Source organism: Phreatobacter sp. (assembly GCF_052440005.1).
Classification (GTDB): Bacteria; Pseudomonadota; Alphaproteobacteria; order Rhizobiales; family Phreatobacteraceae; genus Phreatobacter.
This window is the reverse complement of the sequence record NZ_JBQVQL010000015.1, coordinates 1-55356: the sequence shown is the minus strand read 5'-3', so window position 1 is coordinate 55356 and position 55356 is coordinate 1. Positions and strand designations below refer to the sequence as shown.

Genomic DNA, 55356 nt, shown 5'->3' with positions numbered 1-55356 from the left:
CTCGGCTCCTGCACGATGAAGCACAATGCCCGCCTCAACGAGAAGATGGCGCGGCTGCCGGGCTTCGGTGACGTCCATCCGCTCCAGCCGGCTTCCACCGTCCAGGGCGCGCTGCAGCTCATCGACACGCTCGCCCACTACCTGAAGGAACTGACCGGCATGCCCGCCGTCGCCATGAGCCCCAAGGCGGGCGCCCATGGCGAGCTCTGCGGCATGATGGCCATCAAGGCGGCGCTGGAAGCCAAGGGCGAGGGCCACCGCAAGATCGTGCTGGTGCCGGAATCGGCCCACGGTACCAACCCGGCCACCGCTGCCCTCATTGGCTTCGAGGTGCGCTCGGTGCCCGCCAATGCCGACGGCACGGTGCATGTCTCCGACGTCAAGGCGGCACTCGGGCCGGAGGTGGCGGCGATCATGCTGACCAATCCCAACACCTGCGGCATCTTCGAGAAGGAGATCGTCGAGATCGCCAAGGCGATCCACGACGCCGGAGCCTATTTCTACTGTGACGGCGCCAACTTCAACGCCATCGTCGGCAAGGCGCGCCCCGGTGACCTCGGCGTCGACGCCATGCACATCAACCTGCACAAGACCTTCTCGACGCCGCACGGCGGCGGCGGCCCGGGCTCAGGCCCGGTGGTGCTCTCCGAGCGCCTCGCCGCCTTCGTGCCCTATCCCTTCATCCGCGTCGGCAAGGGCTATGCACTGGTCGAGGAGGGCGGCAGGCTCGAGAAGGGCGAGAAGCCCTTCGGCCGCATGTCCGCCTTCCACGGACAGATGGGCATGTTCGTGCGCGCCATGGCCTACATGCTGAGCCACGGCGCCGACGGCATGCGCCTCGCCTCCGAGGACGCGGTGCTCAACGCCAACTACATCCGCGCCTCGCTCGCCGACCTCATGAGCCTGCCCTTCGGCAACCAGCCCTGCATGCACGAGGCGCTGTTCGACGACGACTGGCTGAAGAACACCGGCGTCTCGACGCTCGACTTCGCCAAGGCGATGATCGACGAGGGCTACCACCCGATGACCATGTATTTCCCGCTGGTCGTCCACGGCGCCATGCTGATCGAGCCGACGGAGAGCGAGTCCAAGGCTTCCCTCGACCTCTTTATCGCGGCGCTACGCGACCTCGCCATGGCGGCGAAGCGCGGCGACGTCGACCGCTTCAAGGGCGCGCCCTACCACGCGCCCCGCCGACGCCTCGACGAGACGCGGGCGGCCCGCACGCCGATCCTGCGCTGGACGAAGCCGGCGCCCTATGCCGAAGCGGCGGAGTAAGATCGCCGACGCCCCCGAAACGTCAGAAGCCCGGCCAATGGCCGGGCTTCGTCGTTTGTGGCGGTGCGAGGGGCCTCAGGCCGCGCGCTGGTGCCGCCCCTCGCCGATCTCCTCGACGATCTTGGCGACGAAGGCCGGAAGATCCTCTGGCGAGCGCGAGGTGATGATGCCCTCGTCGGTCACGACCTCCTTGTCGACCCAGGAGGCGCCGGCATTCTCAATGTCGGTGCGGATCGAGGCGTAGGACGTCATCTGGCGCCCGTCCGCCGCGCCGGCCTCGGCGAGCAGCCAGGGTCCGTGGCAGATCGCCGCCACGATCCGGCCGTCGGCGACGAAGCTCTTGATGATCGCGATGGCCTTCTCCTCGACCCGGAGCTTGTCCGGGTTGATGACGCCGCCGGGCAGGACGAGGGCGTCGTAGGAGGCGGCGTCGACCGAATCGAGAGTCGTGTCGACCTTCACCGGGCGGCCCCAGTCGGCGCCGTCCCAGCCCATGATCTCGCCCTGCTTCAGCGTCTTGGCGGGGGCGGCGACGTGGACGGTGGCGCCGCGGTCCCGCAGCTCCTTCAGCGGCACTTCGAGCTCGGACTGCTCGAAGCCGTCGGTGGCGAGGATGAGCACTTTCGCGCGGGCGATATTGGTCATGGGCAACTCCTGGGAAAGGGGGATCCCAGGACGAACGAGGCCGGGCGGGCAGGGGTTCCCGCTGCGGCGACCTAGCGCACGGGCAGGGACGCCCCGCAGCGATGGTATGTGCGCGACATCTGGCTTCCGCGGAAGCGCACCATCATCTCGTCGCCGAGGCCCATGAGCGAGACGCCTCCGGCATAGCGCCTGCCGCCCTTCACCTCGACGCAGGTCCCGCGCCCCTCGAAAATGCCGTCGGCGACGATGCGGATGCGATCGAAGGTACAGGTCGCGTGGAAGAGCTGGACCGCTCTCCGCTCCACCCGGATCCGGCCGCGGCTCTCCGGGCTGGTGCAGGCTTCGGCGTCGCGGCCCCAGGTGCCGAGGGTCTCGTCCGGCATGGCGGAGGCGGGGACGGCGGGCGTCGCGCCGGCAGGCGAGGAGATCAGGGCGAGGCCGAGAAGGGCGAGACGGAACATGGCGAGCACCGGAACCGGCGGGACCTTGTCCTTCTTGCGCGGGTCCGTTTCAGGTCCTTGCCGCGCGGCCTGGGCGAGGTGAGGGGGTCTTTCACCGTCCGGCGCGTCAGCGCACCGGAATCGGCCGCTCGCAGCGCTGGTAGCGCGTGTCGTCGCCGCCATCGAGGGCGATGACGAGGCTGGTCGGGCTCTCGAGCCTGAGACGCACGCTGCCCCGCTCGGTGGTCGTCTCACCCTCGCCGCGGCAGCGACCGTGGCCGGTGACCGTGCCGTCGCGATGTGAGCGGAACCGGCCGATGCTGCAGTAGGACGCGAAGAACGTGACCGATCGCGCAGCCACCTCCACGCGTCCGTCGTCGCTCTCCTCGGTGCATGACCGCGCCTCATATCCCCAGGTGCCGATCATGGCTGGCGGGAAGGCGCGGATCGCCTCCCGCGCCGGCGCGGCAGAGGCACTCGTCGCGAGAATGGCAGCCGCGACGAGGGAGGGCAGGGCGGATCGTTTCACCGAAGGTCCAGACTTGCTAGGGAGATCATGACGGGCTGTGGCTTGGCCACGGCGACAGGAGCGCTCTCGCTATGGCACGACCGTTTCAGGCTATCGCCGCTGCGGCGGTCCTCATGCTGGCTCCGTTGCTGTCGGCGGTCGGCGCCTCCGCCCAACAGGGCGCGCTGGCGATCGACGATGCCGCCGCACGCGACGCAGTCGGGCGTTTCGAGGCGCTGGCGCAGGCGGCGAGGTCCGCAGGCCAGATGCCGCGCATCACCGACCCCGCGGTGCGCCAGGCGCTCGCGACGATCTGGGACGTGAGGCCGCTCGATCCTTCCCGCCGGGCAGGCTCCGCCGATCTCCCGATCCTGATGCGCTATTGCGAGGCGGGGGGCGCTGTCTGGAGGTCGTACTTCCAGTTCAATCCGCGCGGCACCGGCACGCCGGACTTCGAAGCAAACCTGAAGACCTATGCCGAGGAGATCATGCCCGGCTTCGCCTTCTCGGTGCGGTGCTCCGGCTCGACGGTGGAGGCAGCCTCCGCCTACATGAAGGCCCTGCCGCCCGGCCAGTTGAACGAGGCGCGCCGGGGCGGCTGGCATCAGCTGCGCCTCGGCGCCACCCAGGTCGTCCAGGGCACGCTGACGATGCTGGGCGATGCGAACCTCGCATCGGCCCATGCGGTCATGCTCGCCCGCGCCCTGAGCGACTCCGCCCCGCGCTTCGCCGCCGGGCTGGAGCCGGCCGAGCGGCAGGCGATCGTCGATGCCACCCGCGCCGTGCTGCCCGCCGTGCGCCTCGCGCCTGTCAAGGAGCAGCTGGAGGGCTTTGCAGGCATCCTCGCCGGCCGCTGAACCCGCTCCGCCCTTGCCTTTCGGCCCGCCTTCCCCTTAAGAGACGGCCATGCGCATCGCCGCCCGCTCCGCTTCGCGAATTACCGGCCCGGCCTCCTGAAGGCCGCGCGGCCCTCTCGCGCGCGTTCGGAGGTCCGGGGTTCCAGCTCTCACCCGATCCGATACCTGCGGCCTGCCGCCGCCATTCCCGGCCGATCACCCCATGTCCGACACGTCCAAGACCTCCGCTGATGCAGCGTCCGAGAGCTTCGATTACTCCAAGACCCTGCTGTTGCCCGAGACGCCGTTCCCGATGCGCGCCGGCCTTCCCGAGAAGGAGCCGCAGATCCTCAAGGCCTGGGAGGAGATGGACCTCTATGGCCGCCTGCGCCGCGCCGCCCGCGGCCGCGACCGCTTCGTGCTCCACGACGGCCCTCCCTATGCGAACGGCCACCTGCACATCGGGCACGCGCTCAACAAGATCCTCAAGGACATGGTGACGAAGTCGCAGCAGATGCTCGGCTTCGACAGCGACTACGTGCCCGGCTGGGACTGCCACGGCCTGCCGATCGAGTGGAAGATCGAGGAGGAGTACCGTTCCAGGGGCAAGAACAAGGACGAGGTTCCGGTCGTCGAGTTCCGCCAGGAATGCCGGGCCTTCGCCACCCATTGGCTGACCGTCCAGCGCGAGGAGTTCAAGCGTCTCGGCGTCGTCGGCGACTGGGCCAATCCCTACCAGACCATGACCTTCCACGCCGAGGCGCAGATCGCCGAGGAGATCCTGAAATTCGCCGAGTCCGGCCAGCTCTACCGCGGCTCCAAGCCGGTCATGTGGTCGGTGGTGGAGAAGACCGCGCTCGCCGAGGCCGAGGTCGAGTATCACGACTACCAGAGCGACATGATCTGGGCGGCGTTTCCGGTGCGCACCGCCTCGCTCCCGGCCGCCGACCAGGCCGGCCGTGACAGGCTGGCCCTCCTCCGGAACTCCTCCGTCGTCATCTGGACGACCACCCCCTGGACCATCCCCGGCAACCGGGCGATCTCCTATTCCAGCCGCATCGCCTACGGCCTCTACCGTGTCATGGCGGCGCCTGCCGACAACTGGGCGCGCGTCGGCAACACCTATCTCCTCGCCAGGTCCCTGGCCGAAAGCGTCTTCAAGCAGGCCAAGGTCGAGGGCTACGAACTCGTCGCCGACGTCTCGGCGGCCGAGCTCGGCAGCATCACCTGCGCCCATCCCCTCGCCAATCTCGGCTACGGCTTCGACGTGCCGATGCTCGACGGCGACCACGTCACCGACGATGCCGGCACCGGCTTCGTCCACACCGCGCCCGGCCACGGCCGCGAGGACTTCGACATCTGGATGGCCAACGGCCGCGTCCTCGCCGAGCGCGGCATCGAGACGCGCATCCCCTATACCGTCGACGGCGACGGCCGCTTCACCACCGAGGCACCGGGCTTCGAGGGTCGGCAGGTCATCACCGACAAGGGCGACAAGGGCGACGCCAACCCGGCCGTCATCGAGGCCCTGTCGGCTGCCGGCAACCTCGTCGCGCGCGGCCGCCTGAAGCACCAGTATCCCCATTCCTGGCGCTCCAAGAAGCCGGTCATCTTCCGCAACACGCCCCAGTGGTTCATCGCCATGGACAAGCCCTATGCGGATGGCACGACCCTGCGCCAGCGGGCGCTGAAGGCCATCGGCGAGACGCAGTGGGTGCCGGAATCGGGCGAGAACCGCATCCGCGGCATGATCGAGAACCGGCCGGACTGGGTCGTCTCGCGCCAGCGCGCCTGGGGCGTGCCCATCGCCGTCTTCGTCCACCGCGAGAGCGGCGAGATCCTCAAGGACGAGGAGGTCAACCTGCGCATCGCCGAGGCCTTCCGCCAGGAGGGCGCCGACGCCTGGTTCAAGGCGGGGGCCAAGGAGCGATTCCTCGGCCCGCAATATCCCGCCGCGGACTACGACAAGGTCGACGACGTCCTCGACGTCTGGTTCGATTCCGGCTCCACCCACGCCTTCACCCTCGAGAGCCCGCAGGACTTCCCCAATTTCGAGGGCCTGAAGCGCAAGGTGGATGGCGGCGCCGACACCGTCATGTACCTCGAAGGCTCCGACCAGCACCGCGGCTGGTTCCACTCCTCGCTGCTGGAGAGCTGCGGGACGCGCGGCCGGGCGCCCTACGACGTCGTGCTGACCCACGGCTTCGTGCTCGACGGCGAGGGCCGCAAGATGTCGAAGTCGCTCGGCAACACGGTCGCGCCCCAGGACGTCATCAAGCAGTCCGGCGCCGACATCCTGCGCCTGTGGGTCGCCGCCTCCGACTATTCGGACGACCTCCGGATCGGCAAGGAGATCCTGCAGACGACCTCCGATGCCTACCGCAAGCTGCGCAATACCATCCGCTGGATGCTCGGCGCGCTCGCCCATCACGACGGCACCGCCCTGCCGGGATTGGACGCGCTGCCGGAGCTCGAGCGGCTGATGCTGCACCGGCTGGCGGACCTGTCGCCGCAGGTCCACGAGGCCTACCGCGCCTACGACTACAAGAAGGTTTTCGCGCTCCTGACCCAGTTCATGAACGTCGACCTCTCGGCCTTCTACTTCGACATCCGCAAGGACCGCCTCTACTGCGACCCGATCTCCTCCCCCGATCGCAAGGCGACGCTGGCGGTCATCGAGGAGATCTTCAGGGCGGTGACGACCTGGCTGGCGCCGGTCCTCTCCTTCACGGCGGAAGAAGCCTGGTGGGACCGCTACGGCCGCGATGGCTCGGTCCATCTCGCCGGCTTCTACGAGGCGCCCGAGGCCTGGCTGGACGCTGCCCTCGAGGAGAAGTGGGAGAAGGTCCGCAAGGTGCGCCGCGTCGTCACCGGCGCGCTGGAGGTGGAACGCGCCGCCAAGCGGCTCGGCTCCTCGCTCGAGGCGGCACCCGTCGTCCACATCGCCGAGCCCGACCTGCTGGCGGCGCTCGAGGGCGTCGACCTTGCCGAGGTCGCCATCACCTCCGCCGTCCGGATTGCCGCCGGGGAAGGGCCGGCCGAGGCCTTCCGGGCCGACGACATCAAGGGCGTCGCGGTGGTGCCGGCCAAGGCCGGCGGGGTCAAATGTGCCCGCTCTTGGAAGTACTTCGATCCCGCCAGCGCGGTTGCCGACTATCCCGACATCACCCCGCGGGACGCGGCGGCGATGCGCGAGTGGAAGCAGCGCCACGTCATGTGATGACCTGGTCCGGGAACATCCCGGGCTCCTGCGCGTATCTCACGCGACCCGGTCGGCACGGTACCCACGGACCGGCCGGGCACCCGCGGTCTTTCCCTTAAGCGGAAACACGTGGGGGCAAAGCCCGATCCCCAACGGAGCCGGCTGTGCGATCATGGCGAATCACAGACAGGGACAGGGAAATGGCCCCGCGCATCGACGCCGCTGATGAGGGACAGAGCCGCGAGGGAGCGGCGACGCGCTACGCCGTCGTGCCCTTCGTGCAGCGGGGCTCGCGCATGGTGGCCGAGGACATCCACTACCTCGACACCTATCCGCAGGCGCAGGCCGTGGCCAAATTCGTTTCGTCGCGGCGGCCCGGCGTCCTCGTCCTGTCGGTGTCGCCTGCTCCGGAGGGCGAGGATCCCGAGATCGTCGTCCTGGACCAGGTCGGCGCCGGACTGGCGAGCGCGACCGCTACGGTGCACTAGGAATGCGGGTGCATTGGGAAAAGGCTGCGCGGCGCCGCGAACGGCACCACGATTGACGTCCAGACGGCCGGAACCCGGCCGTGTCGCCGGGTGGCGAAATCAGGCGAGCTTCAGCTGGTCGGCCGACTGCTTGCCGGTGCGGCGGTCGGTGGCCAGCTCATACGACACCTGCTCGCCCTCGCGCAGGTCGTTCAGACCAGCACGCTGCACGGCGGAGATGTGGACGAAAACGTCCTTTCCGCCGTCGGACGGCTGGATGAAGCCGTAGCCCTTCTGGGGGTTGAACCACTTAACGGTCCCGGTCGCCATGGAATGCTCCTCGATGTTTGGCGGTGGAGGGATTTGTCAGGCAGCCCGTCGCCGGGGCTGCGGACGCCTGGCAGGCGCCGGCGGCGGGCGGGTATCGCCACGTGCCGAGGCCTGGATGGGTGACCCGGCGACGGCGAGGCGCACGCGGGTCAGTTTTTCGATGGCGGCGAGATGGCCGCGCTCGCTCGGATCGCAGAAGGCGAGGGCGATGCCCGTCCGGCCCGCACGACCGGTGCGGCCGATGCGGTGGACATAGCTCTCCGGCTCGTTCGGCAGGTCGAAGTTGATGACGTGCGTCACCTCGGCCACGTCGATGCCGCGGGCGAAGAGGTCGGTCGCCACCAGGATGCGGCACTCGCCGGCCTTGAAGGCGGCGAGGGCCCGCTGGCGGGCGTTCTGGCTCTTGTTGCCGTGAATGGCGTCGGCGGAGAAGCCCGACTTCACGAGCTGGCCGGCGAGCCGGTTGGCGCCGTGCTTGGTGCGGGTGAAGACGACGACGCGGGCAAGCGCCGGGTCGCCCAGCAGCTTCTCGAGGAGGCTGCGCTTGTCGGCGGTGCCGACGTGATAGACGTGCTGCTCGATGGCCTCGACCGTCACGGTCTCGGGCGTCACCTCGACGCGCATCGGCTCCCACAGCATGTCGCGGGCGAGCTTGGCGACCTCGGTCGGCATCGTCGCGGAGAACAGCATCGACTGCCGCTGGTCGGGCAGCTTGGCGATGATCTTCTTGACGTCGCGGATGAAGCCCATGTCGAGCATGCGGTCCGCCTCGTCGAGGACGAGATGGGTCACCGTGTCGAGGCGCACCAGGCCCTGGTTCATAAGGTCGATGAGGCGGCCGGGGGTGGCGACGAGAATGTCGATCCCGCGGGCCAGGGCATCGGCCTGCGGCTTCTGGCCGACGCCGCCGAAGATGACGGTGTGGCGCAGCTTGAGGTTCTTCGACAGGCGGGCGACGCTCTCCGAGATCTGCAGGGCGAGCTCGCGGGTCGGGGCGAGGACGAGGGCGCGCACGCCCTTGGCAGGCGGCCGCACGAGGTCTTCCGAGAGGTGCTGCAGGATCGGCAGCGCGAAGGCCGCCGTCTTGCCGGTACCGGTCTGGGCGATGCCGATCAGGTCGTGATCGTCCAGCAGGTGCGGGATGGCCTTGGCCTGGATGGGCGTCGGGGTGGCGTAGCCGGCTTCATGCAGGGAACGCAGGAGGGGCTCGGCGAGGCCGAGGTCCGCAAAAGTTCGATTGTTCAAGAAAAAAAGTCTTTCAAGCCTACCGGAAACGCGTTTCGCGTCCTCCAGTTCAAAGTCACGAACCGCGCGCCGGGCGGCCCAGACGAAATTGTCGCACCGGATCTCCGGTTGTCGACGCCTGGTTACTCACAAAGGCGGCGCAGCGCAGTCACGACGATGGTGATCCAAGGATGGGGCAGCTTTCCGCATCCGTCAAGCCCATTGATGAAAAATAGGTCTATCGGATCGGCAATAGTACCAAGACTTGCGAAAAATACGCATCAAAAATCATGAATTGGGAAAAAGTATCCCAAGGTTTCGGTTGTCCTCACAGGTCAAGGTGCGTCGGGCGACATATTGCCGCCGCGCCGGTCGCTTTCGGCAAAGGCCGCCCTCAGCCCGATCACGCGGCGGGCCGAGGCCTCCCAATCCGCGATACGGATGAAATTGTCGAAGAACCAGTTGAACGCGAACTGGGTCTGCACGAAGGCGGCGGCGATCTGCATCATCGAACCCAGCGACATGCTGGAATTCAGGTAGAGGGGGGCGCAGGCCATGAGGGGGACGACCGGCATCAGGGTGACATTGGCGTTGATCAGGACGGTCAGTTTGGCCAGCAGGGCCGCGATCCCGTACCAGGCCTTCACGACCGCCTGCATGAGGCCGACCAGCACCGACTGTCGCAAGCCTTGTTCGTCGGCGCGGGCGATGGCGATAGCGTCTTCCCTGACCCCTACCATGGCGCTCCTCAGGGCGGCTTCCGCAGCATTCTTGCGCTCGATCGCGTGGATCAGCGGCCGGCCCAGCACGGCGATGAGACCGGAGGACAGTGTGGCATAGAGGATGGCGACCCAGACCATGAAGCCCGGCACCGAGACTCCGCCCGCCACGGGCAGGGTGATCGCTCCGCCGACGCTCCACAGGATGACGATGAAGGCGGCCGCAGACAGGATGGAATTGACGAGGCCGACGGCGAATTCGACGAGGGGCTCAACGGCCACCTGCACGTCCTGGGCGATCCGGAATTCGGGCGCGTCCACCTCCGGGGCAACGATCGCGAGTCGCGCGAAGCGCCGGCGACGCAGCCACATGCGGATCAGCCGGTCCGACAGCCAGCCGCGCCAGGCCACCTGAAGGCGCATCCGCAGCCAGACGGTCAGCGCGGCCACCAGCGCTGCGGTTGCAGCCAGCATCGCCAATTGGCCGATCCCCTCGACCAGACGCTCGGCGTCGCGCCGCTCGAGGGCGTTGAAGAACGAGGCATGCCAGCGGGTGATCATGACCTGAACGGCGACATTGACGATCACGAGACCGAGCAGGCCGGCGCACAGGCTCCATGCCAGGACCGCAGTCCCTCCGCGCCAGAAGCCCCGGGCCAGCGGAAAAAAGGACAGGGGGCTGATGGCGGAACCGGGAGCCGACGGGGCTTGGTCGTCTGTCCGGGTGGCAACACGCATTCTGCAAGTCTAGTGCGGGGATCAGCCGCCGCCATGCGGCGATCTCCCGATGCGGAAGAGGACCGGCTCAGGGCGAGATTGCGACCCTTGGCCCCGACCACTAGAGATATGCACCCCGCGCCGGCCGCCCGGCGCATCCTCCAGGAGGCCTTGCCATGTCGACCATCAGCCGCCAGATCCTGCTCGCCAGCCGGCCGCACGGCGAGCCGACCGCCGCCAATTTCTCCGTTGCCGAGAAGCCCCTTGCGGCCCCCGGTCCGGACCAGGTTCTTCTGAAAATCCGCTATCTCTCGCTCGACCCCTACATGCGCGGCCGCATGAACGACGGCAAATCCTACGCCGCGCCCGTGCCGGTCGGCGGCGTGATGGAGGGCGGCACCGTCGCCGAGGTCGTCGCCTCCAACAGCGACAGGTTCCGCCCCGGCGACATCGTGCTGTCCCATTCCGGCTGGCAGACCCATGCCCTCGCAGATGCCAAGGACCTGCGCAAGGTCGACCCGACGGCCGCCCCCATCTCCACCGCCGTGGGCGTCCTCGGCATGCCCGGCATGACCGCCTATACCGGCCTTCTCACCATCGGCCAGCCGAAGACCGGCGAGACCGTGGTCGTCGCCGCGGCCACCGGTCCGGTCGGCTCGGCCGTCGGCCAGATCGCCAAGATCAAGGGCGCCCGCGCGGTGGGCATCGCCGGCGGCGCCGACAAGGTCCGTGCCCTCACCGAGGAGTTCGGCTTCGACGTCGCTCTCGACCATCGCTCGCCGACCTTCGCGGCCGACCTGAAGGCCGCCTGCCCGGACGGCATCGACGTCTATTTCGAGAATGTCGGCGGCCACGTCTTCGACGCGGTCTTCCCGCTGCTGAACTTCTTCGCCCGCATTCCCGTCTGTGGGCTCATCGCCCAGTACAACGCGACCTCGCTCCCGGACGGGCCGGACCGCCTTCCGCTGCTGATGCGCGACGTGCTGACCAAGCGCCTGAACTTCCGCGGTTTCATCGTCCGCGACTTCGCCGATCAGTCCAAGGCCTTCTTCACCGACATGAGTCGCTGGATCGCCGAGGGCAAGGTCAAGTATCGCGAGGACGTCGTCGAGGGGCTCGACAAGGCGCCGGAGGCCTTCATCGGCCTCCTGAAGGGCAAGAACTTCGGCAAGCTCGTGGTGAAGGTCGCCTGAGCCCTGTCGCCCCGCGCCGGCTCAGGCCGGCGCGGTGGCGAGGGCGAGGGTCGTCTCCGCCACGCCCTTGTCCTCCGCGCGGCCCGGCAGGCTGGCGCCCCTGGCGAGGCTGGTGACCGCCGCGGCGACGCCGCCCTCGCCGTGGGGGATGTCGAGGGCCTGCAGCGCCATCTCGATAGCCGACAGCGTGCCGAGCACCATGGGCGCGTTGACGTGGCCCATATGGGCGATGCGGAAGGCACGGCCCGAGAGATCGCCGATGGCCGAACCCAGCGTCACGCCGCAGACCTGCTGGGCATAGGTGGAGATCGCCCCGGCGTCGGCGCCGTTGACCACGACCGGCGTCACGGAGGGCGACCGGTGGGCGGGATCGATGATGTTGCAGCCGAGCACCTGGCCCTCCGCCCACTTGCCGATCGCGGCATGGGTTGCCGCGGCGAGCAGGGCGTGGCGGCGCCAGACGGCCGGCAGGCCTTCCTCCATGATCATGTCGAGGGCGGCGCGCAGCGCGAAGAGCAGGTGCTCCGGCGGGGTGCCGCAATATTTCATGTAGTGCTCGGCGCCCTGGCGGGCCGTCCAGTCCCAGTAGAGCGTCTTCATGTCGGCGGTGGCATGGGCTTTGTGCGCCTTGTCGTTGGCGGCGACGAAGGCGAGGCCGGGCGGCGTCATCAGGCCCTTCTGAGAGGCCGACATGGCGACGTCGACGCCCCAGGCGTCCATCTCGAAGTTCATGCAGGCGAGCGAGGCGACGCCGTCCACCATGAACAGGGCGGGATGGCCGGCAGCGTCGATGGCCCGGCGGACGGCCTGGACGTCGTTGGCGACGCCGGAGGCAGTGTCGACCTGCACCATGAGGATGGCCTTGATGGCATGGTCGCGGTCGAGCCGCAGGCGAGCCTCGACCACCGCCGGATCGATGGCGGCGCGCCAGGACCCTTCCAGCACCTCGACGTCGGCGCCCATGAAGGCGGCCATCTGGCCCCAGCCGATGGCGAAGCGACCGCTGGCGAGGACCAGCACCTTGTCGCCGCGCGACAGCACGTTGGAGATCGCCGCCTCCCAGCCACCATGGCCGTTCGCGGCATAGATGTAGGTGCGCGCCGTGGTGGCGAAGATCCGCTTGAGATCGGCGAGAAGGCTGTCGGTGAGCGCCACCATCGGACCCGAATAGATCTCCTCGGCCGGGCGCATCATGGCCTGCAGCACGCGGTCGGGGATGTTGGTCGGGCCGGGAATGGCGAGAAGGCTGCGGCCGTTGGCGACGCTCATGGATGGTCCTCTGCAGGGGCTGAGCGGGTGTCGTTGCTGGCTACTGGCCTAAACGCCGCGGCAGCGGCGGGCAAGGGGCGCGGCGGCGGGACTGCCGCGCTGTCCGGCCGCCGCTCAGATCACGAAGAGACCCGCCACCACCAGCCCGAGGATCACCAGCGTGGCGCCGAGGAAGACGGCCACGTGCCGCCAGCCGATGGTCAGGATGGCGGTGAGCGACGTGCCGAGGCCGAGCGCCGCGATGGCGATCAGAAGGCCGGCATTGGAGATCTGCACGAGCCAGGGCTTCACCGCCGCATAGGGCGCGGCAAGGGCCGGCACCGCAGGCAGCACGGAATTGACCACCACCAGGGCGAGGAAGACGAGCGCGAAGACCGGGACGGGGACGCGCGCCGCGCCCGCCGCATCGCCACGCCGCGCGAACCACCAGCCGATGGCGAGTACCACCGGCAGCAGCAGGAAGACGCGGAACAGCTTCACCACCACGGCGGTGTTGCCGACGGGTTCGGAGACCGCATAGCCGGCGCCGACCACCTGGGCCATGTCGTGGATGGTGGCGCCGAGGAGGATGCCGGTCTGCGTCGCATCGAAGCCGAGGAGCACGGCGAGCGGCGGATAGGCGAGCATGACGAGCGTGGAGAGGGCGTTGGCGGCGACCACGGTGAAGGCGGTGTCGGCGGCCTTCGCGGGATAGTTCGGCACGACGGTGGTGGTGGCGAGCGTTGCCGAGGCGCCGCAGACCGCCGTCGCCGCACCTGCGAGCGCGCCGTAGCCATCCGCGACCCCGAGCCGCCGGGCCAGCCAGACGGCGCTGGCGATGGTGGCGGCCATGGACCCGACCACCAGCGCCAATGTGCCGAGGCCGAGGCCCACGATGTCGCCGAAGGCAATGCGCAGCCCGAGCAGCCCGATGGCCCAGCGCAGCAGCTTCTTCACTGCGAAGGAGAGCCCTGGCTCGAAGGTCGGCCGCGCCGCGAGGGGATGGAGCGCGATGCCGATGATGAGGGCGATGACCATGACGGGCAGCGCCAGCCGGCCGCCGGTCGCCTGCCGCAGCAGGGGCTCGGCGAGGACGGCCGCGACCCCGACGCCCGCGGCCAGGACGAAGCCCGGCATGAGCAGGCGCGGCGTCGCCAGGGCGTGGACGGTCATGCGGGTCTCCCGGGTGCCTGCTCGAAGACGGCGAGGCGTGCGTGGCCCGTGTCGCGGATCTCGCGCAGCGCGAAGCCGAGATCGACCAGAATCTGCCGGGAGACAAGATTGTTTTCGCGCGTCACCGCCATGACAGGATGGATGTTCTGTGTTTCCGCAAATCGCAGGACGGCCATCGCGCCTTCCTTGGTATAGCCGCGGCTGCGGTGCTCGGGCATCACCGCGTAGCGCATCGCCACGCCGACGCCCTCGTCGTGGTCCCATAGCCCGACGATGCCGACGAAGGCGCCGTCCTCGCGCCGCCGCATGACGAAGACGCCGTAGCCGTGGGTCTCCCAGGTCGAGCGGTAGGTGGCGAACTGGGCGCGGGTCTCGGCCTCGGTCAGCACGCCGTGCTTCAGCTTGCCGCCGACCTCGGGATCGCCGGTGAGGCGGCAGAGATCGGCGAAGTCGGCCTCGCCCACCGGCGTGAGGCGGAGGCGGTCGGTGTCCAGGCTGTCGGGGTTCACGCCTCTGCTCCCTGTCCGGCGGAGGCCGGTACCACTGCGCTTCTACATCGTTGCGCGCCCCGGCGTCAGCCGCTGACGCTTCAAGGGGGGGGCGGCGAATTCAGCCATCCCGGGAGCGACCGGCGCCCCACCATTCCGGCGGGTTGACGCTGGCTGGCCAACCGGGCGACATCGGGGGCCACGGTCGAGACCCCTTCATGTCAGATCCCCGCCTCGCGCCGCGCGCCCTCGTGCCGCTGCTCGTCGTCTTCGCCGCGATCGGACCCATGGCGTTGAACCTGCCGCTGCCGGCGGTCCCGGGCCTGGCGCGCTATTTCGACACCGATCCCGGCACGATCCAGCTCACCATCACCCTCTACCTCGCCGGCATGGCGGTGGCGCAGCTCTTCCTCGGCCCGCTCTCCGACCGCTACGGCCGCCGGCCCGTCATCATCGGCGCGCTCGCCGTGACGGCTGCCATGAGCCTCTTCGCCGCGCTTGCCGCCAGCGCCACCATGCTCATCGTCGCCCGGGTGTTGCAGAGCTTCGGCGCCTCCGCCGGTCAGGTCATCGGACGCGCCATCATCCGCGACGTCTTCGACAAGGACCGCGCTGCCTCCATGATAGGCTGGGTCACCATGGCCATGGTCGTGGCGCCCATGGTCTCGCCCTCCATCGGCGGGCTGATGACCGAGACGATCGGCTGGCGCTGGGTCTTTGCCGCGACGGCCTGCATCGCCCTCGTCACCCTGGCGCTCGCCGTCGTCCGTCTCCCGGAAACGCGGGCCGTCGTCTCCTCGCCGAGTTTCGGGCAGCTCCTCAGGGATGCCGGTGGCCTGTGCCGCAACCGGTTTTTCGTCGGTTATCTGCTGATCGGCGCCCTGTCCTCGATCACCTTCTTCTCCTTCGTCGGCGGTGCCCCCCACGTCACCGTCACGATCATGGGCCAGTCCTCGACGGTCTATGGCCTGTGGTTCATGGTGAATGCCTGCGGCTACATGGCGGGTAACGCCATCTGTGGCCGCTACGCGGCGCGTTTCGGCTCCGACAGGCTGATCCGCTTCGGCAGTGCCATGATGGTGCTGATGGCGCTCGTGCAGTTCGCCATCGCTCTCGCGGGCTGGATGGACCATCCCGCCTGGCTCTTCCTGCCGCAGGCGGCCATCGCCTTCGCCAACGGCCTGCAACTGCCCGGCTCCATCGCCGGCGCGGTCAGCGTCCGGCCCGAGGCGGCGGGCTCGGCCTCCGGCATCGTCGGATTCGCGCAGATGGGGCTCGGCGCCATCGCCGCGCAGATCGCCGGCACGCTGGTCGGCACGACCATGAGCCCTGTGCCGATGGTGGCACTGTCGGTCGTCGGTGCCGTCGGCGCTTTCGCCGCCGTGGCGCTGATCCGCCGGCGCGAAACCTACTGAAGGCCGCTCAGCTGATGCCGGCGTAGCGGCCCGGACGGTGGTTCATGCCGACGATGGCGCAGAGCACCGTGACCCCCGCCACCGACAGCGCGACGAGGTCGAGGCTGAGAACGGCCGTCGCCGCCACCATGACCAGCATGTCGATGCCGAGCTGGAAATAGCCGGCTCGCATGCCGTGCTTCTCCTGGAGATAGAAGGCGAGGATGCTGACGCCGCCGAGGCTCATGCCGTGCCGGAAAAGGATCAGCAGGCCGATGCCGAACAGGCCGCCGCCGACGATGGCGGCATAGACCGGATTGAGGTGGCCGATCTCGAGCCAGAGCGGCATGAGCCGCGAGAAGATCGACACCAGCGCCACCGCAGCGAGGGTCTTCACCGTGAAGGCCCAGCCGAGCCGTAGCAGCGACAGCACGAAGAAGGGCAGATTCACCAGCAGGAACAGGGCGGAGAAGTTCAGCGGCGTCGCGTAGCTGAGGAGCAGGGCGATGCCGACCGTGCTCCCCGTGAGCAGCGACGCCTTGGCGTAAAAGGCGATGCCCAAAGCGACGAAGAGCGTGCCCAGCACGAGGGCGATGGCGTCTTCGTGGATCCGGTGGCGCAGCACGTGCTCCGACATGGCGCGGCTCCTCTGTTGCAGCGCACAATAGCAGAAATCGCGGCGGCCAGTCGCGCTCATCTTCTGGGCAGGCCTGCATTTTGCGCAGGCTGGCGTCAGGGGTCGGCCGGGTCGCTTGCCTGCAAAACGACGAACCACGGCGCGCCCTCCGGGTTGCAGAGCGGGCCGATCCGCCCCTCGGCGGGGCAGGCGGAGGCGCGCCGCGGCCGCGCCAGCGTCCCCCGGGTGTCGATGCGGAGGTCCCGCCGCGCCACCGATTGCAGCACGTTGCCGCCGATCACCGTGGCGAGCCGCCGCCGCCCGTCCACCGCCACCACCACGTCGCAGTGGAGGTTCCACACCGGGCGTTCGCCCGCTGCCAGGGCCGGCACCAGCGCCGCGAAATCGCCGGGACCTGTGTGGCGGTGAATGCACAGGAGATCGCCGGGCCGCAACGGCGTCGTCCGCGGATCGCAGGCCCGGTAGAAAGCGCCCGCCGTCAGCCCCTGGGCCTCGTCGCGGCTGCGCCGGGCCGCCTCGGCGACATAGTCGAGATGGGCCATGGCCGCCTGGAAGCGCAGCCGTGAGACGCCGGCGGTCAACACCACGTGGGACACGAAGGCGGCCGACCAGGGAATGTCGGAAGCCGCGGCGCGAAAGGCCGCCTGGCCAAGCGCCTCGCGCTCGGCCTCAGACAGCGTCGCACCGCGCAGGCGGGTGAGCAGGTCGGCGAGCGGCACCAGGTCGCCCGCTCCGGAGGCCCCCGCATCCTCCTGAAGGCGCGGGATGCGGCGGACCTGCAGCGGCCCCTCGCCAAGGGCCCCCAGCGTCTCCCAGTAGCGCATCACCTGCCGCCAGGGCACGCCGCGCCCGGCCGGCTCGTCGCGCATCGCATCCGCCTCGACCGCGCCGAAGCGAACGAGCGCGCCGCCGGGCCCGATCACATGGCCGCCGAAGCTCTCGTGCTCGCGGACCGCCGTACCGGCGATGGCGAGCGCCACGGAGGAGGGCGCCGCGGCGCCAGCCACGCGGCACAGCCGCTGGAGCCTGTCGCGGTCAGCCGGTGGAAATCCCGGCGACTGGGCGGCCGCCGGCCCGGGACCGGCGAGGGCGACAGACAGCAGCACAGCCGCGGTGCCACGCGACCTGCCACGCCGCGTCGGACGGCTTTGGGGTTCCCCTCGGTTCATGGGCGGAGAACAGCAGGATTCAGCGCTTCTGGCGAGCCCGCCGTCCCGTCGCTAGGGTGCCGCCATGACATCCCGCCGTCCCGCGCGCCGGCTGCGCCGGCTTCCCGCCCTGCTGGCACTCGCCGCCGCGCTTTACCTCGTGACAGCCTATATGCTGGCGCCAGAACTCTGGTGGCGGCACGAGCACCACCCGGGCCTCGCCCGCCGGCCGATGGTGACCACCACCGCCAGTGGCATTCCCGGCGATCCCGTCAATGTCGGCCTCGTGGGCGACACGCGGACTCTGGTTGCCGCCATGCACGCCGCGGGCTGGCGGCCGGCCGATCCCGTGACGATCCGCTCTGCGCTCGCGATCGGCCTCTCCGTCGCCCTGGACCGGCCCTATCCCGATGCGCCGGTGTCCCCGCTCTACTTCGAAGGCCGCATGCAGGATCTCGCCTTCGAGAAGCCGGTAGGCGGATCGGCGGACCGCCGCCATCACGTTCGTTTCTGGAAGGCCCTGGACGACGTGGTCGACGGCCGCCCGCTCCACCTCGGCGCCGCGAGCTTCGACCGCGGCGTGGGCTTCAGCCACCTCACCGGGCAGATCACGCACCACATCGCGCCGGACGTCGATGCCGAACGCGCCTTCGTGATGGACGGCCTCGCCGATGCCGGACGGCTCACCGCCCGCTACTTCGTCCCCGGCTCGGGCGCGACCCTCGCCGGGCGCAACGGCGGCGGCGACCGCTACGTCACCGACGGCGACATTCTGGTCGGCCTCCTGATTCCCGATGGCGCGCCGGCCTCGCCCGGGCAGGTCGCGCCGACGGCGGCGCCGGCCGACCCCTGGTGGATGACGCCCCGCCGCGTCCTGTGGCGGCTCTTCACCGCGATCGCCGGCCATCTCCGCTGAACCCTCCGCCCCGCGGTAACCGGGGAGGGAACGAAAGCGGCGCTCGCGCATTTCTGTTCGCTGACGGGCGAACTCTCGTCGCCGCAAATCGTCTCCCCCGAACCTGAGGTTTTACATGGCCGCCACCGTCGCCAGGGATCTGCGCACGGGCCGATCCCCGTGGATGTCGCGACCGCTCGCCGCCATTCCGACCCTCGAAATGAAGCGGGACCAGAAGGCCGACGTCATCGTGCTCGGCGCCGGCATTTCCGGGGCGATGGTCGCCGACGCGCTGACCGATGCCGGCCTCGACGTGGTCATCCTCGACCGGCGCGGGCCCCTGCTCGGCTCCACGCCGGCCTCTACCGCGCTGCTGCAATACGAGATCGACACGCCGCTGACGAAACTCGCGGCGACGATCGGACTCGACCGCGCCGAACGCATCTGGCGGCGTTCCAAGCTCGCCCTCGGGGCGCTGCGGGAGCGTGCCGCCTATCTCGGGATCGACGCCGACATCGCGGATCGCGACACGCTCTATCTCGCCGGTGACCTGCTCGATCGGGAGGCGCTCGCCCTCGAGGCCGAAGCGCGGCGCCGGGCGGGCTTCGAAGTTTCGCTGCTGACCGGGCCGGCCGTGCGGGAGCGCTATCGCATCGCGGGGCGGCCGGCGATTCTTGGCCACGGCAATCTCGCCGCCGACCCGCGCCGCCTCGCTGCAGGGTTCCTCCGGGCAGCCCTGGGCCGCGGCGCCCGGCTCTACGCCCCGGTGACTGCGGCGCAGGTCGAGGCGACTGCAAGCGGCGTTTCGGTGGCGACCGAGGAAGGGCCGGTGGTGCGCGGGGCCTCCCTCGTCTTCGCCACCGGCTACGAACTGCCGAAGAGCGTTCCACGGTTGGGACACCGCGTCGTCTCGACCTTCTGCCTCGCCACGCGCCCGCAGCCGCGGGCCTTCGCGACGGATCTTCCCTTCGTCTGGGAGGCCTCCGAGCCGTATCTATACATGCGGTCCGACCAGGACGGGCGGATCATCTGCGGGGGCGAGGACGAGGACCTCGCCGACGAGGAGACGCGCGATGCGCTGCTGCCGATGAAGATCAAGACGATCCAGGCGAAGCTCGCCACCCTGCTTCCCGGCATCGACACCGAGGCGGAATACGCGTGGTGCGGGTCCTTCGGCGCCTCCGAGACCGGAACGCCCTCCATCGGCCCGGTGCCGCGGCTTCCCGGCTGCTACGCCGTGCTCGGATACGGCGGGAACGGCATCACCTTCTCGATGATGGCCGCCCAGATTCTGCGGGGCCAGATCGCCGGGAACGGCGATCCCGATGCGGATCTCTTCAGCTTCCGCCGCAGGTTCTGACCGCTCCTACTTGTCGTTCGAGGCGTTCAGGTCCTCGACGGGCAGGGACTTCTCGTTCGCGGGAGGATCGGCGCGATGGTTGCCGGTCTTCATCTCGTCGCGCTCACGCCGCGTCGGCGGTCGCGGCGGCACCTGGCCGTCGTCGCGCGGGGCGGGGGCGGTCTGGTCGGGATCGTCCATGGTGTGTCTCCTCGGGTCCTGCGGACCAACGAGGGGACGGGGCCCGGAGTTCCGCGCGGCTCAGGAGGGCTTCCATCCGTCCCGGGCGAGAACCTCGCCTGCAAGATAGAGGCTGCCGGTGATGAGGACCCGCGGCGGCAGGCGCCCCGGCTCGCCACGGACGGCGGCAAGCGCCGCCTCGAGACTGTCGCAGGCCGTCGCCTCCAGCCCCGATGCCCGCGCCGCATCGGCGAGCGCGGGGGCCGAGAGCGCGGCCGGATAGGCGAAGGGAACCGTCAACACCCGCGGTGCGAGGGGCCTGAAATGGTCGAGGAATCCGCGCGGGTCCTTGGTCGAGATCATGCCCGCGATCATCACCAGCGGCTTCGGCTGGCGCGCCTGCATCGTGCTGACGGCCTCGGCGAGCACCTCACCGCCGCCGGGATTGTGGCCGCCGTCGAGCCAGACCTCGGCCCCGGTCGGCAGGGTGGCGAGGATGTCTCCCGTGAGGCGCTGCAGCCGCCCTGGCCATGACACCGTCTGCAGGCCGCGCTCCACCGCTGCGGGCGTCATGGCGAAGCCTGCGGTCTTCACGGCCATCAGCGCCGTGCCGGCATTCTCGAACTGGTGGACGCCTGCCAGCCGCGGCGGCGGCGCGTCGACCAGCCCGTCCTCGTCCTGGAAGACGAAGCGGCCGTTCTCGGAGCGGGCGAACCAGTCCAGCCCCGACACGAACAGGCGCGAGCGCGAAGCCTCCGCCGCCGCCTCGATCACCGCCAGCGCCTCCGGCGTCTGTCGCGCCACGACGGCCGGCCGGCCGCGCTTCAGGATGCCGGCCTTTTCCCCGGCGATCTTGGCGACGGTGTCGCCGAGGAAGTCGGCATGGTCCATCGACACCGGCGTAATGACGCTGACCGCCGGGCGCGGCACCACGTTGGTCGCGTCGAAACGACCGCCCATGCCGACCTCGAGAATCACCGCGTCGGCCGGGTGGCGGGCGAAGAGCATCAGGCCGGCGATGGTGGTGATCTCGAACTGCGTGATCGGCTGGCCCTCGTTGACGCGCTCGACCTCCAGGAGAACGTCGGCGAGCGTCGCGTCGTCCACGAGCCTGCCGCCGCCCGCGGCGCCCAGCCGGTAGCGCTCGTTGAACTTCACCAGATGCGGCGAGGTGTAGACGTGGACCGTCCGGCCCGAGGCCTCGAGGAAGGCGCGGGCGAAGGCGGAGGTGGATCCCTTGCCGTTGGTGCCGGCGACATGGATCACCGGCGGCAGGGCGAGGTGCGGATTGCCGAGCCGCTCCAGCGCACCGGTCATGCGGTCGAGCGACAGGTCGATCAGCTTCGGGTGAAGCTTCGCCAGCCGGTCGAGAATGGCGGCGATGGGAGTTTCGGCAACCGTCATGGCAAGACAACTTGGGGCGGTGGTCCGCCGGCGGTGCCGTGCGGAAATGTGCGGACGGTCGGGGCGGTGGATCGCCGCCCGTCGATACGGGCGGCGCGCGTCAGGAGGCGACGGCTGCCGGCGCCGGGTCGGTGGCGGGCGCCACCGTGGCCTGGACGGGCGTCTTGGTGAGCACCCGGCAGAGGCGCGCCAGCGTCGCCCGGAGGTCGTGGCGGTGGACGACGAGGTCCACCATGCCGTGGTCCTTCAGGTACTCGGCGCGCTGGAAACCCTCGGGGAGCTTCTCGCGGATGGTCTGCTCGATCACCCGCGGCCCGGCGAAGCCGATGAGCGCGCCCGGCTCGGCGATGTGCACGTCGCCGAGCATCGCATAGCTCGCGGTGACGCCGCCGGTGGTCGGGTTGGTCAGCACCACGATGTAGGGCAGCTTCGCGTCGCGCAGCGCCTGCACCGCCACCGTCGTGCGCGGCATCTGCATGAGCGACAGGATGCCCTCCTGCATGCGCGCGCCGCCCGAGGCGGTGAAGATGATGAAGGGCGTCTTCTTCTCGACCGCCGTCATCATGCCCTTGACGATGGCCTCGCCCGCGGCCGTACCGAGCGAGCCCGCCATGAAGTCCATGTCCTGCACGGCGACGGTGACGGCGAGGCCTTCGAGCTTGCCGTAGCCGACCTTGATCGCGTCGGCCATGCCGGTCTTGGTGCGGGCGTCCTTCAGCCGGTCGACGTAGCGCTTCTCGTCACGGAACTTCAGCGGGTCGAGCGGCGCGTCGGGCAGTTGCACGTCGAACCAGGTACCGTTGTCGAAGATCGACCGCAGGCGCGCGGTCGAGCCCATGCGCATGTGCACGCCCGAGCCCGGGATCACGAAGAGATTGCTCTCCAGGTCCTTGTGGAAGACCATCTGCCCGGTCTCCGGGCACTTGATCCACAGGTTCTCCGGCGTGTCCCGCTTCAGGAAGGAGCGGATCTTCGGGGGCAGAACGTCGGTGATCCAGTTCATGACTGTCGTCCTGACGAAAAATGAGGTTTCTGGATCGAGGCTATGGGCGTGAAAGGCGGCGCTTATTCGGCAGCCTTGCGGGCGTGTCGCACGCCGGAGGCGATCGAGCCGACGAGGCCGGTGACTGCGGCGACCGTGCCGGCGGTCGCCTTGCCCTCGGCGTCGAGCGAGCCCTTCAGCGCCTCCACCAGCGCCGAACCGACGACGACGGCGTCGGCGCCGCGGGCCACGGCGCTCGCATGGTCGGCGTTCTTCACGCCGAAGCCGACGGCGACCGGCAGGTCCGTGTGCCGCTTGATCCGAGCGACCGCTTCCGCGGTCCGGCCGAAGTCGGGCGTCGCGGCGCCGGTGATCCCGGTGATCGAGACGTAGTAGACGAAGCCCGAGGTGTTGCCGAGCACCGTCGGCAGACGCTTGTCGTCGGTGGTCGGCGTCGCGAGGCGGATGAAGTTGAGGCCCGCCTTGAGCGCGGGAATGCAGAGCTCGGCATCCTCCTCCGGCGGCAGGTCGACGACGATCAGCCCGTCGACCCCGGCGGCCTTGGCATCGGCGAGGAAGCGCTCGACGCCGTAGATGTAGATCGGGTTGAAATAGCCCATCAGGACGATCGGCGTCGCGGCATCGCCCTGGCGGAACCAAGCGATGTCCTCGAGGGTCTTCTTCAGCGTCTGCCCGCCGGCGAGCGAGCGAAGCCCGGCCGCCTGGATGGAGGGACCGTCGGCCATCGGGTCGGTGAAGGGCATGCCGAACTCGATGACGTCGGCGCCCGCGCCCGGCAGGGCCTTCAGGATGGCCCGCGCCGTCTCGCGGTCGGGGTCGCCCGCCATGACATAGGTGACGAGGCCGGCGCGGCCTTCGCGCGCGAGGTCGGCGAAGCGGGTGTCGAGGCGGGTGGTCACAGCTTGGTCCCCAGGATTTCGGCGACCTGGGGCACGTCCTTGTCGCCGCGGCCGGAGAGGTTCATGATCATGATGTGGTCCTTCGGCTTGGTCGGGGCGAGTTCCGCGACCTTCGCCATGGCATGGGCGCATTCCAGCGCCGGAATGATGCCCTCCACCTTCGACATCAGCTGGAAGGCCTCCAGCGCCTCGTCGTCGGTGGCGGAGAGATAGGTGACGCGGCCGATGTCGTTCAGCCAGGAATGCTCGGGACCGATGCCGGGATAGTCGAGGCCGGCGGAGATCGAGTGGCCCTCCTGGATCTGCCCGTCATCGTCCATGAGCAGATAGGTGCGGTTGCCGTGCAGGACGCCCGGCTTGCCGCCGGAGATCGAGGCGGCGTGCAGCTTGTCGAGGCCGTGGCCGGCCGCCTCCACGCCGTAGATCTCGACGGAGGGGTCGTCGAGGAAGGGGTGGAACAGGCCGATGGCGTTGGAGCCGCCGCCGACGCAGGCGATGAGGCTGTCGGGCAGGCGCCCCTCCTGCGCCAGCATCTGCTCGCGGGTCTCCTCGCCGATCACCGACTGGAAGTCGCGGACCATGGCCGGATAGGGATGGGGACCTGCGACGGTGCCGATGCAGTAGAAGGTCGTCTCGACGTTGGTCACCCAGTCGCGCAGCGCCTCGTTCATGGCGTCCTTCAGCGTCTTGGCGCCGGACTGCACGGGAACGACGGTGGCCCCCAGCATCTTCATGCGGAAGACGTTCGGCGCCTGACGGGCGACGTCCACCGCGCCCATGTAGACGATGCATTCGAGGCCGAAGCGGGCGCAGAGCGTCGCTGTGGCGACGCCGTGCTGCCCGGCGCCGGTCTCGGCGATGATGCGATTCTTGCCCATGCGGCGCGCGAGCAGGATCTGGCCGAGGACGTTGTTCACCTTGTGGGAGCCGGTGTGGTTCAGCTCCTCGCGCTTCAGGTAGATCTTGCAGCCGCCGAAATGCTCCGTCAGCCGCTCGGCGAAATAGAGCGGCGAGGGACGGCCGATGAAGTGGGTCCGGTGGCCCTCCATCTCCGCCACGTAGGCGGGATCGTTGCGCGCCTCGCGATAGGCGGCTTCCAGCTCGAGGATGTTGGGCATCAGCGTCTCGGCGACGAAGCGGCCGCCATAGATGCCGAAACGGCCGTTCTCGTCCGGTCCTGACCGGAACGAATTGGGCTTCAGCGGAGCGTTCATTCCCGTTCTCCTTCGCCCTGCGCAGAGCGGGCGGCGGCCACGAAGGCCCTGATCCTGTCCGGGTCCTTGCGGCCCGGCGCGCTTTCCACGCCCGAAGATACGTCGACGCCGGACAATCGGGTCAGCCGGACGGCCTCGGCCACATTGCCGGGATGAAGGCCACCGGAAAGCATGACAGGGCGGCCGGGGTCAAGGCCGGCCACCAGCCGCCAGTCGAATGTCAGCCCGTTACCGCCGGGCAGGGCGTCCGCCGTCTTCGGCGGCTTGGCGTCGACGAGCAGCAGGTCGCTGACCGCGGCATAGGCGGCGAGGCCGGCGAGGTCGGACGCCTCGGAGACGCCCACCGCCTTCATGACGGAAAGGGAAAAGCCCGCGCGCACGGCAGCCACCCGCTCAGGCGTTTCCTCGCCGTGCAGCTGCAGCACGTCCGGCGAGAGGCCCGCGACGATCGTCTCGAGATCCTCGTCCGTGGCATCCACGGTCAGCGCCACGACGCGCGCGCGGCCCGCGGCGCGGTCGGCGAGGGAGCGTGCCGCCGTGATCGACAGGTGGCGCGGGCTCTTGGGAAAGAAGACGAGGCCGATCATGTCGGCGCCGGCCGAGACGGCGGCGTCGATGGCGTCCGGCGTCGTGATGCCGCAGATCTTGACCAGAAGGGACATGGCCCTGTCTTAGACGGGCAGCGACCGCCACACCAGCATGGCGGCGGCGAGATCTTCCAGCGCCGTGCCGACCGACTTGAACAGCGTGATCTCCTCCGCCGAGCCGCGGCCGGGGTGGACGCCGCGGGCGAGGTCGAAGAGGTCGGCCTTCACGTCGCTCTCGGCGATGACGCCGCGCTTGATCGGATCGACGATGTCGCCGGCTTCCTTCAGGCCGCCCGTGCGGGTGTCGACGAAGAGGCTCGCGCGGCGAACCGCCGCATCGTCCGCCTCGCGCATGGCGGGCGTGTAGCCGCCGACGAGGTCGAGATGGGCGCCGGGCTTCAGCCAGTCGCCGGAGACGATAGGGTCGGAGGAGATGGTGGCGCAGGTGACGATGTCGGCCTCCTCGACCGCCGCCTGCAGATCGCCGGCGACCGCGATGCTGACGCCCGGCACGGTACGGCCGAGACCCTCGGCGAGGGCATTGGCCTTTTCGCGCGAGCGGTTCCACAGCGTGACGTGGCGGATCGGCCGGATCGCGGCATGGGCGCGGATCAGGTGGGGAGCGAGGGCACCGGCCCCCACCATGACCATGTGCGAGGCGTCGGGCCGGGACAGGTAGCGAGAGGCCAGCGCGCTGGCACAGGCGGTTCGCCAGACCGTCAGCATGGTGCCGTCGAGGATGGCGAGAGGCGCCCCGGTCTCGCCGTTGCAGAGCACGTAGCTGCCGTAGATGGACGGCAGACTGCGGGCGCCGTTGCCGGGATAGACGGAGACGAGCTTGGTGCCGACGAAGGCGCCGTCACCCGGCGGCGTCCAGGCCGGCATCAGCAGCAGCATGGCCTCGGGCACGCCCGGCAGCTGCGGGATCGGATGGTGATGGCGCAGTGGCACCGTGATGTCCGACCGGAAGGCATCGGCCAAAGCGTTGACGAGCGCCGGATAGGACAGGGCGGCGGCGATTTCGGCGGCGGATATGATGCGCATGGAGGGATGTCAGGCGGCCGGACGGTTCAGGAAGGCGACGGCCCCGCTCTGCGATGGTTCGCGGCGGGCAAGGTCTGCCCTGAGCCTGTCGGCATCGTTCCGCGCGGCGGCGAGCTCGCTCTCGGCGGCGCGGCAGCGCTTGCGGTAGCGACCCTGCTTCCACCAGACGGCGAAGCCGCCGATGGCCACGCCGATGATCATCGACAGGATCACGACGGCGAAGAGCGGCACGGAGAAGGCGAAGGACGAGGTTCCACGCGCGAAGGGGTCGAGGGACAGCGTGACCGGCGCACGGTTGGCGACGGCGAGGATCACCGCGATCACGACCACGGGGGCGAGGAAAAGCCAGTTGACGATGCGGCGCAGCATGGTCAGGCGCCCTTGTTCAGACGCTCACGCATCTCCTTGCCGGTCTTGAAGAACGGCACGACCTTGTCCTCGACCTCGACATGCTCGCCAGTGCGCGGATTGCGGCCGACGCGGGCGCTGCGCGCCTTCACCGAGAAGGCGCCGAAGCCGCGCAGCTCCACCCGATCGCCGCGGGAAAGCGCCCCGACGATCTCGTCGAGGATAGCGTTGACGATGTTCTCGACGTCGCGCTGGTAGAGCTGGGGGTTCTGCTCTGCAATCTTCTGCACAAGTTCGGACTTGATCATGGTGCCCGCACCCCCGAGGAGCGCTCCCGATTGAATTTTGCGAAATCTGTCATGGGGTTGGAGGCTGCCAGAGAGCCAGCAGGCCGTCAAGCGAGGAGCGCTCGATCTGGGTCGCCAGCGCCGAGCTGCGGATGCGCCCGGCCCAGTCGGCGAGGCCGGCCGCCTCCGCGAGGTTGCCCGACAGGCTGCGCAGCCAGGAAAGGTTCGTTTCGCTCGCCGGCCGATGCAGCTGCACGCGCATGGTCGCCGGGACGCCCTTCGTCGCGAGCCAGGCGCGCGCCTCCTGCTCACCGCCGATCTCGTCGATGAGCCTGAGGTCGCGGGCCCGGCGCCCGACGAACACGCGGCCGTCGGCGACCGTGCGGAGCTGCTCGTCGGTGAGGCCGCGGCGCTCCTTCACGATGCGCTGGAACCAGTCGTAGCTGTCGGTGATGATCTCCCTCAGGGCGGCGAGGGCCTCCGGGCTGGTCGGTTCGACGCCGCTCGGCATGGCCTTCAGCGGCGAGGAGCGGATCGCCTCGACCCTCACGCCCAGCGTATCGAGTAGCCTCACCACGTTGGGAAACTGCGCGACGACGCCGATCGAGCCGGCGATGGAGGTCTCGCGCGTGACGATGTGGTCCGTGCCGATGGCGGCGATGTAGCCGCCGGATGCGGCGGTTCCCTCCACCACGGCCACCGTGGGCTTGGCCGCGGCGACCTTGCGGATGGCGGTGTAGAGCGCCTCGGAGCCGGCCACCGTGCCGCCGGGGGAATCGATGGTGACGATCACCGCCCGGACGTTGCGGTTGCGGCCCAGCGCCTCGATGGTGCGCACGAGATTGGCGTTCTGGGTGATGACGCCCTTCACCTCGACACGGGCGACGTGCTCCAGCGGGACAGTCCAGCCGAAGCGCTGCGCACCGGCGAGCCCCGCCACGGCGAGGGCGACGACCACGGCGAAGACGCTGAGCACGCGCCAGAACGTCACCTTGCGGCGGAGAAGGCGGCGGTCCAGCACGGCGTCGGTCTCGAGCGGCATGTCGCGAGGCTCCCTGTTGCAACCGGTCAGCCCTGGGGGCGGGGTTCAGGTAGCCCCGCCCATGCTGGAGCGCAAGCGAGAGATGGCAGGAAGGATGTCTGCGACGGGCCCGGTGGCGCGGCGGAGCGGCCGCGCCGGACTCAGCGGGTGCGGGTGCGCTGGCGCGCGCGGCTGCCCGGGCGCTGGCGATACAGCATGAAGCCGCTTACCAGCGCGACGCCGACGCCGACGACGATGATGGTCGGATAGAGCGCGGCCATGGCGACGATGTAGCTCAGCGGCTCGCTGTCATAGTCGAAATCGAGGGCGGGCCGGCTGCGTCCGCCGAAGGCGAAGACGCCGTCGAGCCAGGCGGTGCGGAGCTGCACGAAGCTGTAGAGGGCGAGAACAATGCCGCCGCCGACGCCGAAGAGCGCCGTGAGGAGAGCCGCAAGAGGTCCGAGACGACGGGTTTCGTCAGGCCGGTTCATCGACATCGCCTTTCATCTGGGCTCCCGCGAACGGGCACGGGAGGCTCGGTTGAACGCGCACTGCCACGCTATATGTGACGCTAAACGTTAACACGCAATGACCGCAGTGCCCCATCGATGGCATTCACGATTTCGCGTGCGGCGGCGGCCGGATCGGCGGCCGCCGTGATGGGGCGTCCGACCACCAGCCGGTCGGCCCCGCCGCGGATCGCATCCTCGGGCGTGACGACTCGCTTCTGGTCGCCGCCGTCGGCACCGGCGGGACGGATTCCCGGCGTCACGAGCTCCACCTTCGCGGGGATGCCGATGGCCCTGAGGTTGGTGGTCTCCTGGGCCGAGCAGACGATGCCGTCGATGCCGATGGCGGCCGCCTGCTGCGCCTTCTGCGGGACGAGGGTCGCGACCGTGCCGGCATAGCCCGCCTCGGCGCAATCGACGTCGTTCCACGAGGTGAGGATGGTCACCGCCAGGATCTTCAGGCCGGAGCCGCCTCGCCCCTGCACCGCCGCGCGCATGGTCTGCGGGTAGGCGTGGACGGTGAGGTAATGCGCGCCCGTGCGCGCGATGGCCTCGACACCCTCGCGCACGGTGTTGTCGATGTCGTGCAGCTTGAGGTCGAAGAAGATCGTCTTGCCGGAGGCGGCGAGTTCGCGCCCGAAGCCGATGCCGTCGGAATAGCCGAGGCGATAGCCGATCTTGTAGTGCGTCACCGTGTCGCCGAGCAGCGAGACGAGCCGCTCGGCCTCCCCGAGGCTCGGCAGGTCGAGCGCGACGAAGAGCTTGTCGCGGGGATCGGCGGACGGGGAATACGACATCACACGAGGCTCCGGGCTTTGGCGACGAGCGAGTCACAGCACGCCTTCAGCATGCCGCGGGTCCGCTCGTCCTTCAGGGTGCCGTCCTCGTTGAAGGCCTGGTGGGCGCTCGCGACGGCGCAGCTTTCGGGAATGACGAGGGCGCCGCAGCCGATCTCCAGCACCTGCCGCGTCGCCATCTGCGAGCGGAAGCCGCCATAGCCCCCGGGCGAAGCCGAACCGAGGGCGAAGACGCGGCCGTGATAGGCGGCGAGCGGCTTCTCGCCCGCCTCCTTCACCCGGCTCACCCAGTCGATGGCGTTCTTCAGGAGCGGCGTGACCCCGGCATTGTATTCCGGCCCGGCGATGAAGATGCCCTGATGGGCGCAGAACTGCCGCTTCAGCTTCAGGGCCGCTTCGGGAATGCCGTCCGAGGCCTCGAGGTCCCCGTCATAGAGCGGCAGCGGATAGTCGGCGAGGGAGATCAGTGACACGTCCGCGTCCAGCCGGCCAAGCTCGGAGGCGGCGGCCGCGGCGAGGCGGGTGTTGAAGGACCCCGACCGGATGGAGCCCGAGAAGACGAGGATGCGGACCATGGCGAGGCTCCCGAGTTGGGTCGCCCCGGCTTCTAGCGGCCGTCGCCGGCGGCGTAAACGGCTATTCGGCCGGGCGCGCCTTGGCCGCCTTGGCGGCCTCCTGGCTGGCTTCCGCCTGGCGGATGACGGCCATGCTCTCCTTCAGGTGGTCGAGGGAGTTGTGGCCGCTCGCCAGCTCGCGGATCGCGATGATCAGCAGCGCCAGAATGAAGGGGACGATGAAGTAGTAGAGGCGGAACAGGATGAAGGCGGCGACCACCGCCTCGGCGGTGAAGCCGAGCGGCGGCAGGGCCACCAGCAGCGTCGCCTCGAAGGCGCCCGCCGCGCCCGGCGCGTGGGTGGCGAACCCCAGCAGCATGGCGGAGCAGAAGATCACCGCCACCGCGACGAAGGGCGCCGGCGGCGCGTTGGGCATGGCCATCAGCAGCACGTAGAGGATCATCGCCGTGCAGGAGAGGTCGACGATGCCGATGACCATCTGCAGGCCGGTCAGCTTGGCGCTCGGCAGCTTGACCACCCAGGCACCCGAGCCGAACTGGCGCGGCACCGACACGAAGATCAGCCAGCCCACCAGGGCCGCCAAAACCACCACGCCGACGATGCGCACCGTGCCGCCGCCGATGCCGAAGGGCTCCACCACCGGCGTCACCACCCAGGGCTCCAGAACGAAGCCGAGACCGAGCACGGTGGCGTTGCCGAGCCAGAACGTTAGGCCGGCGATGAAGCAGATCTTCACCACCTGCGGGCCGGTGATCTTGTAGCGGGAATAGACGAGATAACGCACCACGGCAGCGGTGAAGACGGTGGCGCCGAGGTTGTGGGCGATGGAATAGCTGGTGAAGGACCCGATGGCGCAGGCGGGATAGGGGATGTCCTCGCGGCCGATCGTGCGTGTGGCGAAATAATCGTAGACGGTCAGCGTCGCATAGGCGGCGGCGGCGAAGAAGCCGGCGAGCAGGAGGGTCCCGGGTCCGATCTGGCCGATCGCCTCCCAGACCTTGGACCAGTCGATCACCCGGAGCTTCGTGAAGAGAACGTAGCCGGCGGTCGCCAGCATCGCCACCGCGACCACGAGCAGGATCTTCTTGAAGCCGATCCGGTCGCGCAGGAATTCAACGATGTTCTTGATCAAGAGCGCTCTCGCCACGCGTTCCGGCGCGAAGTCTCCGCGCCCATCATCAGCCACCTAGCAGAGGCCGTGTATCCGGAATATGTCGCCGGACATCGGGAGAAACCCTTAACGGCCGTCTCGCGACGCCACCCGTTCCCCGATGTAGTGGCAGGCGGCCCAATGTCCAGCGGCAGATTGTCCTACTGCAGGAACGGATTGGTTTTCCGCTCGCGCTCCAGCGTCGTCGCCGGGCCGTGGCCAGGCAGCACGGTGAAGTCGTCGCCGAGCGGCAGGATCTTCTCCTTGATGCCGCGGATGAGCAGGTCGTGGTCGCCGCCCGGCAGGTCCGTGCGCCCCACCGAGCCCTGGAAGACCGTGTCGCCGACCAGTGCGAACTCCGACGGCGCGTGGACGAAGACGACATGGCCCGGCGCATGGCCAGGCACGTGCAACACGTCGAAGGTCAGGCCGCCGACCGTCACGGTGTCGCCCTCCTTCAACCAGCGGGTCGGCGTCACCGGTCGCACGCCGGGCAGGCCGAAGCGCTGCGCCTGGGCGGTGAGGTTCGCCAGGAGCGGCGCGTCGTCCTCGTGCGAGCCCTCGATCGGGATCGACAGCAGCTCGGCGAGTTCGGCGGCCCCGCCGGCATGATCGATGTGGCCGTGAGTCAGGAGGATCTTCTCCGGCGTCACCTTGAGGTCGGCGATCGCGCCCTGGATGCGCGGCAGGTCCCCGCCGGGGTCGACGATGGCCGCCTTCATCGTGTCGGCGTCCCAGACGATCGAACAGTTCTGCTCGAACGGCGTGACCGGAACGATCGCAACCTTCAACGTCGCCATGGGCATCTCCTGTCCAGCCCCACCGATTAGCGGCGGCGGGCCGCAGCCGCAACCCGTTCCAGCGAGCTGACAGACTCTGAAATACAAGTTTATTGCGCCGCAGCAATCTGGTGTTTATAAGCGCCCTGCCAACGCTCATCCCACGGATATGCACGCTTCGCCGTCACATGTTGACGCATTCGGTGCGGGATGAGGTTCCGATAGTCGTTGCCTGTTGCATCAGGACGGCTGATCTTACTTAGGACAACAAAAAACCATGATTGAAACAAGCGCGAAAGCGTTTCGCATCCCCGTTCGCTATGCAGCCGTTGCTGGCGTGATGTCGCTGTTGCTTTCAGCTCCCGCCCTCGCCAATGACGTCGACCGCGCGAATGCGAGCTGGGCCACGCTCTATGCCAGCGGGCAGGTTTCGCAGCCGGTGGCCGGCAGTGCCGCAGCTCCCGCTGCGGACGCGGCCCCCGCCGTGGCCTCGGAGATGACCTCCATCCGCCGCCGCATCACCGAGGTCGCCGCCCGTCACGGCGTGCCGGCGGGCCTCGCTCTCGCCGTGGCGCGGATCGAGAGCAACATGCGCTGCCAGGCCCGCGGACGGGCAGGGGAGCTCGGCCCGCTGCAGATCAAGCCGGCCACCGCCCGGGGCCTCGGCTACAGCGGACCGGCCTCGGCGCTGAACTCCTGCGGCGCCGGCCTCGAATGGGGCATGCGGCACCTCGCGGTCGCCTACAAGCGCTGCGGCTCGGTGGCAGGGGCTGCCGCCCTGCACAACCGGGGCCTCGCCTCTGCCTGCTCCCGCACCTCCTATTCCCACCGCGTCACGCGGCTGATGGCGAGCCTCTGAAGCCTCGTTCCTCATCCCCTTGCGCAAACGAAAACGGCCGCCCGGATCGGGCGGCCGTTCTCATGTCGGGGCCGTGAAGACCGGCGGGTGTCCCGCCGGCCGTCAGGCTTACTTCTTGTCGCCGGTGCGCGCCTTGAGGGCGGCGCCCAGGATGTCGCCGAGCGAAGCGCCCGAGTCGGCCGAGCCGAACTGGGCCATGGCTTCCTTCTCCTCGGCCACTTCCAGCGCCTTGATCGACACCTGGACCTTGCGGGCCTTGCGGTCGAACATGGTGACGCGGGCGTCGAGCTTCTCGCCGGGGGCGAAACGCTCCGGGCGCTGGTCGGCACGGTCGCGCGCCAGCTCGTTGCGCTTCACGAAGGCCGTCAGGTCGGTGCCGACGAGCTTCACGTCGATGCCGCCTTCCTTCACCTCGACGACCTCGCAGGTGACGATCTGACCCTTGCGGATCTCGCCGGCGTCGGCGAAGGGATCGCCGCCGACCTGCTTCAGGCCGAGCGAGATGCGCTCCTTCTCCACGTCGACGTCGAGGACCTGGGCGCGGATGATGTCGCCCTTCTTGAACTCCTCGATGACCTGCTCGCCCGGACGGTTCCAGTCGAGGTCGGAGAGGTGGACCATGCCGTCCACGTCGCCCTCGAGACCCAGGAACAGACCGAACTCGGTCTTGTTCTTGACCTCGCCCTCGACGACGGCGCCGATCGGGTACTTCTCGATGAAGGCCTCCCACGGGTTCTGCAGGGTCTGCTTGAGACCCAGCGAGATGCGCCGCTTGGAGCTGTCGACCTCGAGCACCGAAACCTCGACCTCCTGGGAGGTGGAGACGATCTTGCCCGGATGGACGTTCTTCTTGGTCCAGCTCATCTCGGAGACGTGGATGAGGCCCTCGATGCCCGGCTCCAGCTCCACGAAGGCGCCGTAGTCGGTGATGTTGGTGACGCGGCCCTTGAACTTGGCGTTGATCGGGTACTTGGCCTCGATGCCCTGCCACGGATCGTCCAGGAGCTGCTTCATGCCCAGCGAGATGCGGTGCGTCTCGTGGTTGATCTTGACGATCTTGACCTTCACGGTCTGGCCGATCGTCAGCACCTCGGACGGATGGTTGACGCGGCGCCAGGCGATGTCGGTGACGTGCAGCAGGCCGTCGATGCCGCCGAGGTCCACGAAGGCGCCGTAGTCGGTGATGTTCTTCACCACGCCGTCGATGACCTGACCCTCTTCGAGGTTCTGCACGAGCTCGTGACGCTGCTCGGCGCGGGTCTCTTCGAGAACCGTGCGGCGGGACACGACGATGTTGCCGCGGCGACGGTCCATCTTCAGAATCTGGAACGGCTGCGGCGAGTTCATCAGCGGGCCGACGTCGCGGATCGGGCGGATGTCGACCTGGCTGCGCGGCAGGAAGGCCACGGCGCCGTCAAGATCGACGGTGTAGCCACCCTTGACGGTGTTGAAGATCGTGCCGGTGACCTTCTCGTTGGCGTTGAACGCCTTCTCGAGCTTGACCCAGCTTTCCTCGCGGCGCGCCTTGTCGCGCGAGATGACGGCTTCACCCAGGGCGTTCTCGATGCGCTCGAGATAGACCTCGACGACGTCGCCGATCTTGATGTCGCCTTCGCGGCCGGGGCCGGTGAATTCCTTCAGGGCGACGCGGCCCTCGGTCTTCAGGCCCACGTCGATGATGGCGAGATCCTTCTCGATCCCGACGACGGTTCCCTTCACCACGGAACCTTCGTTCATCTCGGTCGTACCGAAGCTCTCGGTCAGGAGCGCGGCGAAATCGTCGCGGGAGGGGTTCATGCTGTTGGCGCTTGCCATACGTTGTTCGTCCTTGGTCAGCCCGTTGATGCGCCGGGGTTAAAGATGGCCGCCGGTTCCACATGGACCGGACGAGGGGCTTGAAATCGCGTCCGGACGCGGCCGAAGACGGCTCGCGGGCGCAACCCAGGCGGAAGGCGGCTTGGATGTGTTATCAGGCCGATCGCGCCGGAGCCGGCAGCGGACCCCGTCCTGAGGCGGCGGCCCGTCGGGGGCCACGGCGAGGACGCGAGGCGGGCGGGGACGCTTGGCGTCCGGCCCGGGCGGAGGTCATCCGCCACACGATGCCGGCAGGTCCGACCTGGAGCCGATCTGCCGAATGTGGGGGCAATACAGGAAATGGCACCGCGCGACAAGCGCCGCGGCGCCTCAGCTCCGCTTGCGGTCGAAGGTGAAGCGGTGGGAGCGCTTCAGTTCCAGCACCAGGGCGACGAACTGCGCAGCCGACAGGATCTCCTCCTTGCCCGAGGGGTAGGAGACGAAGAACCGCGACTTGTCGGGATACATCAGAACACGCGCCTCGATCCGCGGCTCGGCTCCCGTGCCCGGTTCGGGGATGGCGATGACGTCGCCCCATCTCACGCGGCGCTGTTCAGGAGGGGCGGCGACCAGATCCAGTCCCATCTCGGGATCCGGATGGTCGGGCACCGGCTGGTCTGAGTGCGGTGGGCGAGTCATGTCCTGGGCCGGATGAAGACGGAGACAGCGATCGGTTTAGACACCCGGCAAGGTCCACGCAACATGCCGGCGCGTGCGCAAAGGCTCTCCGGGCGCGCGTCGGGAGGCCCGAAACGCCTGTCCGGTATCAGGTTGCCGGCTTGGAGAGACCAGTGAGCTGCGAGGTGAGGCGCTCGATCGATGCCGCGGCATCGTCCAGCGTATGGGCCAGCAGAGCCTCGCGCTGGTCGGCGCGCTCGACGATGACGGCGCGCGCCTCGCGAAGGGCGGCGAGTTCGGTCTCGGCGGCCTTCAGGCGGCGGCGGGTGTCGGCGAGTTCGTCGGCCACCATAATGGCCGCCATCACGGTGAGGCGGGTGTCGCCGATCTCGCCGAAGGCGCCCTTCAGCTGGTCGACCTTGCCGTTCACCTCCGCCGCGAGCCGCAGCAGGTGGTCCTCCTGCCCGTCGTCGCAGGCCATGCGGAAGGACCGGCCGTTGATCGTCACCGAGACATGCGCCATGGCGGATCTTAGCTCTCGTAGCGGGACAGAACGCCGCGGATGGCGTCCATGGTCAGGTCGAGCCGGCGCGCCACCTCGCGGTTGACGGATTCGAGGCCGGCGACGCGGTCGGCCGACCGGTCGAGATCCTCGGCGAGACGGGAGCGGTCCGCCTGCAACGCCTCCACCTGCTTGTGGACGACGACCTGCTGGCGGTCGTTCTCCAGCTTGCGGGCGACCGCCGTCTCCAGCGCGGCGAGCGCCGTTTTCAACCGGGAGGCCGCCGTTTCGAGGCGTGATGGGCCTGTCGTGGGTCCCAAGCTCGGTCCTGCTTCGTCTGAGAGGGCCTGCCCCTCGCGCCATCAGGCGCCGGCGGGCCGGCTGGGAACCTACGCGAGCCGGTCGAACAGCGTCAACGCCACCGTCGCTGCTCGGATGAAAGGCGTTCCGGGCCCCCGCGAGCCATTCGGCAGGCCGATCCTGCCGATCGGGCCATTGACTCGGGGGCCGTCGCTGGTAGGACACCGGCCCGACGGCCCGGTGCACGACTCCGGGCGAGTTTCCATCGCATGCGCGCCGTTTTCCGCCGAGGCGGCGACGCAAGGAGTCGCTTCGATGCCCACCGACGTCCTGCCGCGCGCCCAGCACGACAAACTGGCCAACGCCATCCGCACCCTCGCCATGGATGCGGTGGAGAAGGCCAAGTCCGGCCATCCGGGCATGCCGATGGGCACCGCCGACATCGCGACGGTGCTGTTCTCGCGCTTCATGAAGTTCGACGCGGCCCATCCCACCTGGCCTGACCGCGACCGGTTCGTGCTCTCCGCCGGCCACGGCTCCATGCTCGTCTATGCGCTCCTCTATCTCACCGGCGCGCCCGAGATGACGCTCGACGAGATCAAGAACTTCCGCCAGCTCGGCTCGAAGACGCCGGGCCATCCCGAGAACTTCATCACCAAGGGCGTCGAGACCACCACGGGTCCGCTCGGCCAGGGCATCGCCACCGCCGTCGGCATGGCGCTGGCCGAGAAGATGCTCGCCGCCGAGTTCGGCAGGAAGGCGGTCGACCACTACACCTACGTCATCGCCTCCGACGGCGACCTGATGGAGGGCATCAGCCAGGAAGCCATCGCCATGGCGGGGCACTGGAAGCTGAACAAGCTCATCGTGCTCTTCGACGACAACGACATCTCCATCGACGGCCCGCTCTCCATCGCCGACTCCGTCGACCAGGTGAAGCGCTTCCAGGCCGCCGGCTGGCGCGCCGAGCGCGTCGACGGCCATGATCCCGAGGCCATCGGCGCCGCCATCGAGCGCGCGCAGAAGTCCGGCAAGCCCTCGCTCATCGCCTGCAAGACCGTCATCGGTTACGGCGCGCCGAAGAAGGCCGGCACCTCCAAGGCCCACGGCGAGCCGCTCGGCGCCGACGAGCTGAAGGCCGCCAAGGAGAAGCTCGGCATCTCCCCCGAGCCCTTCGCCGTCGCCCCGGACGTGCTGGAGGCCTGGCGCAAGATCGGCGCCCGTGGCGCGGCGGCGCGCAAGACCTGGGAATCACTGTTCGGCACCCTGCCGCCGAAGAAGCAGGCCGAGTTCAACCGCCGCCTCACCCACGAGCGGCCGGCCAAGCTTGCCAAGGCGCTCGCCGCCCACAAGAAGGCGCTGCTGGCCACCCCCCAGCACATCGCCACCCGCAAGTCCTCCGAGCTCGCCATCGAGGCCATCGTGCCGGCCATGCCGGAATTCCTCGCCGGCTCCGCCGACCTCACCGGCTCGAACAACACCAAGGCCAAGTCGGCTGTGGCCTTCTCGGCCAAGAACCCCAAGGGCCGGTACATCCACTACGGCATCCGCGAGCACGGCATGGCCGCCGCGATGAACGGCATCGCGCTGCACGGCGGTTTCGCGCCGAACGGAGCCACCTTCCTGGTCTTCACCGACTATTGCCGCCCGGCCATGCGCCTCTCGGCGCTGATGGGCACCGGCGTCGTTTACGTGATGACCCACGATTCCATCGGCCTCGGCGAGGATGGCCCGACCCACCAGCCGGTCGAGCACGTCGCGGCGCTCCGCGCCATGCCCAACATGCGCGTCTTCCGTCCCTGCGACGCGGTCGAGGTCGCCGAGTGCTGGGAACTGGCGCTGAACCGCATCGACGGGCCGACGACCCTGGCGCTCACCCGCCAGAACCTGGCGCAGCTGCGCACCGAGGTGAAGGCGAACCGTTCGGCCGCCGGCGCCTATGAGCTCTTCAAGGCCGAGGGCGGCAAGGCCCAGGTGACGCTGTTCGCTACCGGCTCCGAGGTCGAGGTCGCCGTCGGCGCCCGCAAGCTCCTCGCCGAGAAGGGCATCATCGCCCGCGTCGTCTCCGTCCCCTCGCTCGACCTCTTCCTCGAGCAGTCCGCCGAGATCCGCGAGACGGTGATCGGCGACGCTCCGGTGAAAGTCGCGATCGAGGCGGGCGTTCGCATGGGCTGGGATGCCGTCATCGGCCATGACGGCATCTTCGTCGGCATGACCGGCTTCGGCGCCTCGGCGCCCTACAAGGAACTGTACAAGCATTTCGGCATTACGCCGGAGGCCACCGCCGAGGCCATTCTGGCGCGTATCGGCTGATTTCGCCTTGGGATTGACGTGATTGGGCGCCAAATCGCGGCGCCCGCCCCGCTGAACGGGCCGCTCGGGATGACGCGGGCCGCATGAAGGAGAGGAATTCCATGACCACCCGCGTGTTCATCAACGGTTTCGGCCGCATCGGCCGCAACGTCCTGCGTGCCATCGTCGAGGGCAAGCGCAAGGACATCGAGGTGGTCGGCATCAACGACCTCGGGCCGGTGGAGACCAACGCCCATCTGCTGCGCTTCGATTCGGTCCACGGCCGCTTCCCGGCAGAGGTTTCGGTCGACGGGGACACGATCATCGTCGCCGGCAAGCGCATCAAGGTCACGGCCATCAAGGATCCGGCCGAGCTGCCGCACAAGGCCCTCAACGTCGACGTGGCGATGGAGTGCACCGGCATCTTCACGACCCGCGACAAGGCCGCCGCCCACCTCAAGGCCGGCGCCAAGCGCGTGCTCGTTTCCGCCCCCTGCGACGGCGCCGACATGACCGTCGTCTACGGCGTGAACCACGAGCAGCTGACCAAGGAGCACGTCGTCGTCTCCAACGCCTCCTGCACCACCAACTGTCTCGCCCCGGTCGTCGCGGTGCTCCACAAGGCCTGCGGCATCGACAAGGGCTTCATGACGACGATCCACGCCTATACCGGCGACCAGCCGACGCTCGACACGATGCACAAGGACCTCTACCGCGCCCGCGCCGCGGCGCTGTCGATGATCCCGACCTCCACCGGCGCCGCCAAGGCCATCGGCCTCGTCATTCCCGAGCTCAAGGGCCGCCTCGACGGCACCTCGATCCGCGTGCCGACCCCGAACGTGTCGGTGGTGGACTTCAAGTTCATCGCCAAGCGCAAGACGACGGTCGAGAAGGTCAACGAGGCCATCCTGAAGGCTGCCAGGCGCGGTCCGCTGAAGGGCATCCTCGGCTACACCGATCAGCCGAACGTCTCCATCGACATGAACCACGACCCGCACTCGTCCATCTTCGCCCTCGACCAGACCAAGGTCATGGACGAGAAGTTCGTGCGCGTGCTGTCCTGGTACGACAACGAGTGGGGCTTCTCGAACCGCATGAGCGACACCGCCGTCGCCCTCGCGAAGCTGATCTGACGGCGAGGGCCGCCCTGTGCGGCCCTCTTCGTGTCCCGTGCCCGGCGGCTCGCCGCCTTGCGCCGGACTTTTCCAACCGCGTCATGGCCGGGCCTGGCCCGGCCATCCACGGACCTGGCCACGGCGCGTCAGGTCAGTCCTGGATGCCCGCCATAAGCCGGGCATGACGACAGTGAGGCGCGTTTCGTCCACATCTCATCCTGCAGGCCGACCGACATGACCTTCCGCACCCTCGACGATGCCGATCTCGCAGGAAAGCGCGTCCTCGTCCGCGTCGACCTCAACGTTCCCATGGAAGACGGCAAGGTCTCGGACCTGACCCGTCTCGAGCGCATCGTGCCGACGCTGACCGACATCGCCGACCGTGGCGGCAAGGTCATCATCCTCGCCCATTTCGGCAGGCCGAAGGGTGTCGATCCCTCCCAGTCGCTGAAGGTGGTCGTGCCGGCTCTCGCCGACGTGCTGAAGCGTCCAGTGGCCTTCGCCGCCGACTGCATCGGTGAGGTGGCCGAGAAGGCCGTCGCCGCCATCAAGCCGGGCGAGATCCTGGTGCTCGAGAACACCCGCTTCCACAAGGGCGAGGAGAAGAACGAGCCCGATTTCGTCAAGGCGCTCGCCGCCAACGGCGACATCTTCGTCGCCGACGCCTTCTCCGCCGCCCACCGCGCCCATGCCTCCACCGAGGGTCTCGGCCATGTCCTGCCCGCCTATGCCGGCCGGACCATGCAGGCCGAGCTCGATGCCCTGACCCGGGCGCTGGAGAAGCCGGAGCGCCCGGTCGCAGCCGTCGTCGGCGGCGCCAAGGTCTCCACCAAGCTCGACCTCCTCGGCAACCTGTCGAAGAAGGTGAATTTCCTCGTCATCGGCGGCGGCATGGCGAACACCTTCCTCGCCGCCGAGGGCAAGCCGGTCGGCAAGTCGCTCTGCGAGCACGACCTGCTCGACACCGCCCGCGCCATCGTGGCGGAGGCGGCGAAGAACGGCTGCCGCATCGTCCTTCCCGTCGACGTCGTCTGCGCGAAGGACTTCAAGGCCAATGCCGCCCACCGCGTCTGCGGCATCGACGAGGTCGCCGCCGACGAGATGATCCTCGACATCGGCCCGAAATCGGTCGAGCACGTCGTCTCCATCCTCGGTCGGGCGAAGACCCTGGTCTGGAACGGTCCCTTCGGCGCCTTCGAGCTGGAGCCCTTCGACAACGGCACGGTCTCCGTGGCCGAGGCGGCCGCCGAGCTGACCCGCGCCGGCCATCTCGTCTCGGTGGCGGGCGGCGGCGACACGGTCGCCGCGCTCAACCAGGCTGGCGCGGCGGATCGCTTCACCTACGTGTCGACCGCCGGCGGCGCCTTCCTCGAATGGCTCGAGGGCAAGCCGCTGCCGGGCGTCGACGTGCTGAGGACCTGACGGGACGTATCGTCGCGAAGCGGGCAGGGGGCTTGCGGAGGACGAGGTCGATGAAGAAGCCGGATGGCCGCGCCTGGCTGTTGATCCTGAGTGTGCTGCTGGCGGCGGCCCCCGCTCGCGCCGGCGATGCCCGGCCGACGGTTCTGCTCCTCGACGGCCTGTTCATCTACGTGCACCAGGCCTATGTCGGCGTCTCGGCCCTGGCGCCGCTGCTGGAGCGGCTCGGTTACCGCGCCGCCGTCGACACCCACCTGATGACCCGCACCGCCATCGAGGAGCCCGTCCTCCTCGTGGGCCATTCGATGGGCGGGACCTCGGCGTTGCGCCATGCCCGCGCGATGGTGGAGGCGGGCAAGCCCGCCCCGGTCGTCATCACCATCGACGCCGCCTTCGGCTCGCCGCCCTGTCCCGTGCCCCGCTGCATCAACTATTTCAGCCCCGGTTTTCCGAAGGTCGAGGGCGCCGAGAACGTCGATGCGTGGCAGTCCGGCGCCTTCATGGCGAACCATGCCCTGCTCGCCACCCATCCGGCGGTGCAGCGGCTGGTGCTGGAGAGGGCGCGGGCATTGATGGACGAGCGGACCCCGGCGCCGGCGGTCAGTTCCAACGCGCCGCGCAGCGCGCCTGTTCCCACGCCCCGGCCCATCGCCGCGGGCCCCTGAAAGTCGGGGGAGACGGCTTTTTTTGGTCGCGTCCTTGCGCTAGAGGGTCCCAACCCTTCGTTCACGAACGTCAGGATGGAAACCGCCCATGGCCCGCATCACCCTCCGTCAGCTGCTCGACCACGCCGCCGAAAACGACTACGGCGTGCCCGCCTTCAACATCAACAACATGGAGCAGGCGCTGGCGATCATGACGGCCGCCGATGCCGTCGATGCGCCGGTCATCATCCAGGCCTCGCGCGGCGCGCGTTCCTACGCCAACGACATCATGCTCAAGCACATGATGGACGCGGTCACCGAGATCTATCCGCACATCCCGGTCTGCGTGCATCTCGACCACGGCAACGAGCCGGCGACCTGCATGACCGCCATCCAGGCCGGCTTCACCTCCGTCATGATGGACGGCTCGCTGAAGGCTGACGGCAAGACCCCCGGTGACTGGGACTACAATGTCGGCGTGACGCGGAAGGTCACCGAGATGGCCCATCTCGGCGGCATCTCGGTGGAGGGCGAGCTCGGCGTGCTGGGTTCCCTCGAGAGCGGCATGGGCGAGGCCGAGGACGGCCACGGCGCCGAGGGCAAGCTCTCCCACGACCAGCTCCTCACCAACCCCGACGAGGCCGTGAAGTTCGTCAAGGAGACCAAGGTCGACGCCCTCGCCATCGCCATGGGCACCTCGCACGGCGCCTACAAGTTCACGCGCAAGCCGGACGGCAAGGTCCTCGCGATGAACATCATCGAGGAAATCCACCAGAAACTGCCGAACACCCACCTCGTCATGCACGGGTCGTCTTCCGTGCCGCAGGAGCTGCAGGACATCATCAACACGTTCGGCGGGCAGATGAAGCCGACCTGGGGCGTCCCGGTCGAGGAGATCCAGCGCGGCATCAAGCACGGCGTCCGCAAGATCAACATCGACACCGACAATCGCATGGCCATGACCGGCCAGATCCGCAAGGTGCTGTCGGAGAGCCCGGGCGAGTTCGACCCGCGCAAGTATCTCAAGCCCGCCATGGAGGCGATGACCGCTCTCTGCAAGCAGCGCCTGCAGGAGTTCAACACCGCCGGCCAGGCATCCAAGATCAAGCGCGTCGTGACCCTCGCCGACATGGCGAAGCGCTACGCCAAGGGCGAGCTCGACCCGAAGATCGCCTGATCGCTAGCACGGACGGAATGCGGAACGGGGAGACGCGAGCCTCCCCGTTTTCGTTTGGGGCGAGGCCCCGGCGCGCCGACGAAACCATCAGGATGGTTCGTCATGCCCGGGACGGGCCCGGGAATGACGATGTGCAGTGTGCGCGCAGACCAGCGGTCGCGGGCCGCTCGCTACTCGTTCGCCTTCACCGCGATGTTGAACATCGGCATGGCCGCGAAAGGCGAGCCGCGCAGCGCCACCGCGAGGGCGGCGAGCGGGATGTCGCCCTTCGGCGTCAGCGTCACGGCGAGGGAGGTCGGATCGTCGAGGAACTCGCCGAAGGCCTCGGTGATCTGCGCGGCCACGGCCCGGTCCTGGATGAACTGGCCGACCAGGGCGCCCGCCTGCGTCTTGATCTGCTCCTTGAAGTCGTCCTCGCTCATGCCCGTCTGGCCGGCGAGATGGCTGATGAAGTTCGCCACGCCCCCGTCCTCGGTATAGGTCAGCGTGATGCCGCCGGCCTTGGCCGAGAGGCCGAGCACCGCTGCGCTGCCGGGCAGCGCCTCGATCTGCGCCCGGTCGAGCCCGCCGACCGTCATCACGAGGTTGAGCGAGCCGACGTCGTCCACCTCGACGTTGAAGGTGCGCATGCGCAGCTCCCTGGCGGTCTCGACATACTCGATCTCCAGTTCGGCACCGAGATTGAGGCGCTCGGTCAGGCCGAGCGGAGCGAGCTGGGCGCGCTGCCGGGCGTTGGTGATCGGCGCCTCGAAGCCGGTCAGACGGCCGCGCAGGCGCGAGGGCATGAGGCCGACCCGCGGGCCGCTCTCCACCTCGAAGCGGCCGACCTTGGCGAGCTGCTGGTTGCTGCCGGTCTGCTTGACGTCGATGTTCTCGAACAGGATCCGCGTCGCGTGCGGGAAGGCCTGCGGCGGCATGGTCTGGCCGGGGGGAACGCGGCCGGCGGCGAATTCCTTGCCGAAGGCGAGGAGGCCCGAGGCGTCGATTCCCTCCACCGTGACCTGGCCGATGGTCGTGTCGTGTCCGTCACGGGAGGAGGCCGAGACCCCGGAGACGGAGACCGACGCCAGCCGGCCCTGGGAGAGGCCGGAGAAGACGAAGCGCTCCATGCGGAAGGGCCGGCCCTCTTCGGACTGGCCGCTGACGCCGGCGAGCTCGAACCGCTCCATGTCGAAGCGTTCGATGAACTCGGCCGCAAGGCCCGCCTGGCGGCGGCGCGAGGCCTCGTCCTGGGCCGGGCCGAGCGCCTGCATGCTCTCCGTCAGCGCCGTGATCGACTGCGCGCCGGGCCGCAGCGACACCTTGCCCATGGCAATGCGGGCGATGGCGAAGGGCGGTGCGCCGGGGCGCGGGGAGGCGATGCTGATGCCTTCGACGACCCCGCTCTCCATCCACACGCCTGCGGCGCCGGAAGTCCTGACCGCCGCCACCGTGTCGAGGCCGGTCAGGCGGATGCTGGCGGCGGAGGCGGCGGGCCCGGGCTGGCCATCGCTGGGAGCGGCCTGCGTCGACCGCACGGTCAGCTCGGCGACCCGGCCGCGCTGGTATCCGTTGAGGGCGATCTCGGCGTAACGCACCGTCTGCTGCCGGTTCTGCCGCGGCTGGGTAACGACGAGGTCACGGGCGGCGACCGACTGCGCCGAGAAACCGGTGGCGGTGCCCTCGTTGGCGGGCTGCAACAGCGGCGCCTGGGTGGCGAAGCTGCCGAAGATGGCGGCGAGCGACCCCTGGGCCCCCTGCATCTCCGCCCGCGCCAGCTTGTAGCCGTGGCCGTCGGCGCCCGTGCCTTCCACGTCCTCGAGGAGGACCCGGGCATTGGCGAGGGTCCCGTCAGCGGCCGGCGCGCCGGTGATCGTCGCCCGGCCGATCCTGACGCCAATGGGCGTCGAGCCTGTCGAGGAGAAGGTGACGTTGACGAGGACCGCGTTGCCGCCCTCGTCGCGCGCCTCGCCGACGGCCGCGCCTCCCATCTGCAGCGCCGGGAGCGCGCCCACGGCGGCCCGCGACAGGTCGTCGGCAGGGCCGGCCAGGGCGCTCGTTCCCATCGCGAACAGGAGGACGGCGGAAATCCGCAGCGGGGTAGTGGAGCGCATCATGATGATCCTGTCGTTGGACGGCAGAGGATTAGGCAGGCGGATGCTCCGCCGCCTCGGTTGATTTCCCGGCGCGATGGTCGCATGGAAGCAAGGCTCGCGCCTCGATATTTCCAAACGATGTCGATCCTGCGTCGGTTTGCAACCTGACTTCCGTTTTTTCGCCGCTTTCCCCGCTAGGGTGCCGCACGATGCGCGACAGCAGAAATCCCGATCCCGTCGAGACCCAACTCGTCCTGGTGACGCCCCTCCTGGAGGACCCGGAGGGCTTTGTGCCGATCCTCGCCGGCGCCCTGGCCGCAGGACCGGTGGCGGCCGTCATTGCCCGTTTCGCCCCCTGCGACGAGCGCACGCTCGTCAACCGCATCAAGGTCCTCGCGCCGGTGGCGCAGAAGGGTGGCGCTGCCCTCATGGCCGAGGCCTCCGTCGAGGCGGTGGCCCGCGGCGGGGCCGACGGCATCCACCTGCGCTTTGCCGCCGAGACCCTCGCCGAAGCGGTCTCGCGGCTTGCCCCGCAGCGGATGGTCGGCGTCGGCGGCCTGAAATCCAAGGACGACGCCATGGCAGCCGGCGAGGCGGGGGCCGACTACGTCATGTTCGGCGAGGCGCAATCCTCGCGCTATGCGGAAAGGGACGGCGTCCTTCCGCCCTTCCACGCCGTGGTCGAGCGGGTCGCCTGGTGGGCGGAGGTCTTCCAGGTTCCCGTCGTCGGCTTCGCCCCTGATATCGCCGGGGTCGAGGCCCTGGCGCGCGCCCGCGCCGATTTCGTCGCCCTCGGCGAGCCGGTCTGGGACCACCCGGAGGGCCCGGCCGCAGCGGTCGGGACCGCGCTCGCCCTGATCCGTGCCGGAGCCGCGGCATGAGCCGCCGGGCGCTCGCGGCCTGTCTTGTGGTGGCCTTCGCTGCCGCGCCGGCCTTTGGGCAGACGCGGCCGGCGCGCCCCGCCGCGCCAGCCCCGACGCCGCCTGCCGCCACGACGCCACCTGCCGCCACGATCATTCAGCCCGGCCCGCCGACGGCGGATTCGGCCTATGCGGCCTATCAGCGCGGTCACTACCTGACCGCCTTCCGCGAGGCGACCGAGCGGGTCGAGAGCCTCGCCGATCCCGTCTCCATGACGCTGCTGGCCGAGCTGCACAGCGCCGGCATCGGCATTCCGCAGAACGAGGAGCGGGCGCTCGGGTGGTATCGGCTCGCCGCCGAACGCGGGGACCGCAACGCCATTTTCGCGCTGGGCATGATGCATGTCGACGGTCGTGCCGGCCAGGCGCGGGACCCTGCCCTGGCAAAGCCCTTCTTCGAGCGGGCCGCGGGCCTCGGCCATATCGCCGCCGCCTACAATCTCGGTTTGCTCGCCCTCGGCGGCGAGGGCGGCCAGCGAGACCCCGCCGCGGCGGCACAATGGTTCCAGAAGGCGGCCGACCTCGGCAGCGCCGATGCCCAGTATGCCTTCGCGGTGCTGCTCAAGGACGGCAACGGGGTGCCGGCCGACCTGCCGCGCGCCGCCGCCTATATGGGCCGCGCCGCGGCGCAGGACCTGCTCGAGGCGCAGATCGACTTCGCCGTCATGGTCTTCAACGGCCAGGGCCTGCCCAAGGACGAGGCCCGCGCCGCAGCCCTGTTCCGCAAGGCCGCCCTCCGGGGCAATCCCCTGGCGATGAACCGCTACGCCCGCCTGCTCGCCGCCGGCCGCGGCACCGCCCCCGACCCGCAGAAGGCGGCGCAGTGGCACATGACCGCCCACATGCTCGGCGCCCCCGACGGCTGGTTGCAGGAATTCGTCAAGAGCATGGATCCGGTGCAGCGGGACGCCGCCGAACGGGGCGCCCGCGAGTGGTTGCGCTGACGGTTGCCGCTGCTCGCCGCTTGACCATGACGCGCCGCGCGGGCATGACCCCCCGAAAGCCAGCCGAAAGTTCGATATGCTCCGTTCCGCCCTTCTCAACGTCATGGTCGGCGCCGCCCTGAAGGCCGGCCGCAGCCTCAAGCGCGACTTCGGCGAGGTCGAGCATCTGCAGGTCTCGATGAAGGGGCCGGCCGACTTCGTCTCCGCCGCCGACCGCAAGGCCGAGCAGATCGTCATGACCGAGCTCATGAAGGCCCGCCCCGGCTACGGCTTCATCGGTGAGGAGGGCGGCAAGATCGAGGGCACCGACTCCACCCACACCTGGATCGTCGACCCCCTCGACGGCACCACCAACTTCCTCCACGGCATTCCCCAGTTCGCCGTCTCCATCGGCCTCGAGCGCAACGGCGTGCCGGTGGCTGGCGTCATCTACAACCCCGCCAACGACGAGCTCTACGTCGCCGAGCGCGGCACGGGCGCCTTCCTCAACGACCGCCGCCTGCGCGTCTCCGCCCGCACCAAGCCCGAGGACAGCGTCGTCGGCGGCGGCATCCCCCACATCGCCCGCGGCGACCATGTCCAGTTCCGCAACGAGCTGAAGGTCGTCCAGTCGCGCTTCGCCGGCATCCGCCGCATGGGCGCCTGTGCCCTCGACCTCGCCTATGTCGCTGCCGGCCGGTTCGACGGTTTCTGGGAGCGCGGCGTCCATCCCTGGGACATGGCGGCCGGCATCGTGCTGATCCGCGAGGCCGGCGGCTTCGTCACCGACTGCGACGGCCACGACAACATGATGCTGAACGGCACCATCTGCGCCGGCAACGAGCCGATTCAGAAGGCGCTCCTCGCCGCCGTGAAGGAAGGCCAGAGGGGCTGAGATGGGGCAGGCCAAGCGGCGCAAGGAGGCCGGCGACCGCGTCTCCCATTGCCGCACCTGCACCTATTGCTGCGTGCTGCCGCAGATCGAGGCGCTCGCGAAACCCGCCTACCGGCCCTGTGTGCACATCGCCGACGGCGGATGCTCCATCCACGGCCGGCCGGAGCGACCGGCGGCCTGCTCGGCCTATGCCTGCGCCTATCTGACGGCCCGTCTCGCCAACGCCCCCGAGCGCAACCGCATTCCCCATCCCCTCGATTGCGGCGCCTATTTTCACCGCGACCCCGTGGAGAAGGTGATCTTCGTCTTCGTCGACCCCGCGCGGCCCTTCCTGTGGAAGGCCTCGGCGCTCCTCGTCGACTTCCTGCGTCTCCAGGTCGGCGCCGGCTTCGTGCTCTTCATCACCGACCGCGGCCGACAGATGGTGATCCGCGACCCCGGCACGTTTTCCGAGATCCTCGCCCGCGACTTCGTCGCCCTCGCCGACCGCGAGGGCCGCCACCTCGACGTGCCGAGCTTCCGTGAAACTGGCGCAGCTCCCCCAGCGTAAGGCCTTCCGTGCCGCAGCGGCAGCTTTACCTCGCCTTAAACGGCCGCTGACAGACTGCCCGCAGGACGGGATCGCATGTATCGAGAGATGTTCGATAAAGGGATCGAGTGGCGCGCCCACGCCCATTCGATCCGCCGCCTCTACGGCAACTGGCTGGCGCTGCGCGAGCAGGCCCGGGCCGTGCCGTTCGCCGAATTCGACCCGGCGACCCTCGGCCCCATCGCCGACGACATGATCGTCTTCCGGCCCACCGCCGACGGCGACATGATCTATTCCCACTACGGCCGCGCGCTGGTGGAGCGTGTCGGCACGGATATGACGGGCAAGCTGAGCACCCGTATCCTCGAGACGGTCGGTGCCTTCTTCCGGGACTGCAACAACCGCGTGCTCGCCACCGACGAGCCTCTGCTCACCCTGCACCGCAGCGCCATCGCCGGCCAGGTGCATCTGTGGGAGAGGCTGGTCCTGCCCTGCCGCGATCCCTCTGGTGAGCCGGTCATCGTCATCATCGCCAAGCCGCGGCAGTTCCGCGACGACCTTCTCTCCGCCGTGCTGGACGCCTCGCTCGACGCCATCGTGGCGGTGCGGCTGGTGCGCGACGACGCGGGCATTCCCGTCGACGGCGAGTTCGTCGCCGTCAACCAGCGGGCCGCCGACTGGAACGGCCAGACGGTCGAGGCCATGCTGCAGGCGCCGGTCCTCACCCTCTGCCCGGGTCTTGCCGAGAGCGGCCTGTGGACCCGCTTCGTCGACGTCGCGCTGACCCGCCAGCCGCTGCAACTCGTCACCCGCTATGCCTGCGCCGACGCCGACCGCTGGATCGAAATCGCCTGCGTGCCCTTCGGCGATGGTTTCATGGTGACCAAGGCCGACGTCACCGAGCGCAAGAACGCCGAGGACGCCATGCGGCAGACCCAGGCGGAATATGCCCAGGCCAACGCGGCACTGAAGGCGGAAATCCGGCGCCGCCAGGCGCTGGAGGAGGAACTGAGCCAACTCGCCACGCGCGACAGCCTGACCGGGGCGCTGAACCGGCGGGCGACGACAGAGGGCCTACGCGACGCGCTGGCACGCTCTGCCCGCTATGCCCATCCGGTTTCGGTCATCACCATGGACCTCGACCATTTCAAGCACATCAACGACCGCTTCGGCCACGCCGGCGGCGATGCCGTTCTGCGCCGGACCGTCGGCCTCCTGACCCATGGCCTGCGCGAGGACGTCGACCTCGTCGGCCGTTTCGGCGGCGAGGAATTCGTCCTGGTCCTGCCTCATGTCGGCGTCGGGGAGGCGGTCGGCGTCGCCAGCCGCATGCGGGCACTGCTCGCGGGGGCCGATGTTGAGCATGTCGACGGCCCGATCAGCTTCAGCGGTTCCTTCGGCGTCGCCGCCTGGGACGGGCGCGAGACCATGGACCGGCTGCTCAGCCGCGCCGATGCCGCGCTTTACCGGGCCAAGGCCGCGGGCCGCAACCGCGTCGCCCTCGACGAGGGCTACGGCGAAATTCACGTGCTCGACCCCGGCGGAGAGGCGACGCTGCAGCCTTCCGGCGAGGCGCCGCCCTTCATGCCGACGACCCGGCAGGGAACGGCGCCGCGCCGTCCGCGTCGAGCCACCGCGTCAGCTCTTCCGCAGCGCTGACCGGCGTCAGCCAGCGCGCCTCTGGCATCTGGTTGCGAAACCACGTCTCCTGGCGCTTGGCATAGGCGCGCGTGTCGCGCTGTCCTCTCGCAACCGCATCGGCGAGCGACACCTCCCCGGCGAGATGGGCCATGAGCCCCGGCACGCCATGGGCCCGCATGGCCGGCAGGGTAGGGTCCAGCCGCCGCGCGGCGAGCGCGGTCACTTCGTAGAGGGCGCCCGCGGCCATCATGGCCTCGAAGCGCCGGTCGATCCTCTGCCGGAGCGGCTCGCGGTCGACGGCGAGGAACACCGTCGCGAGATCGAAGCCTGAGAGGACCGCCGCCTCCCGTCCGTCCCGTTGCCACTGGACCAGCGGCCGCCCTGTCGCCTCGAACACCTCGATGGCGCGGATGATGCGCTGGGGGTCGCTCGGCCGCAGCCGCGCCGCCGTCTCCGGGTCCTTCGCCGCCAGGGCGGCATGGAGGTCGGCCGGCGCGCGGCCCGCTGCCTCGCGACGCACACGCTCGCGCGTCTCGGGAGAGACGGGGGGGATGGCGGAAAGGCCTGCCGTCAGCGCGCGGAAATAGAGGCCCGTGCCGCCGACGACGACGGGCAGCGCGCCGGCGACACGCGCCGCGCCGATCTCGGCCGCCGCCGCCTCCACCCATCGACCGACGGAGAAGGTCTCGGCCGCGTCTACCGTGCCATAGAGCCGGTGCGGAGCGAGGGCAGTCTCGTCCTCGGTCGGGCGAGCGGTGATGATGCGCAGGTCGCGGTAGACCTGCATGGAATCGGCGTTGATGACGACGCCGCCGAAGCGGCGGGCCAGGTCGAGCGCCAGCGCCGACTTGCCGCTGGCCGTCGGACCTGCGATGAGGACGGCCCTCGGCCTGTGGCCCTCGCGGGAAACCTCACCTTGACCCACGTCGCGACCCTCATCGCCCATCCGCAAAACCCGGTCCTGACCGCCGATGTCCTGGCCGCCGCCGGCGCGCACCTGCCCGGCGCGGACGCACCCGCGATTCTCGCCGAGGGCATCGCCGCCGACATTCCTTTCGCACCTGGGGCTGGAGCCGACAACCGCGCCCTCGCCGAGGCCGTGCGCATTACCCTCGGCGGGCTTGCCGTCGACGTCGTCGTGCAGCCCGCCGCGGGGCGCGTGAAGCGCCTGTTCCTTGCCGACATGGATTCCACCATGATCGGCCAGGAATGCATCGACGAGCTCGCCGATCTCGTCGGCCTCAAGGATCATGTCTCGGCCATCACCGAACGGGCCATGCGCGGCGAGATCGCCTTCGAACCTGCGTTGCGCGAGCGCGTGGCGCTCCTCAAGGGCCTCTCGGCCTCGGTGGTCGACGACGTCATCGCCCGCCGCATCACCCTGACCGGAGGCGGGCCGGAACTGGTGCGCACCATGCGCGCCCGCGGCGGCTACACGGCCCTCGTCTCCGGCGGCTTCACGCTCTTCACCGCGCCCATCGGCGCCATGATCGGCTTCCACGAGAACCGCGCCAACATCCTCGAGGTCGAGGACGGGCGCTTCTCAGGCACCGTGCGCGAGCCGATCCTCGGCCGTGAGGCGAAGCGCGACACGCTGGTCGAGCTGCGCGCCCGCTTCGGCCTGGCGGAGCATGAGACCATGGCGGTCGGCGACGGAGCGAACGATCTCGCGATGCTGGGCGAGGCGGGAATCGGCATCGCCTTCAGGGCCAAGCCCAAGGTCGCCGAGGCGGCGGCCGCGCGGATCGACCACGGGGATCTCTCCGCGCTGCTCTACATGCAGGGCTATCGCCGCTCCGATTTCGCGGCCTGACGCCGGCGGGCAGCGCCCGCCGGTCCGAACCCGCTCAGCGCAGCGTCAGCGCCACGAAGCGGCGATCACCTTCCGCATTGGCCACCAGGAACAGCGCGGAGCTGCGCCCCTCGGCCCGCAGCGCCTGGATTCGCCGCGTCACGTCGGCGGGTGAGTTCACCGGCTCGTTCTGCACCTCGAGGATGACGTTGCCCGGCTGGATTGCCCGTTCCGCCGCCCGCGAATTCGGGTCGACCTGCGTGACCACCACGCCGCGCACGTCGTCGCGCACGCGGAAGCGCTGGCGCATTTCCTGGGTGAGGCCGGAGAGCTGGAGGCCCAGCGCCGAGACGGTCGGGTTGGCGGGCCGCGGCGGCTGGCCCTGCGGCTGCTGTCCCGTGGAGGCCTGCTGGATGTTCCCCTCGCGGCGGCCGAGGGTGACGGTCAGCGTCTCCTCCTTGCCGCCGCGCATGACGACGACCGGCACAGCCTTGCCGACGGCGGTCTCGGAGACGATCCGCGGCAGTTCGCGCGAGTTGCGCACCTCGCGGCCGTCGAAGCTGACGATCACGTCGCCGGTCTTCATGCCGGCCGGGCCGGCGGGCCCGTTCGGCTCGACGCCGGCGATCAGCGCGCCGCGTCGGCCGCCGAGGTTGAGGCTCTCGGCAATCTCGTCGGTGACCTCCTGGATGCGCACGCCGAGCCAGCCGCGCCGCGTCTCGCCGAACTCGCGCAGCTGCGCGATGATCGGCCGGGCGGTATTGGCGGGAATGGCGAAGGCGATGCCGATATTGCCGCCGGTCTGCGAGAAGATCGCCGTGTTGATGCCGATGACGTCGCCGGCCATGTTGAACAGCGGACCGCCGGAATTGCCGCGGTTGATGGCCGCGTCCGTCTGGATGTAGTTGTCGAAGGGGCCGGACTGGATGTCGCGGTTCTTCGCCGAGACGATGCCGGCGGTGACCGTGCCGCCGAGGCCGAGCGGATTGCCGATGGCCATCACCGCCTCGCCGATACGGATCCGGTCGGAATCGGCGAGGTTCACCGACTTCAGCGGCCGGGTTGGCTGCACGCGCAGTACCGCCACGTCGATCTCGCGGTCACGTCCGATCAGTTCCGCCTTCAGGCGCGTGCCGTCGTTGAAGATGACGGTGATCTCGTCGGCATTGTCGATGACGTGGTTGTTGGTCACCACGATGCCGCTGGCGTCGATGACGAAGCCGGAGCCGAGCGAGGACTGGCGCCGCTGCGGCGCCGGCTGGCCGTTGGGTCCTCCGGGCGGGTTTTCGCCGCGACGGCGGAAGAATTCCTCGAAGAGCTCGTCGAAGGGGGCACCGGGGCCGGGATTTCCCGGGCCTCCCGGAGCACCGGGGGCGCCGGGCTGGCCCGGACGGCGGCCCTGCGGGCCGGGGCGCTGGCCGGGCGCTGCGTCGACGCGGGAGGAGGTCGAGATGTTGACCACCGCGTCCATGACGCGCTCGGCGAGGTCCGACAGGTCGATGGCCTGGCGGGCTTCGGCGCGCGGCATGACGCCGGGAGTGAGCGCGAGGCCCGTGCCGAGGGCGAGGGCGAGGCTGGCGGCCGCGAGGCGGCTGCCGATCCGGGAGGTCATCATCGAGATCCTGGTGGGAATTCCGGGAGGGGAAAGGGGTGCGGGCCGGGCGAGGGCGCCATGAATTTCGGCAGAGCGGCTGTTGATCATGTCTCGTCCCCGTCGGCCCCGTCACAAACGCCCGCCGTGTTTCGGCGCGATGGCGTCGAACCATAGTGAAACACGAAATGGGGCGGGATGGCGACCTCGGAAAGGGCCGGTCCTGACAGTGTGATGGCCCCTGGCCATCACACCTGTTTGAAGGCTTCGTCCACGGGCACCTGCAGGGCGAGCGCCATGCGGTTGGTCTCGGACGCCATGGCGACGATGGAAACCATCTCCATGAACTGCGCGTCGCTCATGCCCTTGGCCCGCGCGGCGGCCGTGTGCGACCGGATGCAATACTCGCAGGAATTGGCCATGGAGACGGCGACGTAGATCAGCTCCTTGGTGAGCGGATCGAGCGCGCCCGGCGCCATCACCTGGCGCACGCTCTCCCAGGTCCGCTTCAGCGCAACCGGATCATGGGCGAGCACGCGCCAGAAATTGTTGACGAAATCGGTCTTTCGCGTCGCCCGGATGTCGGCGAACACCGCCGCCGCCTCCGCCGACAGGTCCGCATCCTCGAGCGCGGGCAACATCGACATGGCCTTGGGTCCTCTCCGGTGGCGCCGGTTCAGCCGGCGATGTCCTCGATCAGTCCGCCGAGGATCGTGCCGCGCGGCAGGATCGAGCGGATGTCGCAATATTCTTCCTTGGTGTGGATGCCGCCGCCCCAGACGCCGAGGCCGTCGAGCGTCGGCACGCCCATGGCGCCGGTGAAGTTGCCGTCCGACCCGCCGCCCGACTGCATGTGGTCGATCGGATAGCCATGGCTGTCGGCGATCGCCTTGGCCTTGGCATAGAGCGCCATCGTGCCCTCGCCGGCGACGAAGAGCGGGCGCACCGGCCCCGGCTCGATGGTGATGCGGGTGTTGGGAAAGGGCGGGCGCAGCGTCCGCAGCCTGACGTCGATGTCGGCGAGGTCCTCCGGCGTCGCGGCGACGCAGAGCACCTCCGCCGAGCACAGGACCGGCACGACATTGACCCAGGTGCCGGAATTGACCCGCCCGACCGCGAAGGTCTGGCCACGCTCGTAATCCGACCAGTCCTCGATGGTCTCGATGATGCGCGCCATGGCCCGGATTGACGACACGCCGCGGCTGATGGCGGCACCCGCGTGGGAGGGGCGGCCGTGCACGTGGATCATGTAGCGGACCACAGCATGGCGGCCCGAGGTGACGAAATGGTCGCGGCCGGGTTCCGGCACCAGGACGTGGGCGGCCTTGGCGGCCTCGGCCTCGATGGTGAGGCGGGAGGAGGGCGATCCCACCTCCTCGTCGGGGATCAACACGACCGTGACGCTGCGGCGAAGCTGGCCGCCCTTCTGGCGGATCAGCTTGCCGAGCACGTGCAGGGCCAGCACCGTGCCACCCTTCATGTCGGTGACGCCCGGCCCGTAGAGCCGGTCTCCCTCGCGGCGGATCGGCAGCGGACCGGCGAGCGTGCCCACCGCATGGACCGTGTCGACATGGGCGAGGATGAGCAGACCGGGACCGGGCTCCGCGCCGGCGAGCCGGCCGATGACGATGTCGCCGAAGCCCTGGGTGCCGGGCAGTCGGTCAATGTCGAACCCCATGACGCCGAGGTCGCGCGCGCCCTCGTCCATCATCCGGTTGACGGCCGCCGCATCATAGGTCGGGCTCTCGATCGAGGCCCAGCGGATGATATCCGAGACGACCTGTTCGACATCCGTGGTCACGGGCATGCTGGGCTCCTCCTGAAATTTGGACGGAGCCTAGAGCCGCCCCTGCCGCCGCGTCTACGGCCGCTGGGGCTCACGAGCTATGATGCCGAAGTTCTGCCCGCCGAAGCGCTGCTCGATCTGCTCGATCCGCTTCTCGTGGTCCTGCCAGTTGAAGCGGCTGGTGGAGCGCTGGCCAGGCGGCGGCGTCTCCGCCCCCGCCGGCACCGTCACCCCGCGCGCCAGCGGCGAGCCGATGGCGTTGAGATGGACCACCGCCCGCCGGCAGTATTCCAGCGACAGGGCGCTCATCTCCGTCTCGTCCCAGCCGGCGCGGTATTTCATCAGCGCCTGGCACAGGTTGCCGCCGGAGCGCTCCCAGGCGCCGGCGAGATAGGTCACGCCGAGACGGATGTTGGTCTCCGGCTCGAACAGATCCTGGATCGTGCCGTCGAAGCCGAGTTGGCGCGCCATGGACGGGCGCACCTGCATCAGGCCGATGTCGTCGACGAGGCCGACCGCGTGGGGATCGTAGGCGCTCTCCACCATCACCACCGCATCGGCGAGGTCGATCGGCACCCGCATGGCGGCGGCGAGCCGCCGGACGGTCGGATAGTGGGCCCTGCGCCCGACGATGTAGCGCGTGTCGGAATAGGCGCGGCCCTCGAAGCGCCGCGGCGGCGCCTCGGCGAAGGGCGCCTCGAGCCGGGGGAGGTCGCCGGCGGTGTCCGCCGCGGCGGGCTCCGGGG

The 55356-nt window shown here is 69.4% G+C and carries 56 protein-coding genes (1 of these 56 only partly in view); 20 read left to right on the top strand and 36 right to left on the bottom strand.

Going from position 1 to position 55356, the window contains the following annotated elements:
- Positions 1-1278, top strand: partial view of an aminomethyl-transferring glycine dehydrogenase subunit GcvPB gene (gcvPB, locus tag ACT6XY_RS06070; RefSeq protein ID WP_444747439.1) — the 3' portion only. Its footprint begins 297 nt before the window's first position; the window shows 1278 of its 1575 coding nt (coding positions 298-1575); the start codon falls outside the window, past its left edge; its stop codon occupies positions 1276-1278.
- Positions 1279-1353: 75 nt separating this feature from the next.
- Here the strand turns inward: gcvPB and ACT6XY_RS06065 are convergent, their stop codons facing one another.
- From ACT6XY_RS06065 to ACT6XY_RS06055, 3 genes are all read right to left on the bottom strand, one after another.
- On the bottom strand, positions 1354-1923 hold the full coding sequence (locus ACT6XY_RS06065; protein WP_444747438.1) for a type 1 glutamine amidotransferase domain-containing protein: 570 nt from the start codon (positions 1921-1923) through the stop codon (positions 1354-1356).
- A 71-nt stretch (positions 1924-1994) separates the two neighbouring features.
- Entirely contained in the window at positions 1995-2384 is a 390-nt protein-coding gene (locus ACT6XY_RS06060; RefSeq protein WP_444747437.1) for a hypothetical protein, read from the bottom strand.
- Between the two features lie 106 nt (positions 2385-2490).
- Positions 2491-2892 carry a hypothetical protein gene (locus tag ACT6XY_RS06055; protein ID WP_444747436.1) on the bottom strand — a complete coding sequence of 134 codons (402 nt, stop codon included), beginning with the start codon at positions 2890-2892 and terminating at the stop codon, positions 2491-2493.
- Positions 2893-2963: 71 nt separating this feature from the next.
- Here ACT6XY_RS06055 and ACT6XY_RS06050 point away from each other — a divergent pair, with 71 nt between their 5' ends.
- The 3 genes from ACT6XY_RS06050 (at position 2964) to ACT6XY_RS06040 (ending at position 7397) form a co-directional block, all read left to right on the top strand.
- On the top strand, positions 2964-3728 hold the full coding sequence (locus tag ACT6XY_RS06050) for a hypothetical protein (RefSeq protein ID WP_444747435.1): 765 nt from the start codon (positions 2964-2966) through the stop codon (positions 3726-3728).
- A gap of 202 nt (positions 3729-3930) precedes the next feature.
- The gene (gene ileS, locus ACT6XY_RS06045) at positions 3931-6927 is read left to right on the top strand and encodes an isoleucine--tRNA ligase (RefSeq protein WP_444747434.1); all 2997 of its coding nucleotides are present in this window, start codon (positions 3931-3933) and stop codon (positions 6925-6927) included.
- 182 nt (positions 6928-7109) lie between these two features.
- Complete coding sequence (locus tag ACT6XY_RS06040; RefSeq protein ID WP_444747433.1) at positions 7110-7397, top strand: hypothetical protein; 288 nt, start codon at positions 7110-7112, stop codon at positions 7395-7397.
- 99 nt (positions 7398-7496) lie between these two features.
- Here ACT6XY_RS06040 and ACT6XY_RS06035 read toward each other — a convergent pair whose 3' ends face one another.
- The 3 genes from ACT6XY_RS06035 to ACT6XY_RS06025 all read right to left on the bottom strand — a co-directional run bounded on the left by ACT6XY_RS06035 (position 7497) and on the right by ACT6XY_RS06025 (position 10387).
- On the bottom strand, positions 7497-7706 hold the full coding sequence (locus tag ACT6XY_RS06035) for a cold-shock protein (RefSeq protein WP_106747540.1): 210 nt from the start codon (positions 7704-7706) through the stop codon (positions 7497-7499).
- Positions 7707-7742: 36 nt separating this feature from the next.
- Positions 7743-8951, bottom strand: coding sequence for a DEAD/DEAH box helicase (locus ACT6XY_RS06030; protein ID WP_444747432.1), 1209 nt, complete (start codon positions 8949-8951; stop codon positions 7743-7745).
- A gap of 314 nt (positions 8952-9265) precedes the next feature.
- Positions 9266-10387 carry an SbmA/BacA-like family transporter gene (locus ACT6XY_RS06025; protein WP_444747431.1) on the bottom strand — a complete coding sequence of 374 codons (1122 nt, stop codon included), beginning with the start codon at positions 10385-10387 and terminating at the stop codon, positions 9266-9268.
- 155 nt (positions 10388-10542) lie between these two features.
- Between ACT6XY_RS06025 and ACT6XY_RS06020 the strand changes: the two genes are divergently transcribed.
- Entirely contained in the window at positions 10543-11559 is a 1017-nt protein-coding gene (locus ACT6XY_RS06020) for an NADP-dependent oxidoreductase (protein ID WP_444747430.1), read from the top strand.
- Between the two features lie 21 nt (positions 11560-11580).
- Here ACT6XY_RS06020 and ACT6XY_RS06015 read toward each other — a convergent pair whose 3' ends face one another.
- From ACT6XY_RS06015 to ACT6XY_RS06005, 3 genes are all read right to left on the bottom strand, one after another.
- On the bottom strand, positions 11581-12828 hold the full coding sequence (locus ACT6XY_RS06015; protein WP_444747429.1) for a pyridoxal-phosphate-dependent aminotransferase family protein: 1248 nt from the start codon (positions 12826-12828) through the stop codon (positions 11581-11583).
- A 114-nt stretch (positions 12829-12942) separates the two neighbouring features.
- Positions 12943-13980: a YeiH family protein gene (locus ACT6XY_RS06010; RefSeq protein ID WP_444747428.1), complete on the bottom strand. Its 1038-nt coding sequence runs from the start codon at positions 13978-13980 to the stop codon at positions 12943-12945.
- Positions 13977-14489, bottom strand: a complete 513-nt coding sequence (locus tag ACT6XY_RS06005; protein WP_444747427.1) for a GNAT family N-acetyltransferase — start codon at positions 14487-14489, stop codon at positions 13977-13979. The genes ACT6XY_RS06010 and ACT6XY_RS06005 overlap by 4 nt, the downstream gene beginning before the upstream one ends.
- A 197-nt stretch (positions 14490-14686) precedes the next feature.
- On the opposite strand from ACT6XY_RS06005, the gene ACT6XY_RS06000 reads away from it, so the two are divergent.
- Positions 14687-15883 (top strand): multidrug effflux MFS transporter, encoded by a 1197-nt coding sequence (locus ACT6XY_RS06000; protein ID WP_444747426.1) that lies wholly within the window; start codon positions 14687-14689, stop codon positions 15881-15883.
- Between the two features lie 7 nt (positions 15884-15890).
- Here the strand turns inward: ACT6XY_RS06000 and ACT6XY_RS05995 are convergent, their stop codons facing one another.
- Positions 15891-16499, bottom strand: coding sequence for a YitT family protein (locus tag ACT6XY_RS05995; protein WP_444747425.1), 609 nt, complete (start codon positions 16497-16499; stop codon positions 15891-15893).
- Between the two features lie 95 nt (positions 16500-16594).
- Complete coding sequence (locus ACT6XY_RS05990) at positions 16595-17506, bottom strand: DUF2272 domain-containing protein (protein WP_444747424.1); 912 nt, start codon at positions 17504-17506, stop codon at positions 16595-16597.
- A gap of 226 nt (positions 17507-17732) precedes the next feature.
- On the opposite strand from ACT6XY_RS05990, the gene ACT6XY_RS05985 reads away from it, so the two are divergent.
- Complete coding sequence (locus ACT6XY_RS05985) at positions 17733-18563, top strand: LssY C-terminal domain-containing protein (RefSeq protein ID WP_444747423.1); 831 nt, start codon at positions 17733-17735, stop codon at positions 18561-18563.
- Between the two features lie 115 nt (positions 18564-18678).
- Positions 18679-19902, top strand: a complete 1224-nt coding sequence (locus ACT6XY_RS05980) for an NAD(P)/FAD-dependent oxidoreductase (protein WP_444747422.1) — start codon at positions 18679-18681, stop codon at positions 19900-19902.
- Between the two features lie 6 nt (positions 19903-19908).
- On the opposite strand, the gene ACT6XY_RS05975 is transcribed toward ACT6XY_RS05980, so the two are convergent.
- From ACT6XY_RS05975 to ACT6XY_RS05905, 15 genes are all read right to left on the bottom strand, one after another.
- On the bottom strand, positions 19909-20082 hold the full coding sequence (locus ACT6XY_RS05975; protein ID WP_444747421.1) for a hypothetical protein: 174 nt from the start codon (positions 20080-20082) through the stop codon (positions 19909-19911).
- A gap of 60 nt (positions 20083-20142) precedes the next feature.
- Positions 20143-21465: a bifunctional folylpolyglutamate synthase/dihydrofolate synthase gene (locus ACT6XY_RS05970; protein ID WP_444747420.1), complete on the bottom strand. Its 1323-nt coding sequence runs from the start codon at positions 21463-21465 to the stop codon at positions 20143-20145.
- 100 nt (positions 21466-21565) lie between these two features.
- The gene (gene accD, locus ACT6XY_RS05965) at positions 21566-22468 is read right to left on the bottom strand and encodes an acetyl-CoA carboxylase, carboxyltransferase subunit beta (protein ID WP_444747419.1); all 903 of its coding nucleotides are present in this window, start codon (positions 22466-22468) and stop codon (positions 21566-21568) included.
- 62 nt (positions 22469-22530) lie between these two features.
- Positions 22531-23367 carry a tryptophan synthase subunit alpha gene (gene trpA, locus ACT6XY_RS05960; RefSeq protein WP_444747418.1) on the bottom strand — a complete coding sequence of 279 codons (837 nt, stop codon included), beginning with the start codon at positions 23365-23367 and terminating at the stop codon, positions 22531-22533.
- Positions 23364-24581 (bottom strand): tryptophan synthase subunit beta, encoded by a 1218-nt coding sequence (gene trpB / locus ACT6XY_RS05955; protein ID WP_444747417.1) that lies wholly within the window; start codon positions 24579-24581, stop codon positions 23364-23366. Before trpB ends, trpA begins: the two co-directional genes overlap by 4 nt.
- Entirely contained in the window at positions 24578-25243 is a 666-nt protein-coding gene (locus ACT6XY_RS05950) for a phosphoribosylanthranilate isomerase (protein ID WP_444747416.1), read from the bottom strand. Before ACT6XY_RS05950 ends, trpB begins: the two co-directional genes overlap by 4 nt.
- Before the next feature lie 9 nt (positions 25244-25252).
- On the bottom strand, positions 25253-26212 hold the full coding sequence (locus tag ACT6XY_RS05945) for an ornithine cyclodeaminase family protein (RefSeq protein WP_444747415.1): 960 nt from the start codon (positions 26210-26212) through the stop codon (positions 25253-25255).
- A 9-nt stretch (positions 26213-26221) separates the two neighbouring features.
- On the bottom strand, positions 26222-26581 hold the full coding sequence (locus ACT6XY_RS05940; RefSeq protein ID WP_444747414.1) for a LapA family protein: 360 nt from the start codon (positions 26579-26581) through the stop codon (positions 26222-26224).
- 2 nt (positions 26582-26583) lie between these two features.
- Positions 26584-26868: an integration host factor subunit beta gene (locus ACT6XY_RS05935; protein WP_444747413.1), complete on the bottom strand. Its 285-nt coding sequence runs from the start codon at positions 26866-26868 to the stop codon at positions 26584-26586.
- A 49-nt stretch (positions 26869-26917) separates the two neighbouring features.
- Positions 26918-27889 (bottom strand): signal peptide peptidase SppA, encoded by a 972-nt coding sequence (gene sppA / locus ACT6XY_RS05930; RefSeq protein ID WP_444747412.1) that lies wholly within the window; start codon positions 27887-27889, stop codon positions 26918-26920.
- 140 nt (positions 27890-28029) lie between these two features.
- A complete protein-coding gene (locus ACT6XY_RS05925; RefSeq protein ID WP_444747411.1) occupies positions 28030-28359 on the bottom strand; it encodes a hypothetical protein in 330 nt (109 codons plus the stop codon).
- Between the two features lie 80 nt (positions 28360-28439).
- On the bottom strand, positions 28440-29174 hold the full coding sequence (gene pyrF / locus ACT6XY_RS05920) for an orotidine-5'-phosphate decarboxylase (RefSeq protein ID WP_444747410.1): 735 nt from the start codon (positions 29172-29174) through the stop codon (positions 28440-28442).
- Complete coding sequence (locus tag ACT6XY_RS05915) at positions 29174-29749, bottom strand: NADPH-dependent FMN reductase (RefSeq protein ID WP_444747409.1); 576 nt, start codon at positions 29747-29749, stop codon at positions 29174-29176. Before ACT6XY_RS05915 ends, pyrF begins: the two co-directional genes overlap by 1 nt.
- Positions 29750-29810: 61 nt before the next feature.
- Entirely contained in the window at positions 29811-30881 is a 1071-nt protein-coding gene (locus tag ACT6XY_RS05910) for a lysylphosphatidylglycerol synthase transmembrane domain-containing protein (RefSeq protein WP_444747408.1), read from the bottom strand.
- Positions 30882-31060: 179 nt separating this feature from the next.
- Positions 31061-31705 carry an MBL fold metallo-hydrolase gene (locus ACT6XY_RS05905; RefSeq protein ID WP_444747407.1) on the bottom strand — a complete coding sequence of 215 codons (645 nt, stop codon included), beginning with the start codon at positions 31703-31705 and terminating at the stop codon, positions 31061-31063.
- Positions 31706-32027: 322 nt separating this feature from the next.
- Here ACT6XY_RS05905 and ACT6XY_RS05900 point away from each other — a divergent pair, with 322 nt between their 5' ends.
- The gene (locus ACT6XY_RS05900) at positions 32028-32537 is read left to right on the top strand and encodes a transglycosylase SLT domain-containing protein (protein WP_444747406.1); all 510 of its coding nucleotides are present in this window, start codon (positions 32028-32030) and stop codon (positions 32535-32537) included.
- A 108-nt stretch (positions 32538-32645) separates the two neighbouring features.
- Here the strand turns inward: ACT6XY_RS05900 and rpsA are convergent, their stop codons facing one another.
- The 4 genes from rpsA to ACT6XY_RS05880 all read right to left on the bottom strand — a co-directional run bounded on the left by rpsA (position 32646) and on the right by ACT6XY_RS05880 (position 35831).
- Complete coding sequence (gene rpsA / locus ACT6XY_RS05895) at positions 32646-34352, bottom strand: 30S ribosomal protein S1 (protein WP_444747405.1); 1707 nt, start codon at positions 34350-34352, stop codon at positions 32646-32648.
- A gap of 369 nt (positions 34353-34721) precedes the next feature.
- Positions 34722-34976, bottom strand: coding sequence for a hypothetical protein (locus tag ACT6XY_RS05890; RefSeq protein WP_444747404.1), 255 nt, complete (start codon positions 34974-34976; stop codon positions 34722-34724).
- Positions 34977-35157: 181 nt separating this feature from the next.
- Positions 35158-35532: a cell division protein ZapA gene (locus tag ACT6XY_RS05885; protein WP_444747403.1), complete on the bottom strand. Its 375-nt coding sequence runs from the start codon at positions 35530-35532 to the stop codon at positions 35158-35160.
- A gap of 8 nt (positions 35533-35540) precedes the next feature.
- The gene (locus tag ACT6XY_RS05880) at positions 35541-35831 is read right to left on the bottom strand and encodes a DUF4164 domain-containing protein (RefSeq protein WP_444747402.1); all 291 of its coding nucleotides are present in this window, start codon (positions 35829-35831) and stop codon (positions 35541-35543) included.
- 295 nt (positions 35832-36126) lie between these two features.
- Between ACT6XY_RS05880 and tkt the strand changes: the two genes are divergently transcribed.
- From tkt to fba, 5 genes are all read left to right on the top strand, one after another.
- Positions 36127-38124, top strand: coding sequence for a transketolase (gene tkt, locus ACT6XY_RS05875; RefSeq protein ID WP_444747401.1), 1998 nt, complete (start codon positions 36127-36129; stop codon positions 38122-38124).
- Between the two features lie 101 nt (positions 38125-38225).
- The gene (gene gap / locus ACT6XY_RS05870) at positions 38226-39236 is read left to right on the top strand and encodes a type I glyceraldehyde-3-phosphate dehydrogenase (RefSeq protein WP_444747400.1); all 1011 of its coding nucleotides are present in this window, start codon (positions 38226-38228) and stop codon (positions 39234-39236) included.
- 216 nt (positions 39237-39452) lie between these two features.
- Positions 39453-40640 (top strand): phosphoglycerate kinase, encoded by a 1188-nt coding sequence (locus tag ACT6XY_RS05865; protein ID WP_444747399.1) that lies wholly within the window; start codon positions 39453-39455, stop codon positions 40638-40640.
- A gap of 50 nt (positions 40641-40690) precedes the next feature.
- Positions 40691-41302, top strand: a complete 612-nt coding sequence (locus tag ACT6XY_RS05860) for a hypothetical protein (RefSeq protein WP_444747398.1) — start codon at positions 40691-40693, stop codon at positions 41300-41302.
- Between the two features lie 88 nt (positions 41303-41390).
- Complete coding sequence (fba, locus tag ACT6XY_RS05855; protein ID WP_444747397.1) at positions 41391-42458, top strand: class II fructose-bisphosphate aldolase; 1068 nt, start codon at positions 41391-41393, stop codon at positions 42456-42458.
- A gap of 170 nt (positions 42459-42628) precedes the next feature.
- On the opposite strand, the gene ACT6XY_RS05850 is transcribed toward fba, so the two are convergent.
- Positions 42629-44551, bottom strand: coding sequence for a hypothetical protein (locus tag ACT6XY_RS05850; protein WP_444747396.1), 1923 nt, complete (start codon positions 44549-44551; stop codon positions 42629-42631).
- A 191-nt stretch (positions 44552-44742) separates the two neighbouring features.
- Between ACT6XY_RS05850 and ACT6XY_RS05845 the strand changes: the two genes are divergently transcribed.
- From ACT6XY_RS05845 to ACT6XY_RS05825, 5 genes are all read left to right on the top strand, one after another.
- On the top strand, positions 44743-45414 hold the full coding sequence (locus ACT6XY_RS05845) for a thiamine phosphate synthase (RefSeq protein WP_444747395.1): 672 nt from the start codon (positions 44743-44745) through the stop codon (positions 45412-45414).
- The gene (locus ACT6XY_RS05840) at positions 45411-46397 is read left to right on the top strand and encodes a tetratricopeptide repeat protein (RefSeq protein WP_444747394.1); all 987 of its coding nucleotides are present in this window, start codon (positions 45411-45413) and stop codon (positions 46395-46397) included. Before ACT6XY_RS05845 ends, ACT6XY_RS05840 begins: the two co-directional genes overlap by 4 nt.
- A gap of 76 nt (positions 46398-46473) precedes the next feature.
- Positions 46474-47271, top strand: a complete 798-nt coding sequence (locus ACT6XY_RS05835) for an inositol monophosphatase family protein (RefSeq protein ID WP_444747393.1) — start codon at positions 46474-46476, stop codon at positions 47269-47271.
- Position 47272: 1 nt separating this feature from the next.
- Positions 47273-47821: a hypothetical protein gene (locus tag ACT6XY_RS05830; RefSeq protein WP_444747392.1), complete on the top strand. Its 549-nt coding sequence runs from the start codon at positions 47273-47275 to the stop codon at positions 47819-47821.
- Between the two features lie 75 nt (positions 47822-47896).
- Positions 47897-49459, top strand: a complete 1563-nt coding sequence (locus tag ACT6XY_RS05825) for a diguanylate cyclase (RefSeq protein WP_444747391.1) — start codon at positions 47897-47899, stop codon at positions 49457-49459.
- Here ACT6XY_RS05825 and miaA read toward each other — a convergent pair.
- Positions 49383-50366, bottom strand: coding sequence for a tRNA (adenosine(37)-N6)-dimethylallyltransferase MiaA (miaA, locus tag ACT6XY_RS05820; protein ID WP_444747390.1), 984 nt, complete (start codon positions 50364-50366; stop codon positions 49383-49385). The two genes, ACT6XY_RS05825 and miaA, sit on opposite strands and share 77 nt — an antisense overlap.
- Between miaA and serB the strand changes: the two genes are divergently transcribed.
- Positions 50358-51254 (top strand): phosphoserine phosphatase SerB, encoded by an 897-nt coding sequence (serB, locus tag ACT6XY_RS05815; protein WP_444747389.1) that lies wholly within the window; start codon positions 50358-50360, stop codon positions 51252-51254. The two genes, miaA and serB, sit on opposite strands and share 9 nt — an antisense overlap.
- A 34-nt stretch (positions 51255-51288) precedes the next feature.
- On the opposite strand, the gene ACT6XY_RS05810 is transcribed toward serB, so the two are convergent.
- The 4 genes from ACT6XY_RS05810 to ACT6XY_RS05795 all read right to left on the bottom strand — a co-directional run.
- Positions 51289-52845, bottom strand: coding sequence for a Do family serine endopeptidase (locus tag ACT6XY_RS05810; protein ID WP_444747388.1), 1557 nt, complete (start codon positions 52843-52845; stop codon positions 51289-51291).
- 227 nt (positions 52846-53072) lie between these two features.
- Complete coding sequence (locus tag ACT6XY_RS05805; protein ID WP_444747387.1) at positions 53073-53471, bottom strand: carboxymuconolactone decarboxylase family protein; 399 nt, start codon at positions 53469-53471, stop codon at positions 53073-53075.
- A 29-nt stretch (positions 53472-53500) separates the two neighbouring features.
- On the bottom strand, positions 53501-54631 hold the full coding sequence (locus tag ACT6XY_RS05800; protein ID WP_444747386.1) for a M20/M25/M40 family metallo-hydrolase: 1131 nt from the start codon (positions 54629-54631) through the stop codon (positions 53501-53503).
- Positions 54632-54685: 54 nt separating this feature from the next.
- Positions 54686-55356, bottom strand: a 671-nt coding sequence (locus tag ACT6XY_RS05795; protein WP_444747385.1) for a lytic transglycosylase domain-containing protein, incomplete at its 5' end; no start/stop codon positions are given.

What these genes read in the sequence shown, in the direction of transcription:
- ACT6XY_RS05970 (WP_444747420.1), bottom strand. Translation starts at nt 21,465, where the DNA reads ATGACGGTTGCCGAAACTCCCATCGCCGCCATTCTCGACCGGCTGGCG.
- ACT6XY_RS05850 (WP_444747396.1), bottom strand. Translation starts at nt 44,551, where the DNA reads ATGCGCTCCACTACCCCGCTGCGGATTTCCGCCGTCCTCCTGTTCGCG.
- fba (WP_444747397.1), top strand. Translation starts at nt 41,391, where the DNA reads ATGGCCCGCATCACCCTCCGTCAGCTGCTCGACCACGCCGCCGAAAAC.
- ACT6XY_RS05825 (WP_444747391.1), top strand. Translation starts at nt 47,897, where the DNA reads ATGTATCGAGAGATGTTCGATAAAGGGATCGAGTGGCGCGCCCACGCC.
- ACT6XY_RS05865 (WP_444747399.1), top strand. Translation starts at nt 39,453, where the DNA reads ATGACCTTCCGCACCCTCGACGATGCCGATCTCGCAGGAAAGCGCGTC.
- ACT6XY_RS05805 (WP_444747387.1), bottom strand. Translation starts at nt 53,471, where the DNA reads ATGTCGATGTTGCCCGCGCTCGAGGATGCGGACCTGTCGGCGGAGGCG.
- ACT6XY_RS05890 (WP_444747404.1), bottom strand. Translation starts at nt 34,976, where the DNA reads ATGGGACTGGATCTGGTCGCCGCCCCTCCTGAACAGCGCCGCGTGAGA.
- ACT6XY_RS06060 (WP_444747437.1), bottom strand. Translation starts at nt 2,384, where the DNA reads ATGTTCCGTCTCGCCCTTCTCGGCCTCGCCCTGATCTCCTCGCCTGCC.
- ACT6XY_RS05985 (WP_444747423.1), top strand. Translation starts at nt 17,733, where the DNA reads ATGACATCCCGCCGTCCCGCGCGCCGGCTGCGCCGGCTTCCCGCCCTG.
- ACT6XY_RS06040 (WP_444747433.1), top strand. Translation starts at nt 7,110, where the DNA reads ATGGCCCCGCGCATCGACGCCGCTGATGAGGGACAGAGCCGCGAGGGA.
- pyrF (WP_444747410.1), bottom strand. Translation starts at nt 29,174, where the DNA reads ATGTCGTATTCCCCGTCCGCCGATCCCCGCGACAAGCTCTTCGTCGCG.
- ACT6XY_RS05940 (WP_444747414.1), bottom strand. Translation starts at nt 26,581, where the DNA reads ATGCTGCGCCGCATCGTCAACTGGCTTTTCCTCGCCCCCGTGGTCGTG.
- ileS (WP_444747434.1), top strand. Translation starts at nt 3,931, where the DNA reads ATGTCCGACACGTCCAAGACCTCCGCTGATGCAGCGTCCGAGAGCTTC.
- ACT6XY_RS06020 (WP_444747430.1), top strand. Translation starts at nt 10,543, where the DNA reads ATGTCGACCATCAGCCGCCAGATCCTGCTCGCCAGCCGGCCGCACGGC.
- ACT6XY_RS05950 (WP_444747416.1), bottom strand. Translation starts at nt 25,243, where the DNA reads ATGTCCCTTCTGGTCAAGATCTGCGGCATCACGACGCCGGACGCCATC.
- ACT6XY_RS05945 (WP_444747415.1), bottom strand. Translation starts at nt 26,212, where the DNA reads ATGCGCATCATATCCGCCGCCGAAATCGCCGCCGCCCTGTCCTATCCG.
- ACT6XY_RS06050 (WP_444747435.1), top strand. Translation starts at nt 2,964, where the DNA reads ATGGCACGACCGTTTCAGGCTATCGCCGCTGCGGCGGTCCTCATGCTG.
- ACT6XY_RS05995 (WP_444747425.1), bottom strand. Translation starts at nt 16,499, where the DNA reads ATGTCGGAGCACGTGCTGCGCCACCGGATCCACGAAGACGCCATCGCC.
- ACT6XY_RS05935 (WP_444747413.1), bottom strand. Translation starts at nt 26,868, where the DNA reads ATGATCAAGTCCGAACTTGTGCAGAAGATTGCAGAGCAGAACCCCCAG.
- ACT6XY_RS05915 (WP_444747409.1), bottom strand. Translation starts at nt 29,749, where the DNA reads ATGGTCCGCATCCTCGTCTTCTCGGGCTCCATCCGGTCGGGGTCCTTC.
- ACT6XY_RS05830 (WP_444747392.1), top strand. Translation starts at nt 47,273, where the DNA reads ATGGGGCAGGCCAAGCGGCGCAAGGAGGCCGGCGACCGCGTCTCCCAT.
- ACT6XY_RS05810 (WP_444747388.1), bottom strand. Translation starts at nt 52,845, where the DNA reads ATGACCTCCCGGATCGGCAGCCGCCTCGCGGCCGCCAGCCTCGCCCTC.
- ACT6XY_RS06025 (WP_444747431.1), bottom strand. Translation starts at nt 10,387, where the DNA reads ATGCGTGTTGCCACCCGGACAGACGACCAAGCCCCGTCGGCTCCCGGT.
- rpsA (WP_444747405.1), bottom strand. Translation starts at nt 34,352, where the DNA reads ATGGCAAGCGCCAACAGCATGAACCCCTCCCGCGACGATTTCGCCGCG.
- ACT6XY_RS06065 (WP_444747438.1), bottom strand. Translation starts at nt 1,923, where the DNA reads ATGACCAATATCGCCCGCGCGAAAGTGCTCATCCTCGCCACCGACGGC.
- ACT6XY_RS05975 (WP_444747421.1), bottom strand. Translation starts at nt 20,082, where the DNA reads ATGGACGATCCCGACCAGACCGCCCCCGCCCCGCGCGACGACGGCCAG.
- ACT6XY_RS05835 (WP_444747393.1), top strand. Translation starts at nt 46,474, where the DNA reads ATGCTCCGTTCCGCCCTTCTCAACGTCATGGTCGGCGCCGCCCTGAAG.
- ACT6XY_RS05905 (WP_444747407.1), bottom strand. Translation starts at nt 31,705, where the DNA reads ATGCCCATGGCGACGTTGAAGGTTGCGATCGTTCCGGTCACGCCGTTC.
- trpB (WP_444747417.1), bottom strand. Translation starts at nt 24,581, where the DNA reads ATGAACGCTCCGCTGAAGCCCAATTCGTTCCGGTCAGGACCGGACGAG.
- ACT6XY_RS05800 (WP_444747386.1), bottom strand. Translation starts at nt 54,631, where the DNA reads ATGCCCGTGACCACGGATGTCGAACAGGTCGTCTCGGATATCATCCGC.
- ACT6XY_RS06015 (WP_444747429.1), bottom strand. Translation starts at nt 12,828, where the DNA reads ATGAGCGTCGCCAACGGCCGCAGCCTTCTCGCCATTCCCGGCCCGACC.
- ACT6XY_RS05860 (WP_444747398.1), top strand. Translation starts at nt 40,691, where the DNA reads ATGAAGAAGCCGGATGGCCGCGCCTGGCTGTTGATCCTGAGTGTGCTG.
- gap (WP_444747400.1), top strand. Translation starts at nt 38,226, where the DNA reads ATGACCACCCGCGTGTTCATCAACGGTTTCGGCCGCATCGGCCGCAAC.
- ACT6XY_RS05885 (WP_444747403.1), bottom strand. Translation starts at nt 35,532, where the DNA reads ATGGCGCATGTCTCGGTGACGATCAACGGCCGGTCCTTCCGCATGGCC.
- sppA (WP_444747412.1), bottom strand. Translation starts at nt 27,889, where the DNA reads ATGCCGCTCGAGACCGACGCCGTGCTGGACCGCCGCCTTCTCCGCCGC.
- ACT6XY_RS06035 (WP_106747540.1), bottom strand. Translation starts at nt 7,706, where the DNA reads ATGGCGACCGGGACCGTTAAGTGGTTCAACCCCCAGAAGGGCTACGGC.
- ACT6XY_RS05840 (WP_444747394.1), top strand. Translation starts at nt 45,411, where the DNA reads ATGAGCCGCCGGGCGCTCGCGGCCTGTCTTGTGGTGGCCTTCGCTGCC.
- ACT6XY_RS05980 (WP_444747422.1), top strand. Translation starts at nt 18,679, where the DNA reads ATGGCCGCCACCGTCGCCAGGGATCTGCGCACGGGCCGATCCCCGTGG.
- ACT6XY_RS06010 (WP_444747428.1), bottom strand. Translation starts at nt 13,980, where the DNA reads ATGACCGTCCACGCCCTGGCGACGCCGCGCCTGCTCATGCCGGGCTTC.
- tkt (WP_444747401.1), top strand. Translation starts at nt 36,127, where the DNA reads ATGCCCACCGACGTCCTGCCGCGCGCCCAGCACGACAAACTGGCCAAC.
- ACT6XY_RS05845 (WP_444747395.1), top strand. Translation starts at nt 44,743, where the DNA reads ATGCGCGACAGCAGAAATCCCGATCCCGTCGAGACCCAACTCGTCCTG.
- accD (WP_444747419.1), bottom strand. Translation starts at nt 22,468, where the DNA reads ATGAACTGGATCACCGACGTTCTGCCCCCGAAGATCCGCTCCTTCCTG.
- ACT6XY_RS06000 (WP_444747426.1), top strand. Translation starts at nt 14,687, where the DNA reads ATGTCAGATCCCCGCCTCGCGCCGCGCGCCCTCGTGCCGCTGCTCGTC.
- ACT6XY_RS05925 (WP_444747411.1), bottom strand. Translation starts at nt 28,359, where the DNA reads ATGAACCGGCCTGACGAAACCCGTCGTCTCGGACCTCTTGCGGCTCTC.